51 protein-coding genes and 3 pseudogenes (1 of these 54 only partly in view) are annotated in these 56,943 nt (G+C 70.0%); 29 read left to right on the forward strand and 25 right to left on the reverse strand.

Annotated features, from left to right (window positions below):
* Positions 1-279: 279 nt before the first annotated feature.
* Positions 280-1,686 carry an erythromycin esterase family protein gene (locus CP973_RS21000; protein WP_208853268.1) on the forward strand — a complete coding sequence of 469 codons (1,407 nt, stop codon included), beginning with the start codon at positions 280-282 and terminating at the stop codon, positions 1,684-1,686.
* A 319-nt stretch (positions 1,687-2,005) separates the two neighbouring features.
* Here the strand turns inward: CP973_RS21000 and CP973_RS21005 are convergent, their stop codons facing one another.
* Positions 2,006-5,680: an nSTAND1 domain-containing NTPase gene (locus tag CP973_RS21005; protein WP_341874838.1), complete on the reverse strand. Its 3,675-nt coding sequence runs from the start codon at positions 5,678-5,680 to the stop codon at positions 2,006-2,008.
* Between the two features lie 264 nt (positions 5,681-5,944).
* Between CP973_RS21005 and CP973_RS21010 the strand changes: the two genes are divergently transcribed.
* The 4 genes from CP973_RS21010 to CP973_RS21030 all read left to right on the forward strand — a co-directional run bounded on the left by CP973_RS21010 (position 5,945) and on the right by CP973_RS21030 (position 9,764).
* Entirely contained in the window at positions 5,945-6,355 is a 411-nt protein-coding gene (locus CP973_RS21010; protein ID WP_150243861.1) for a peptidase inhibitor family I36 protein, read from the forward strand.
* A gap of 84 nt (positions 6,356-6,439) precedes the next feature.
* Positions 6,440-7,315: a hypothetical protein gene (locus CP973_RS21015; protein ID WP_150243863.1), complete on the forward strand. Its 876-nt coding sequence runs from the start codon at positions 6,440-6,442 to the stop codon at positions 7,313-7,315.
* A 945-nt stretch (positions 7,316-8,260) separates the two neighbouring features.
* Complete coding sequence (locus CP973_RS21025; RefSeq protein WP_150243867.1) at positions 8,261-8,791, forward strand: VOC family protein; 531 nt, start codon at positions 8,261-8,263, stop codon at positions 8,789-8,791.
* 40 nt (positions 8,792-8,831) lie between these two features.
* Positions 8,832-9,764, forward strand: coding sequence for an NmrA/HSCARG family protein (locus CP973_RS21030; protein WP_150243869.1), 933 nt, complete (start codon positions 8,832-8,834; stop codon positions 9,762-9,764).
* 677 nt (positions 9,765-10,441) lie between these two features.
* Here CP973_RS21030 and CP973_RS41805 read toward each other — a convergent pair.
* From CP973_RS41805 to CP973_RS21060, 6 genes and pseudogenes are all read right to left on the reverse strand, one after another.
* Positions 10,442-10,894, reverse strand: coding sequence for a helix-turn-helix domain-containing protein (locus CP973_RS41805; protein ID WP_425282067.1), 453 nt, complete (start codon positions 10,892-10,894; stop codon positions 10,442-10,444).
* On the reverse strand, positions 10,891-12,516 hold the full coding sequence (locus CP973_RS21040) for a GMC family oxidoreductase (RefSeq protein ID WP_208853269.1): 1,626 nt from the start codon (positions 12,514-12,516) through the stop codon (positions 10,891-10,893). The genes CP973_RS41805 and CP973_RS21040 overlap by 4 nt, the downstream gene beginning before the upstream one ends.
* 73 nt (positions 12,517-12,589) lie before the next feature.
* Positions 12,590-13,042, reverse strand: a pseudogene (locus tag CP973_RS40975) (TetR/AcrR family transcriptional regulator); the annotation flags it as partial.
* Between the two features lie 101 nt (positions 13,043-13,143).
* Entirely contained in the window at positions 13,144-14,010 is an 867-nt protein-coding gene (locus CP973_RS21050; RefSeq protein WP_150243871.1) for a proline iminopeptidase-family hydrolase, read from the reverse strand.
* Entirely contained in the window at positions 14,007-14,369 is a 363-nt protein-coding gene (locus CP973_RS40445) for a nuclear transport factor 2 family protein (protein WP_150243873.1), read from the reverse strand. The genes CP973_RS21050 and CP973_RS40445 overlap by 4 nt, the downstream gene beginning before the upstream one ends.
* Positions 14,370-14,833: 464 nt before the next feature.
* Entirely contained in the window at positions 14,834-15,781 is a 948-nt protein-coding gene (locus CP973_RS21060; protein WP_150243875.1) for an alpha/beta hydrolase, read from the reverse strand.
* Positions 15,782-15,911: 130 nt separating this feature from the next.
* On the opposite strand from CP973_RS21060, the gene CP973_RS21065 reads away from it, so the two are divergent.
* On the forward strand, positions 15,912-16,901 hold the full coding sequence (locus CP973_RS21065) for a GlxA family transcriptional regulator (RefSeq protein WP_150243877.1): 990 nt from the start codon (positions 15,912-15,914) through the stop codon (positions 16,899-16,901).
* Positions 16,902-17,428: 527 nt separating this feature from the next.
* Here CP973_RS21065 and CP973_RS41430 read toward each other — a convergent pair.
* Positions 17,429-17,560, reverse strand: a complete 132-nt coding sequence (locus CP973_RS41430) for a hypothetical protein (RefSeq protein ID WP_280119020.1) — start codon at positions 17,558-17,560, stop codon at positions 17,429-17,431.
* Positions 17,561-17,636: 76 nt separating this feature from the next.
* Positions 17,637-18,362, reverse strand: coding sequence for a LysR substrate-binding domain-containing protein (locus CP973_RS21070; protein WP_150243879.1), 726 nt, complete (start codon positions 18,360-18,362; stop codon positions 17,637-17,639).
* Between CP973_RS21070 and CP973_RS21075 the strand changes: the two genes are divergently transcribed.
* The 3 genes from CP973_RS21075 to CP973_RS40085 all read left to right on the forward strand — a co-directional run bounded on the left by CP973_RS21075 (position 18,323) and on the right by CP973_RS40085 (position 19,967).
* Positions 18,323-18,856: a MaoC family dehydratase gene (locus CP973_RS21075; RefSeq protein ID WP_150243881.1), complete on the forward strand. Its 534-nt coding sequence runs from the start codon at positions 18,323-18,325 to the stop codon at positions 18,854-18,856. The two genes, CP973_RS21070 and CP973_RS21075, sit on opposite strands and share 40 nt — an antisense overlap.
* A gap of 581 nt (positions 18,857-19,437) precedes the next feature.
* Positions 19,438-19,719, forward strand: coding sequence for a hypothetical protein (locus CP973_RS21080; protein WP_150243883.1), 282 nt, complete (start codon positions 19,438-19,440; stop codon positions 19,717-19,719).
* 95 nt (positions 19,720-19,814) lie between these two features.
* A complete protein-coding gene (locus CP973_RS40085; protein WP_167538469.1) occupies positions 19,815-19,967 on the forward strand; it encodes a hypothetical protein in 153 nt (50 codons plus the stop codon).
* Positions 19,968-19,988: 21 nt separating this feature from the next.
* Here the strand turns inward: CP973_RS40085 and CP973_RS21085 are convergent, their stop codons facing one another.
* Complete coding sequence (locus CP973_RS21085; protein WP_150243885.1) at positions 19,989-20,477, reverse strand: DUF3995 domain-containing protein; 489 nt, start codon at positions 20,475-20,477, stop codon at positions 19,989-19,991.
* Positions 20,474-20,830 carry a DUF6191 domain-containing protein gene (locus CP973_RS21090; RefSeq protein WP_150243887.1) on the reverse strand — a complete coding sequence of 119 codons (357 nt, stop codon included), beginning with the start codon at positions 20,828-20,830 and terminating at the stop codon, positions 20,474-20,476. Before CP973_RS21090 ends, CP973_RS21085 begins: the two co-directional genes overlap by 4 nt.
* A gap of 163 nt (positions 20,831-20,993) precedes the next feature.
* Between CP973_RS21090 and CP973_RS21095 the strand changes: the two genes are divergently transcribed.
* Together CP973_RS21095 and CP973_RS21100 are read left to right on the forward strand one after the other, a co-directional pair.
* On the forward strand, positions 20,994-21,308 hold the full coding sequence (locus CP973_RS21095) for a hypothetical protein (RefSeq protein WP_150243889.1): 315 nt from the start codon (positions 20,994-20,996) through the stop codon (positions 21,306-21,308).
* Between the two features lie 353 nt (positions 21,309-21,661).
* Positions 21,662-22,402, forward strand: a complete 741-nt coding sequence (locus tag CP973_RS21100; RefSeq protein ID WP_150243891.1) for a VOC family protein — start codon at positions 21,662-21,664, stop codon at positions 22,400-22,402.
* A 219-nt stretch (positions 22,403-22,621) separates the two neighbouring features.
* Here the strand turns inward: CP973_RS21100 and CP973_RS21105 are convergent.
* Positions 22,622-22,801, reverse strand: a pseudogene (locus tag CP973_RS21105) (transposase); the annotation flags it as partial.
* Positions 22,802-23,687: 886 nt separating this feature from the next.
* On the opposite strand from CP973_RS21105, the gene CP973_RS21110 reads away from it, so the two are divergent.
* Both CP973_RS21110 and CP973_RS21115 read left to right on the forward strand, forming a co-directional pair.
* On the forward strand, positions 23,688-24,269 hold the full coding sequence (locus tag CP973_RS21110) for a carbonic anhydrase (RefSeq protein ID WP_150249991.1): 582 nt from the start codon (positions 23,688-23,690) through the stop codon (positions 24,267-24,269).
* 14 nt (positions 24,270-24,283) lie between these two features.
* Positions 24,284-25,780, forward strand: a complete 1,497-nt coding sequence (locus CP973_RS21115; RefSeq protein ID WP_425282006.1) for a SulP family inorganic anion transporter — start codon at positions 24,284-24,286, stop codon at positions 25,778-25,780.
* A 1,202-nt stretch (positions 25,781-26,982) separates the two neighbouring features.
* Here the strand turns inward: CP973_RS21115 and CP973_RS21120 are convergent.
* Entirely contained in the window at positions 26,983-27,909 is a 927-nt protein-coding gene (locus tag CP973_RS21120; RefSeq protein WP_150243897.1) for a LysR family transcriptional regulator, read from the reverse strand.
* Positions 27,910-27,979: 70 nt separating this feature from the next.
* Here CP973_RS21120 and CP973_RS21125 point away from each other — a divergent pair, with 70 nt between their 5' ends.
* Both CP973_RS21125 and CP973_RS40450 read left to right on the forward strand, forming a co-directional pair.
* Positions 27,980-28,711 carry an SDR family oxidoreductase gene (locus CP973_RS21125; protein ID WP_208853270.1) on the forward strand — a complete coding sequence of 244 codons (732 nt, stop codon included), beginning with the start codon at positions 27,980-27,982 and terminating at the stop codon, positions 28,709-28,711.
* 353 nt (positions 28,712-29,064) lie between these two features.
* The gene (locus tag CP973_RS40450) at positions 29,065-29,205 is read left to right on the forward strand and encodes a hypothetical protein (protein WP_208853271.1); all 141 of its coding nucleotides are present in this window, start codon (positions 29,065-29,067) and stop codon (positions 29,203-29,205) included.
* A gap of 315 nt (positions 29,206-29,520) precedes the next feature.
* Here the strand turns inward: CP973_RS40450 and CP973_RS21135 are convergent, their stop codons facing one another.
* A complete protein-coding gene (locus CP973_RS21135; protein ID WP_150243899.1) occupies positions 29,521-30,150 on the reverse strand; it encodes a TetR/AcrR family transcriptional regulator in 630 nt (209 codons plus the stop codon).
* Positions 30,151-30,424: 274 nt separating this feature from the next.
* Between CP973_RS21135 and CP973_RS21140 the strand changes: the two genes are divergently transcribed.
* The 5 genes from CP973_RS21140 (at position 30,425) to CP973_RS21150 (ending at position 34,684) form a co-directional block, all read left to right on the forward strand.
* Positions 30,425-31,276 carry an epoxide hydrolase family protein gene (locus CP973_RS21140; RefSeq protein WP_341874840.1) on the forward strand — a complete coding sequence of 284 codons (852 nt, stop codon included), beginning with the start codon at positions 30,425-30,427 and terminating at the stop codon, positions 31,274-31,276.
* Positions 31,277-31,378: 102 nt separating this feature from the next.
* Entirely contained in the window at positions 31,379-31,657 is a 279-nt protein-coding gene (locus tag CP973_RS41625; RefSeq protein WP_341874841.1) for a hypothetical protein, read from the forward strand.
* Between the two features lie 80 nt (positions 31,658-31,737).
* The gene (locus tag CP973_RS41435) at positions 31,738-31,860 is read left to right on the forward strand and encodes a hypothetical protein (protein ID WP_280119021.1); all 123 of its coding nucleotides are present in this window, start codon (positions 31,738-31,740) and stop codon (positions 31,858-31,860) included.
* Between the two features lie 851 nt (positions 31,861-32,711).
* A complete protein-coding gene (locus tag CP973_RS21145) occupies positions 32,712-33,452 on the forward strand; it encodes a tRNA-dependent cyclodipeptide synthase (protein WP_150243901.1) in 741 nt (246 codons plus the stop codon).
* A gap of 11 nt (positions 33,453-33,463) precedes the next feature.
* Positions 33,464-34,684: a cytochrome P450 gene (locus tag CP973_RS21150; protein WP_150243903.1), complete on the forward strand. Its 1,221-nt coding sequence runs from the start codon at positions 33,464-33,466 to the stop codon at positions 34,682-34,684.
* A 33-nt stretch (positions 34,685-34,717) separates the two neighbouring features.
* Here CP973_RS21150 and CP973_RS21155 read toward each other — a convergent pair whose 3' ends face one another.
* The 5 genes from CP973_RS21155 to CP973_RS40980 form a co-directional block, all read right to left on the reverse strand.
* Complete coding sequence (locus CP973_RS21155) at positions 34,718-36,070, reverse strand: cytochrome P450 (RefSeq protein ID WP_150243905.1); 1,353 nt, start codon at positions 36,068-36,070, stop codon at positions 34,718-34,720.
* Positions 36,071-36,722: 652 nt separating this feature from the next.
* Positions 36,723-37,646 carry an endo-beta-N-acetylglucosaminidase H gene (locus CP973_RS21160; RefSeq protein ID WP_150243907.1) on the reverse strand — a complete coding sequence of 308 codons (924 nt, stop codon included), beginning with the start codon at positions 37,644-37,646 and terminating at the stop codon, positions 36,723-36,725.
* Positions 37,647-38,950: 1,304 nt separating this feature from the next.
* The gene (locus CP973_RS21165) at positions 38,951-39,493 is read right to left on the reverse strand and encodes a hypothetical protein (RefSeq protein ID WP_150243910.1); all 543 of its coding nucleotides are present in this window, start codon (positions 39,491-39,493) and stop codon (positions 38,951-38,953) included.
* A 280-nt stretch (positions 39,494-39,773) separates the two neighbouring features.
* The gene (locus CP973_RS21170; RefSeq protein WP_150241238.1) at positions 39,774-40,547 is read right to left on the reverse strand and encodes a transposase; all 774 of its coding nucleotides are present in this window, start codon (positions 40,545-40,547) and stop codon (positions 39,774-39,776) included.
* Positions 40,548-40,576: 29 nt separating this feature from the next.
* Complete coding sequence (locus CP973_RS40980) at positions 40,577-41,632, reverse strand: HdeD family acid-resistance protein (protein ID WP_244409919.1); 1,056 nt, start codon at positions 41,630-41,632, stop codon at positions 40,577-40,579.
* Between the two features lie 335 nt (positions 41,633-41,967).
* Between CP973_RS40980 and CP973_RS21180 the strand changes: the two genes are divergently transcribed.
* From CP973_RS21180 to CP973_RS21205, 6 genes and pseudogenes are all read left to right on the forward strand, one after another.
* Positions 41,968-42,351, forward strand: coding sequence for an Hsp20/alpha crystallin family protein (locus tag CP973_RS21180; RefSeq protein ID WP_150243912.1), 384 nt, complete (start codon positions 41,968-41,970; stop codon positions 42,349-42,351).
* A gap of 38 nt (positions 42,352-42,389) precedes the next feature.
* Entirely contained in the window at positions 42,390-42,551 is a 162-nt protein-coding gene (locus CP973_RS40095) for a hypothetical protein (protein WP_167538470.1), read from the forward strand.
* 350 nt (positions 42,552-42,901) lie between these two features.
* Positions 42,902-43,264 (forward strand): J domain-containing protein, encoded by a 363-nt coding sequence (locus CP973_RS21185; RefSeq protein WP_150243914.1) that lies wholly within the window; start codon positions 42,902-42,904, stop codon positions 43,262-43,264.
* A 62-nt stretch (positions 43,265-43,326) separates the two neighbouring features.
* Positions 43,327-45,213, forward strand: a complete 1,887-nt coding sequence (dnaK, locus tag CP973_RS21190) for a molecular chaperone DnaK (RefSeq protein ID WP_150243916.1) — start codon at positions 43,327-43,329, stop codon at positions 45,211-45,213.
* A 2-nt stretch (positions 45,214-45,215) separates the two neighbouring features.
* Complete coding sequence (gene grpE / locus CP973_RS21195; protein ID WP_150243918.1) at positions 45,216-45,761, forward strand: nucleotide exchange factor GrpE; 546 nt, start codon at positions 45,216-45,218, stop codon at positions 45,759-45,761.
* A gap of 284 nt (positions 45,762-46,045) precedes the next feature.
* A pseudogene (locus tag CP973_RS21205) lies at positions 46,046-46,765 on the forward strand (transposase); the annotation flags it as partial.
* A 272-nt stretch (positions 46,766-47,037) separates the two neighbouring features.
* On the opposite strand, the gene CP973_RS21210 reads toward CP973_RS21205, so the two are convergent.
* The 3 genes from CP973_RS21210 to tap all read right to left on the reverse strand — a co-directional run bounded on the left by CP973_RS21210 (position 47,038) and on the right by tap (position 50,645).
* Positions 47,038-47,688 carry a hypothetical protein gene (locus CP973_RS21210; RefSeq protein WP_150243920.1) on the reverse strand — a complete coding sequence of 217 codons (651 nt, stop codon included), beginning with the start codon at positions 47,686-47,688 and terminating at the stop codon, positions 47,038-47,040.
* A gap of 148 nt (positions 47,689-47,836) precedes the next feature.
* Positions 47,837-48,394: a telomere-protecting terminal protein Tpg gene (gene tpg / locus CP973_RS21215; protein WP_150243922.1), complete on the reverse strand. Its 558-nt coding sequence runs from the start codon at positions 48,392-48,394 to the stop codon at positions 47,837-47,839.
* Positions 48,395-48,401: 7 nt separating this feature from the next.
* Positions 48,402-50,645, reverse strand: a complete 2,244-nt coding sequence (gene tap / locus CP973_RS21220) for a telomere-associated protein Tap (protein ID WP_150243924.1) — start codon at positions 50,643-50,645, stop codon at positions 48,402-48,404.
* A gap of 418 nt (positions 50,646-51,063) precedes the next feature.
* Here tap and CP973_RS40985 point away from each other — a divergent pair, with 418 nt between their 5' ends.
* Complete coding sequence (locus CP973_RS40985) at positions 51,064-51,606, forward strand: Ku family protein (RefSeq protein ID WP_244409920.1); 543 nt, start codon at positions 51,064-51,066, stop codon at positions 51,604-51,606.
* Between the two features lie 160 nt (positions 51,607-51,766).
* On the forward strand, positions 51,767-52,021 hold the full coding sequence (locus CP973_RS21230) for a transposase (protein WP_425282007.1): 255 nt from the start codon (positions 51,767-51,769) through the stop codon (positions 52,019-52,021).
* 237 nt (positions 52,022-52,258) lie between these two features.
* On the opposite strand, the gene CP973_RS21235 is transcribed toward CP973_RS21230, so the two are convergent.
* The 3 genes from CP973_RS21235 to CP973_RS21245 form a co-directional block, all read right to left on the reverse strand.
* Positions 52,259-53,845: an MFS transporter gene (locus CP973_RS21235; protein WP_150243926.1), complete on the reverse strand. Its 1,587-nt coding sequence runs from the start codon at positions 53,843-53,845 to the stop codon at positions 52,259-52,261.
* Positions 53,846-53,966: 121 nt separating this feature from the next.
* Complete coding sequence (locus CP973_RS21240; RefSeq protein ID WP_150243928.1) at positions 53,967-54,437, reverse strand: MarR family winged helix-turn-helix transcriptional regulator; 471 nt, start codon at positions 54,435-54,437, stop codon at positions 53,967-53,969.
* Positions 54,438-54,732: 295 nt separating this feature from the next.
* Complete coding sequence (locus tag CP973_RS21245) at positions 54,733-55,773, reverse strand: LuxR C-terminal-related transcriptional regulator (protein ID WP_167538471.1); 1,041 nt, start codon at positions 55,771-55,773, stop codon at positions 54,733-54,735.
* Between the two features lie 745 nt (positions 55,774-56,518).
* On the opposite strand from CP973_RS21245, the gene CP973_RS40100 reads away from it, so the two are divergent.
* Positions 56,519-56,943, forward strand: the 5' portion of a protein-coding gene (locus CP973_RS40100; protein WP_167538472.1) for an ArsR/SmtB family transcription factor. 61 nt of this gene lie beyond the right edge of the window; 425 of the gene's 486 nt are visible here — the first part of the coding sequence; the start codon lies at positions 56,519-56,521; its stop codon lies beyond the right edge, outside the window.

Raw genomic sequence — 56,943 nt, forward strand, 5'->3', positions numbered from 1 at the left:
CCGGCCCAAGACGACCGCCGGGTACCAGAAACCGCCACGCCGCCCCCACTACGACGTCGGCAAGATCCTCAAACGCCCCGCGACTATCACCGAACGTGACGGAACAGGTTAAGGAACAAGCTCACCTGTTCGCCCTGCTTTCGCATTCGGTCGGCGACGGATAGCGCCTCTTGATCGTCTCCAGCCCTTCGCCCACCATCGACGGTGTACCTAACCCCCCGGCCGATCGGGGGGCGCAGCGGATGGTCCGGGGCGCCCCCGTGCGGCGAGAGTTGCGCCATGAACACGCACAAGGCCCTGCTCGCCGTCCTGCTCGTCCCGCTCGGTGCCACCCTGGCCGTCGCCCCGGCCGCCTCCGCAGCCACCCCGCCCGCCCCGCCCGCCGCATCGACCGCCGCCCACGCGCCCGCCGGCCCGGAGGAGGCCGCGGCCGCCGCGTTCGGCTCTCCCGAGGCGGCCCTGGGCCGGGTGGCCCACCCGCTGCGCACCACCGAGCCCCGCGGCGGCCTGGCCGATCTGCGCCCGTTCGGCCGGATGGTCGGCGACGCCCGGGTGGTGGGCCTGGGGGAGGCCACCCACAGCTCGCACGAATTCTTCACCGTCAAGCACCGGATCCTGCGGTATCTGGTCGAGGAGAAGGGCTTTCGGGCCTTCGCCCTCGAAGCCCCGTGGAGCACCGGACTGCGGCTCGACGCCTACCTCACGCACGGCAAGGGCAACTTGAAGCAGATCATGGACGAGGAGTTCCAGGGCGACTACCGGTGGTGGAACAACGCCGAGTACCGGGATCTATTCCGGTGGATGCGCGCGTACAACGTCAAGCACCCGAAGGACCCGGTCCGCTTCGTCGGCGACGACGGCGGGTTCGCCGGTGCCGAGCTGTACGACAAGGTGAACGCCTACGCGGCCAAGGCCCGCCCCGAACTCGCCCCGCGCCTCGCCGAGCTGTACCGGGGCCTGCGGCCCGCCACCGATGCCGAGACGTACGTCAACGACTACCTGGCGAAGCCGCTGGCCGAACGCAAGAAGCTCGCCGAGCGGACCGGCCGGGCGGTGGACCTGCTCAAGCAGCGGCCCGGCACGGGCGCCGACGCCGACGCGCACGCCTGGGCCCTCCAGCACGCCACCGCGATCCACCAGATGACCACGCTGTATGCCTTCGACCTGGACGACCCGCAGGGCGCCACCGGCGCCATGCGCTACCGCGACCGGATCATGGCGGAGAACGTCGCCTGGTGGCAGCAGCAAACCGGCGACAAGATCCTGCTCGCCGCCCACAACGGCCACATCGCCCTCAAGACCTACGTCCCCCGCACCCATCCGAAGGCCCAGGGCGCATTCCTCCGCGAGAAGTTGGGCGGCGGCTACCTCAGTGTCGGCCTCACCTTCGACCACGGCTCGTTCAACGCCTCCGGCCAGGACGGCGGCGTCCACCGCTTCACCGTCGGCCCGGCCGCGCCCGGCACCACCGAGCACACCCTCGACCGGGTGCGGTACCGCGACTTCGTGGTGGACCTGCGCAACACCCCAGCGGCGGCCCGCACCTGGCTCACCGCGCCGCACACCGTCAAGAACATCGGCGCCACCTACCCCTGGAGCGGGAACGCCCCGCAGATCCGGCTCGCGGAGACGCACGACGTCGTCATCCACCTCCACCAGGTGCAGGCCGCCCGCCTGCTCAAGTAGCAACGGGCCCACGCGGCGCGGTGGCGGCGCGGCAGTCAGCCGGCCCGACGTCCCGCTCTCCTCGCACACCTGCCGACAGGCCGCCTACCGAGCACGAGACTCGGGAGATCGGCGGCAGCACCTGACCAGCACTCACTCAATGTTTCGTGTCAAAGGCGAGCTGATTGCCGGGAGCGCGCGCCCTGCTGGTCGAGGAGCACTGCGGCTGCCGGTTGCGGCGAAAGGGGAGGCGGCGGAACGGGTACGGGGAGGAATGCGGGAAGGTCGGTGGCAAGAAGAAGGGGGGGGCCGTTCGCGGGCGTCGCCGACAGGGGCGGGTTCACGGAGCGCACGCCGTGTGGCGCGGTGGGTCCGGCAGGTAGGTGGAACGTTCCTGCTCGGTGAGGTCCCGGCCGACGGTGCGGCAGATTCTGCTGATGGCCTCGTCGGGTGCCGGCAGGTCCAGGTGCCACAGATGCGCCTTGTTGTCGCCCTGGCCGATGGCGAGCGTATGGCCGTCGGGACTGACTGCCATCGAGGTGACCGGCCAGCCGCGGCCGGACAGGGTCATGCGGGGCCGGGCCGAGGCGATGTCCCACAGCCGGACGACGCGGTCGTCGCCGCCCGTTGCGAGGGTGCGGCCGTCGGGCGTGAAGACGACGGCCCGCACGGTGCCGGTGTGGCCGGTGAGGACGGTGCGGGCCGTGCCGGTCGCGGTGTCCCACAGCCGTACCGTGCCGTCGACACCGCCGGAGGCCACGGTACGGCCGTCCGGGCTGAAGGCCACCGACCACACCGTGTCCCGGTGCCCGGTCAGGGTCGTGCGCAGCCGTCCGGTGACGGTGTCCCACAGCCGTACCGTCTTGTCGAAGCCGCTGGAGGCCACCGTGCGGCCGTCCGGGCTGAAGGCCACCGACACCACGCTTTCGGCGGACCTGCCGAGGATTGCCCGTGGCTTACCACGGGCTGTGTCCCACAGTTGGGCCCTGCCGCTCCCGTCGCCCGTGGCCAGCGTACGGCCGTCCGGACCGAACGCCACGGCGAACACCTCGCTCCCGGCGTCGAAGGCCGTACGCCTGCGGCCGGTGGCGGTGTCCCACAGCCGGATCGTCCCATCCTCACTGCCGGTGGCCAGCGTACGGCCGTCCGGACTGAACGCCACGGTCAGCACCGCGCCGCTGTGGCCGCCCAGGACGGCCCGCGGCCTGCCCGTGCGCGTGTCCCACAGCCGCGCCGTGCCCTCGTCGCTGCCGGTGGCGAGGGTGCGTCCGGTACGGCTGAAGGCCACCGAGGTCACATCACCGGTGTGCCCGGTGAGCGTCGTGGCGGCCGGGTGCCGGCGGACGTCCCACAGCCACAGCGCACCGTCGGCATCGCCGGTGGCCAGAGTGCGTCCGCCGGGGCCGAAGGCGATCGCCGCCGTCCCGCCGGTCTGGCCGATCGGGGTCGCACCGGACTTGCCGGTCCGGGTTTCCCACAGCCGTACGGTGCCGTCGTCGCTGCTGGAGGCGAGAGCGCGGCTGTCGGGGCTGAAGGCCACCGAGGTCACGGCGTCGGTGTGGCCGCTGAGTACTGCGCGGGTCGTCCCGTCGGCCGGGGAGCGCAGCCGTACGGTGCCGTCGTCGCTGCCGGTGGCGAGGGTGCGGCCGTCGGGGCTGAACGCCAGCGTCGCCACCACGTCCGTGCGGTCGGTGAGCGTGGTGCGGGGGCGGCCGGTGTCCGCGTCGCGCAGTTTCACCGCGCCGTCGTCGCCGGCCGTGGCCAGGGTCCGCCCGTCCGGACTGAACGCCACCGCCTTCATGCGGTCGCTGTGATCGGTCAGCACAGTGCGCGTGGTGTGTCGCCGCATGTCCCACAACCGCACCGTGGTGTCCCAGCTGCCGGTGGCCAGGGTGCGCCCGTCGGGGCTGAAGGCCATCGACGTGGCGGCGGCGGCATGGCCGGAAAGAGTGGCCTGGACCGTGCCGGTGGCTGTGTCCCGAAGCTGCACCGTACCGTCGCTGACTCCGGCAGCCAGGGTCCGCCCGTCAGGGCTGAAAGCCACCGTCTGGACGCCGATCCTGGCGCCGCCGAACGTGGTGGCGAAGACGGTGGTGCGGGGCCGGCCGGTGTCCGCGTCCCACAGCCGTACGGTGCCGTCGTCGCTGCCGGAGGCCAGGGTCCGCCCGTCCGGACTGAACGCCACCGCCCGCACATCCTGGGTATGGCCCCTGAGACGGCGTTTCAGGGGCAGGGCGGCAGCGGCAAAGACGCTGGTGGTGGCCTCGGCGGTGGGACGGATGCGGTAGGCGTGGGCTGCCAGGAGGGACGCCAGGTCCGGGTGGCCGCCGAGCAGCGTGGAGGACTGGGCCGCCAGTTGCCGTGACAGCGCCGTGCGCCGCTGGTCCTCGCTGCTGCGATACTGGACGAAGGCGGCCGCTCCCGCGACCAGAGCGAGTACCAGAAGGACGGCCAGCGAGGCCGCCGCCCCGCGCAGACGGCGGGTGGTACGGGCCGCCGCGCGCCGCTCCTGTTCGTGTGCGGTGGTGCTGGCGGTGAGGAAGTCCCTTTCCAGCGGGGTGAGTTCGTCGTGGGCGGCGGCAGCGGCGAAGGCTTCGCGGGCGGTGGCCAGACGGGTGCCGCGGTACAGCGCCCCCGGATCGCGGTCGAGCGCCGCCCACGCGGCGGCGGCTTCGGTCAGGCGGCGGTGCGCGAGCAGCCGTTCCCGGTCCTCGTCGACCCACTTCCGCAGCCGGGGCCACGAGGTGATCAGCGCCTCGTGCGCCAGGTGGACGGCCTCCTCCTCCGTGGTCACCAGGCGGGCGCCGGCCAGCCGTTCCAGTACCGGGGCGGTGGTGGCGTCGCCGGCGTCCAGCTCGTCGTGCGGCGTGGGGCGGCGGGTGTCCGGGTGCCCCTCCCCCGGGGCGATCAGGCGCAGCAGGATACGGCGGGCCGTCCGGGCCTGGGCCGGCGTGAGGCGGGTGTAGAAGTGTTCCGCGGTCTGGGCGACGGCGCCGTGGATACCGCCGGCGGCTTCGTAGGCGTCGAGGGTGAGGGTACGGCCGCGGCGGCGGCGCCAGGTCTCCAGCAGGACGTGCGACAGCAGCGGCAAACCGCCCGGCTCCTGGCCGGCCTCCTCGATGAGGCGGGCGGTCAGCGCACGCTCCACGATCAGCCCCTCCGCGGCTGCGGGTCTGACGATCACCGCACGCAACTCGTCCGGCGTCATCGGGCCGACCGGAAGACTCGCCTCCTTGAGGACCGCCGCCAGTCCCTCGTACTCAAGACAGCGGGCATAGAAGTCCGCCCGTACCGCCACGCATATCCGCAGCCGGCTGCCGGGATCGCGGGCCGACGACAGCAGGCGGACGAACTCCGCTCGTTCCGCCGCATCCCGGCAGAGCGTGAAGGTCTCCTCGAACTGGTCCACCACCAGCCAGGTGTCTCCCGGCCCGTCGGCCGGGGTGAACAATCCGCGGTGGTCGTGCACCGGCCGGGGGCCGGGCGTGAGGATACGGATCGCCGCCGGGCGCAGCGCCGTGTCCGCGGTGGTCTGCAACCGCGGGATGAGGCCGGCGCGCAAGAGGGAGGACTTACCGCTGCCCGACGGGCCGAGCACCATGACGCACCGGTGGGTTTCGGCCAGGACGGTGAGGTCGTCCGTCAGGCGGGCGCGGCCGAAGAACCGGGCATGGTCGCCGGGTTCGAACCGGGCCAAACCACGGTAGGGCGGATCCGCTGCCTCCTCGTCCGGGTCACGGGGCCGGTTGGCCGCTTCATCGCGTACCTCCTGCCACCGCTGCTCCCATTCTTGCGGGTTTCCGCCGCAAGCCCGCACATAGGCCAGCGTCAGCGGCAGCGACGGCAGTGTCTCGCCCGCCGCCGCGCGGGACAGCGCAGCGGTCGAATATCCCGCCTTTCGGGCCATCGCCCGGTAGGTCGGGCTGCCGGCCTCTGCCCGTAGCTTGCGCAAGGCGAAGGCGAACCGCTGCACCGGCCCCGCACCCGGATCGATCGGCTTTTCACGTCGCCCCACCGCAGTCTGGCCTCCCCGTTCCTGTGGGACCGTCCACCTCAACACGGCCGCCACAACGCCACAAGGCCCCCACGAGCCAACCCCGGTCCCCCGAGCGGTCCGCCGTTGCGTTTTCTACCAGCACGAACAGGGGCTGCGAGACAACCAGCCGGCCGCTGGGATCACTAGGGCACGGCCTGGACCGGCACTGCCCACGAGAGCGGTCCGGGTCCGCGCAGAAGTGCCGAACACACCGCAACCACACCATGAACGAAGGGAATCATCATGCGTATGGGCCGTATAGCCGCGCTGGGCATCGGTATCGTCACGCTCACAGCCGGGGCGGTCGTTCCCGCGGTCGCCGACAGTTCCGAGGGCGCCGCGCAGACCCGCCAGGCGCCGTCCGCCTCCGGTGATCTGGCCAGGGGGGCTCTGTGGCTGTACCAGGACAGCCACTACAAGGGCGGCAAGAAGAAGATCACGCACAAGGACGCGAACTTCAAGAACAACTACTTCGGCAACGGCAAGAGCCTCAACGACCGTGTCAGCTCGGTGAAGAACCGCTCCTCCAAGGCGTGGAGGCTGTACAAGGACGCCGGGTACCACGGGCCGAGCACGAAGATCCTCCCGAACCACCAGCTCTTCACCCTGCGGGGGACCAATGTGGGCAACGACGCCGCGAGCAGCGTGAAGTAGGCGAGTAGGCAAGGAAGGGGTACGGGTGGTGCCGGCAGAGCCGTCGGCACCCCCCGTGCCGGTTTCCCACGGAAAGAGGCCGCCGTGACCGTCTCCGTCCACCCGAGGGCCGTCGCCCTGCTGCTCCTTCTCGCGGCCACCGGCTGCGCGGGAACACAGCCGCAGCCCTCCGCTCCCCGAACGGCGGCGGGCCCCGCCGCCAGCGCGGAAGCCAGGAAGCTGATCCTGCCCTTCGACTCCTACGCCCAGTCCGACGCCGACCTGCTCACCATCTCCTCCGCCGAGGATGTGCTCATGGGCCCCTGTATGCGCGCCCAGGGGCTGGCCTGGAAGACACTGCCCCGCACCTCCGGCGAGGACGCGGACCCGCCGAACCGCCGCCGCTACGGGGTCATCGAACCCGAGGTCGCCCGCCGCTACGGATACCACCCGCCGCCCGACCCTCCCGCGGTGGCGCGGCACAAGGCCGACGAGAAGAAGCGAGACGCGGCGCTCGGCCCCCGCGAACGGCGAGCCGCATACGGCACCGACGGGGTGGGCGGGTGCTGGAAGAAGGCGCACGCCCGCCTGGAACAGCGCATACCGGAATCCGCCGAATCCCTGTTCAACGACCTCAACCTGCGCCTGTTCGACAGATCACAGCGCGACGCCGGCGTCGTCCGGGCCGTGCGGGCGTGGAGCGCCTGCATGAGGCGCGCGGGATGGCACTACGCCACCCCCGCGCAAGCCTCCGACGCCCCCGGGTGGAACGACTCCCCACGTGTCACCGCCCGCGAGACCAAGGTGGCCGAGGCCGATGTGCGCTGCAAACAGCAGACCCACCTCGTCTCCACCTGGGCCGCTGCGGAAACCCGCATGCAACGCGCCGCACTCGTTCGGCACGCCGAAGCTCTGGAGGCGTTGGAGACGGGGTTCACACGCTGGCTGGTGAACGCCCGCGCGGTCCTCAGCACCACGTAGGAGGCGGTGGCCCGGCCGCCGGTACATGTACTGGCGGCCGGGCTGCTCAGCGCCCTAGCGCGTCGGACAGAGCCGCGCCGCAGCCGCTGCCCTCCTCCCGGCGGCAACCCGGTTTTCAGGAATGTCACCGACCCAGTCCCACCGGCCCGCATCTCCCGGCCCGGGCCCGTACAGCACCCGGCCGCCGGCGCCGAACCGCCCGACCTCCGTCATCAGTGGTGGACCAGCCCGTCTCCAGGCCCAGGGCCGGCACGGGCCGACGCTGATCGTGCTGGCACGCGGCACTGCGGCCGTGACCGCGGCCGCGGGACCGTGCCACCGCCGAAGTCCTCCGCGCCCGGCCGGCCCCGGCAGCAGGGCTGTGAGCTGATCACCCCACACCGACAAGACCTGCGCCGCGCCTCGGGCGTCACGCACGCCACGGCCCGGTATGTGCCCGTGCCAACATCGGTCCCCGGCAGCACGAAGCGACTCGGCGAGCTGCGGACGAGGCCCTCCAGCCCGAAGCCCCGCCCTGCCCTGCCCCGCCCGCCCCGCCCGCCCCGCCCCGCCCGCCCCGCCCCAAGTAGATTACCGTTCAACCTTTTCTCGCTACTGGACGCACACCGGGCCAGTATCCGCCATCGCGGCGGCGGACCTACGTGAACGGGACGGGCGAGTGCGACGTCGGACCAGGTCGCAGCCCTCACGCCCGCCAGGCCCAGCCCACACCGAGCGGCGGGCCCGTCCAGGCACGGATGCAGCACCACGCACCACCCGGCGCAAGCCAACCACCCGATGCCAACCCCCGCCGGCCGGCCGACGGGCCACCCGCTCCCCGGCGCACACACAACGGCTCGAATTGATTTAGCGTTCAACATAATTGAGCGGCATGCTGACCACTAGGCCGACCACCACCCAGGCCACCAGCCCAACACCCCAACCCATCAAGAGAGATGACTTGACATGAGCGAGACCCTGCCGCTCCGCCTCCACCACCACGCCTGGATCACTGACGACCAGGAAGCCAACCGGCGCTTCTACGAGGATGTGATCGGCCTGCCCCTGGTCGCCACGTGGACCGAGCGCGAGGTGCTGTTCGGGGCCGAGCGCGTCTACAGTCACACCCTCTACGGCCTGGCCGACGGCAGTGCGCTCGCCTTCTTCCAGTTCGCGAACCCCAAGGACCAGGAGAAGTTCAAGACTGACATCAATTCCACCCCCGTGCGCCACATTGCCTTCAAGGTCGAGGCGGAGGCCCAGGAAGCCATACGTGAGCGCATCACCGCGGCCGGCCATGCTGAGACGAACGCCCACGTGATCGACCACGGGTACTGCGTCTCGCTGTACATCACGGATCCCAACGGGCTGATACTGGAGTTTGCCGTCGACCACCCCGACGCGGAAAAGATCGACGCCGAGCGGCGAGCCACAGCACACGACGACCTCTCCCGCTGGCTCGCCGGCGACCACACCAGCAACAACCGCTGGCGCTGACCACTCGTCCTTGTTCTCCGGCCCGTGAGGAGCAGCGGCCATGCCCGTCGACAGCGATACCGTCCTGGTCACCGGAGCCACCGGCCGGCAAGGCGGGGCCACAGCTCGCGCACTCCTGGCCGCCGGGATACCCGTACGCGCACTCGTACGCGATCCGTGGTCGAAGCCCGCGCGGGCGATCGAGGCGCTGGGCGCCGAGCTGGTGCGAGCGGACCTTTGCGACCGGGCCACCCTCGGCCCGGCGGTCGAGGGGGTCCGCGCCGTGTTCTCCGTACAGATGCCGCCGATGACCGAGACCAGTGTGGACTTCGCGGGCGAGCTCACCCAGGCCACCAACCTGGTGGATGCGGCGAAGGCCGAGGGAGTGCGGCAGTTCGTGCAGTCCTCGACCAGTGGAGTCGGCGAGCACACCCAGGCCCCCGGCTGGGCCGAAGGCCGCTGGGCGGCGATGGCCGGTTACTTCCACACCAAGCAGGCGATCATGGAGGCGGTACGCGATGCGGGCTTTGCCCGCTGGACGGTGATCAAGCCCGCCTTCTTCATGGAGAACCTGCCCCTGCTGGCGCCCAGGGGGCCCCGCGGCGGCCTGCTGACGGTACTGAAACCGGATACCGAACTGGCCCTGGTGGCCGTGCGGGACATCGGCACGGCCGCGGCGCACGCCCTCCGGGATCCCGACCGGTTCCACCAGGTGGAACTGGAACTGGCCGGTGACCTGCGCACGATGGAACAGATCGCACAGACCTTGTCCGCCGTCTGGGGCGTGCCGGTGACCGCGCCTTCCATGAGCCTGGAAGAGGCCCTCGACGCGGGCATGCCGAAGTGGGGAGCCGGACACGAGTGGAACAACGTGGTCCTCCAGCCCGCCCGGCCCGAATTCGCCCAGGAGCTGGGCATCCCGCTCACCACCTTCGCCGAGTGGGCGGATGAGCAGCTGACCCCCGTGTCCGGCCATGGGTATCCGGCGCTGTGACCTTCGTCCACGCCCGCCGGGGCGCACGGGAATGAGAAGTGGATTGCCTGACCCGGCATTCCCACCGTGGTGAATCCCGGATTCGCCGGGCACCCATTGGCCGGCCTGCCCTTCTTCAACACACAGACGGTGACGACCGACGGCGGAGACGGGGCAGGCCGGCTCGGCGACGAGCATCGGCAGCCGGTGCCCGTCGGCCGGGGCGGGCACGGCCCCTGATGACACGGGGCAGGAGATCGGCGGAGAGCCGGGCAGCCCGCCGACGGTACCCGGCAGCTCGCTACGGGCCCCGCCGCGCAGCGGGCGCAGCAGACCGGCGAGCTGGTGGCGCAGCGCGGCCGGCGGCGGCAGGCTCAGCCCGACAACTCACAGGGCACCGCGGGTGCGGGGCAGACCAAGGACGAGGGCCCGGGCGGCCGGGCTGGTGTTGGTGACGTCGGCGAAAATGGCTTCGGTCGTCTCGTACACACACCTCCCACCAGCTGCCCGCCGACCCGGACGGTACTTTCCGAGTCTGCCTTCACGGCTGCGGCCGCCTGGGGCATTGGTGGCGTCCACGGACGACCGGGCGGTGGCCGGGGAATGGCTCGTCCCGGAACCCGGAATGGGGCCGCCGGGCCCGCTGCTGAAGCGCCGCGAAGTCCAGGCGGCCTCCGTGGAAGACGACGAGCTCGCCATCAAGGACCAGGCCCTCTTCCACGCCTGCGGCGGCCTCGGCGAATTCCGGGAACGCCGGCAGCACAAGCGCGCCCCGCCTGGACTGGAGCTGTACCATCCCGCGCGGACGAACGCGATGCACCGGTATCCGTCGTTCTCCAGACTGCGGCTTGGCTCATGGGACACGAGGACCCGGCACCGGATGCGAATGATCGCCCGTGCAAGGGTGGAGGTTGGCTGTCCATGCGGTGGGGGGCGAGGCCGGTCTGCCGTCGGAAGAAGGTGGTGAAATTACCGGTGTCACGAAATCCGAGGCGGTGCGCGCAACTGCCGACCGGCAGGTCGGTGTGGGCAAGCAGGCGTTTCGCTTCGAGCAGGATGCGCTGGTCGAGGAAGGACTTGGCGCCGGTCCCGGTGACGGCGCGGGTGGCGCGGGTGAGCGTGCGCGTGTCGGGCTCCGCGTCCGTGGTCAGCCCTGGTCGGCTGTGATCATTTCTGCGGCCCGTTCGCCGACCACCATGGAGGGGGCCATCGTGTTGGCGACCGTCACATGGGGCAGCACCGAGGCGTCGGCGACACGGAGGCCGTCGATGCCGTGCACCTGGAGCCGGGCATTCACGACGGCGTCCGCGTCCCGGCCCATCCGGGCCGTGCCGCTCTGGTGCCAGTACGTCTCGACGGCGTTGCGCAGGAACAGGTCGAGGGTGTCCGCATCGCAGGACGCAGGGGAGACCTCCCGTTTGGCGAACGGGCGGAGCGCGGCGGAGTTGCCGACCTCGCGGGCCATGGCGACCGCGGACAGGGCCGAGCGGACGTCGTCGGGGTCGGCGAAGAAGTTCGTCTCGATGTGCGGCTTGGCCAGCGGGTCCGGGCTCACCAGGCGGACCCGGCCGCGGCTGCCGTGGCGCAGGCGCATGGCGGGCATCAGGGTGAAACACCGTTCTGGCGGCGGGTACTGGGCGGCGCTCTCGGCGGAGACGGACGGGGCGGGCGAGAGGTACATGACGAATTCCGGTGCGCCCGGCCGTGTGTCGTCGCCCCAGAAGCAGACGGCCTGGCTGCGTGTGGGCACCGGCATCGGTACGTCGGCGGCCTCCCACATGCAGGGCAGGCGTATGTGGTCGTCGAGGTTGCGGCCGACGCCGGGCAGGTGCTGGGCCACCGGGACGCCGGCGGAACGCAGTTCGGCCTCGTCCCCGATCCCGGAGCGCATCAGGACGGCCGGGGTGCCGATCGCGCCCAGCGACAGCACCACCTCCTGCGACGCGTGAGCGTGCACCGGCTTGCCGTCGTGGACGATCTCGACGCCGGTGGCCCGGCCCCCGGAGAGCAGGACACGGGAGACCGTCGCGTGTGGCAGGACCGTGAGGTTGGGCTGCTCCAAGCGGGGGGCGACGTAGCGGCTGAAGGGGGTCTGCCGTACTCCCGCGTGGTAGTTCTCCTCCCGTACGGCGCAGCCCGCCCCCTTCTCCATCAGGGCGCCGTTGGAGCTGTCGAAGCGGGGGACGCCGGTGGCTTCGGCGCCGTCGAGGAAGGCGGTGAACAGCGGGTGTACGTCCTGTGCCGGCTGGATCCGCATCGGCCCACCACTGCCCCGGCGTTCAGGGTCGGGCGCGCCCTGCCAGTCCTCGATCTTCCGGTAGAGCTCCAGTGCGTGCGCGTAGCCCCACGCGGGCTCGCCCGTCAGCTCGGCGTAGGAATCCCAGTCGCTTCGGTGCCCGCGCGCCCATACGCCGGCGTTGATGGAGCCGCCCCCGCCCAGACCGCGGCCCGTCGCGTAGGCGAGCCGGCGCCCGTTCAGGTGCGGGTTCGCCTGCGTGACGTGGTCCCAGGTCCGCTCGGTGCCGAGGTTGGCGGGCCACAGGTCGGGGTTGCGTACGCGCTCGTCATCGTCGTCGCCGCCGCTCTCGACGAGCAGCACCGTGACCGCCGGGTCGGCCGCGAGCCGGCCGGCCAGGACGGAACCGGCCGAACCGGCGCCGCACACGATGTAGTCGAAGGCGGCGCCGTCGTCGATCCGGTCGGCAAGTCCGGTCCGGTGCGGCAGTGTGGCAGCCGTGGCGTCGCCCTGTCCGGGCGCACTGCTCATGCTCATGCTCGTCATCTCCTTGAAGGCGGGTACTGATTGATTGAATGAATGACGGGTCTCCGCTGTGGCCGTTTTGCGGCTGATGTGGTGAAGGGGGCGGGGCCAGCCGGTGGTTACCTGGGACGGGCCGAGGGGAGCCTGGTGCTGGCTGTTCGATGTCTTGCCGGGCAGGACGGGGAACGGTCGGGCAGCTCGGCGATGGCGTTGATGCACGGGCAGCCCCGGTGCGAGAGCGCCGGCAGCCCCTCGGCGTTGAAGCGGGGCGGGGCAAGGATCTGGCCCCTGGGCCGGGCCGGGGTGTTCGGCCTTAGCCCTGCCGAAGGCCGCCTGGTAGTCCGCGGCGTCGAGCCGCAGCCACTCCGCGACCAGCGCGTCCTTGGTCCGAAGTGCCGGTAGATGACCATGGGGGTCCCGGCCGGCCCGGCGACCGTCTGACGCCCGCCCGCCGGATCCCCTCGCTCGGGAAGAACTCTTGCGCGGCGTCGAGGATGCGCTCGCAAGGTGGCAGTTCGGTGCGGTGCGCCGGCCCCACCGGCCATGCCCAGGAGGGTCGGCCGTAGTCAGGAAGGGGCAGGGTGCTGTACGCCGCGTCCGGCCCCTGGGGTGTTCCGCCCGCTCGGCGGTTTCGTTCGGTTACGCGCGTGCTTCGACGCGTGCCAGGTAGTCCCGAACGAGGCCTACGTACGCCTCGCGGAGCGGCCCCTGCTCCAGAAACCCCATATGGGCTGCGCCGGGCTGTGTTACATGCTCGGAATCCGGAATTCTTGCGGCGATGTCGGCGAGATGGGCGGGTACGCATTCATCGAATTCGCCACCGAGAACGAGTGTAGGGACCTGAATCCGTTCCAGTGTGCCGAAGATGTCCCAGTTCTTGAGAATGCCGGTCACGTGGTAGTCCGCGTGGCCGATCATGGTCCGGAACGTCGTCCAGCTCATGAGTTCCGGGTCCAGGCTCATAGCAGAGGTGCGCAGCACGCACGCGCGCAAGTACTCCCCTTGGGCCTTCCGGTAATCAGGGTCGTCTGTTTCGCCTCTCAGCTCCCGGCCGTAGGTGCGGTCAAGTACGTTGCCCGGCAGTTTCGCCATCAGGTCCCGGACTTCCCGCTCGAACCGGGGCACGCTCGCCAGGCCATTGGCGCAGACCAGGCTGGTCCATTCCGGCGCCCGCTCCGCGGCGTACTGCAGGCCGAGCATCGCTCCCCAGGAGTGGCCGTAGATGTGGGGGCGTTCCAGACCGAGCCCCTCGCAGACCGCGCCCAGTTCGTCGAGAAAGCGGTCCACCGTCAGCAGCGAGATGTCGTCGATGGGATCCGAACGCCCCACGCCGAGCTGGTCGTACCAGATGACCTCGCGTTCCTGGGCGAGTGGGGTGAAGGCGTCGGACAGCGGGTCACTCGGGTAACCCGGCCCGCCGTGGACGAGCAGCAACGGCACACCACCGCTGCCCGTTCTGCGGTACCACACCTTGCCCCCCGGCACCGAGATCCTGCCTTCCGTCATACCGGGCCCACCCCACAGGAATACTCCTCCATCCGGTCGATGAGGTATCCACCGAACCGGAAGTGCTTAGCGGCGCGGACCTCACTGCGCGCCCCATCGGGCCTGCCCGGACGGAGAACGTTTCGCTGAAGCACCTCGTGCGCGCTGCGGAATTGGCGTGCTCCATCGAACCGCAGCGAGGCGGCCGTGCCGGCAAGAGGCCTGAGCCGTTCCAGCTTTTCGCCGACCGCCTGGCCACCCTTCCCGTCGTTGTGCCATACGGTGGCCGTTTCCGGGCACATGGCCCGCACTTCACCGAAGTCATACGCTTCCAGGTGCCGCAGACACCGGGTCGCCATCTCGCCGACGTTTTTCCTCATGCCACATTCCTCCAAGGTGCTGGCGTGATGGCCCCGAATATAGGAGGGAACGCCTGCGAGAATAAGTCTTGACTTGGTTGTACGCTTCAGGCAGTCGGCCATTGAGCGCGAAAAACCCGCAGGTCAGAGGGGTGACGGCACGTCCGAGAGGACCTTTCTCAGGGAAAATCGGTGGTTCGCCGGCGGTGCAGCGGGACTTCTTTCCTGCGGGCCCCGCCAAGGCAAGGACCAGGGGCTGCAGTTCATGCGGTCATAGGGCTTCGCCCTCCCGCTGCACCGGGTACGAGGGATCGAGGCCATGGCGACGGGCGAAGGCCGGCCACCGCAGGCCGCCGCGCCGCACCCGGTCTCCGGCCGTCCGCACCCGGTCTCCGGACGTCCGCACGCGCGCACCGGCCTCCCGCTCTTCCCAGTGCTGCGCCGCGACCAGGTATCCATGGGCATGCCTCGCGGGTCCGGGCCGGTCACGCGTGCAGGGCTTCGCGCAAGGCGCGTACCTGGTCGGCGAGGTTGCGTTCGCTGATGCGGGCCCGGGGGAAGAGGAGGTCGAAGCCGTGGACGGCGCCGGGCACCTGCACAAGTTCGGTGGTGACGCCGGCGGCGGACAGGCGGGCGGCGTAGGCGCGGCCCTCATCGCGCAGCGGGTCGACCTCCGCCACGGCGATGTAGGCGGGCGGCAGCCCGCCAAGATCAGCGGCGCGCAGCGGAGAGGCGTACGGATCAGCGTGGCTGTCTTTCGCGTAGTACTGCCAGGCCCATTCCATCGCGCCGCGGTTGAGGACCGGGGTGTCGGTGAACTCCCGCACCGAGGCGCTCGTCAGGCTGCCGTCCACGCCCGGGTAGGTCAGCGACTGGAAGAGTACGTGCGGGCCTGCCTGGTCGCGGGCGCGCAGCACGGTGGCGGCGGCGATGTTCCCGCCGGCGCTGCCGCCGGCCACCGCGATGCGTGCGCGGTCGCCGCCGAGTTCGGCCGGGTGAGCGGCGATCCAGGCCAGAGCGGCGTAGGCGTCGTCGGCCGCGGCCGGATAGGGGTGTTCGGGGGCGAGACGGTAGTCGACGGAGACGACGACGGCCCGGGCATCGCGGGCATAGCGCAGGGCACGCCCCTCCTCGGCCTCGGGGGATCCGTAGGTGAAGGCGCCGCCGTGCACGTAGAGGATCATCGGCAGGGCGTCGGGGGTGCCGGGGGTGCCGGGCCGGTAGACGCGCAGCCGCAGCTGCCCTGCGGGGCCGGGGATGTACAGGTCGCGCACCTTGACCCGGTCGTCGACGGGGGTGTCGGGACGGGCGCGCAGCAGGGCGTAGCGCTGGGGGTCGGCGAGGACCTCGTCCAGGCCGTAGACGGGGAAGACGCCGGTGTCGGCGGTGTCGAGCAGGGTCTGGATCTCTGGGTCGACGGCGGGGACGGTCATGGCTGGCGGCCACCTTCCTGGTGTGGTCCGGGTGTTGCCCGGTGCCGGTGTTTCGCGACTGACCTCAGTCTCTGCCGAGCGTGAGCAGCACAGAAGTGGCCCGGGGGCCACCATCTGCAACTATCGGGCCATGACAGTTGCGACTCCTCACCAGGTGGCCGTTCTCGCTCTCGCACCGGTGGTGGCCTTCGACCTCAGCATCCCAGCCCAGATGCTGGCCGGGGTCGAAACCCGCGCCGGGACCGCGGCCTACGAGGTGCGCACCCTCACCCCCGACGGCTTGCCGGTGCCGACGGTGAACGGGTACAGCGTCCTGCCCCAGGGCGACCTGTCCCTGCTGGAGCACGCCGACACCGTGATCATCGCGGGAACCCGCTGCCCGCAGGTGGTCGAGGACGGCGCGGTGGACCCCTGCGTCGCCAAGGCCTTGCGCGCGGCCCGGGAGCGCGCCCGCCTGGTGTCCTTGTGCACCGGCTCGTTCGTCCTCGCGGCCGCCGGCCTGCTGCAGGGACACCGGGCCGCGACCCACTGGCGCTACGCGCAGCAGTTCCGGCGGCTCTTCCCCACGGTCGACCTCGACACCCACCCGCTCTACGTCGCCGACCGCGGGATCCTGACCTCGGCCGGCGGCGCGGCGGCCATCGACCTGTGCCTGCACCTGGTCAGAGAGGACCACGGCAGCTCCGTGGCGAACCGGGTGGCCCGCTACAACGTGGTCGCGCCCCTGCGGGACGGCGGGCAGGCGCAGTACGTCGAGCACCCGGTCCGGGAGGACGCAGGAACCTCGACGGCCGGGGCACGGACGCTGATGACAGAACACCTGGACCGGCGGCTGTCCCTCAAGGACCTCGCGGCGCACTGCCACATGAGCGTACGGACGTTCACCCGGCGGTTCCGGCAGGAGACCGGACTCTCCCCCGCCGCATGGCTCACCTCAGCGCGTCTGCAGCACGCACGCCACCTGCTGGAATCGACGGAACTGCCCGTGGACGACATCGCGGCCAGGACCGGCCTGGGCAGCGGGACGAACCTGCGCCAGCACATGCGGGACACCCTGGACACCACCCCCTCCGCCTACCGCAGGGCATTCCGCTCCTCCCCCGCCGCGCACGCGCCGTAGACCCAAGCCTCGACGGCCGGAGGCCCACCACCGCGTACGGCGCGGGTCGGCGCGCGGGTCGGCAAGAGACGGCAGAGGTGGCTGACGGCAGAGGTGGCTGACGGCAGAGGTGGCTGACGGCAGAGGTAGCTGACGGCAGAGGTGGCTCACCGCAGAGGTAGCGGGGCTGTGCGAGCCGGGTTGCGTACCAGGTGGAGTGCGGGGTGCGGGGCCGTCCCTGGGAGTTCGGGCGGCGGCCCCTCACCGTTCGTGCAGCAGCCGCTGACGGCCCCGGCCGCCGGTGGCCCGTGCCCGTCGACGACCGCTCAAAAGCGCCGGAGATGCACCATCCAAGGCAGCAACCACCGAACCAGCCCGAAGTCCGCACCCGCGACCGCCCGCAGAGCGTTTGCAGCGTCAGCTTCTCCGACTCGACCAGCTCACGGAAGAGGGCATGGCGGAGACGGCGGCCTGGCCGTGTGCTGAGAACCAACTCACCGTTCGATTCTTGTTGCACTGGCCGTACTTCATGCGCCTACGGGAGTTGGTCAAGCGGTGAAGGCGGCGAGGAGCTTGCCGGTGAGGCGGTCGAGGTAGTTGGCGCCGGTCCGGGTGCGGATCGCCATGAGGCGCCAGTAGAGCGGGCCGACGAGAAGATCAAGGGCGAGTTCGCAGTCCATGCCCGGGGGTCGCGGTCCACGTCCGGGGGGGAGTTCCCCACGCTCGATCGGCCCTCCAACGGGGACGCCGACGGGATCACCTCTCGCCGAGGACCGCGCGGCCGGACTGGGTGAGGAACTCGGTGAACCGGCGTGCAGGGGGCGGGAGCCGCCGTGTGGCGGGCCAGACCACGCCCAGCAGGCGGTGTGCTGGGGGGTGCCCGATGGGCAGGTAGGTGACGCCTTCGTCAGGTGCCGGGCTGCCCGGGAGTACGGCGACTCCGAGACCGGTGCTGACGAGGCCGCGGAGGGTGGCCACGTCCTCACCCTCGAAGGCGAGATCCGCCTCGAATCCCGCAGCCGCGCACATCTCGTCGAACACCTGCCGCAGCCCGTGTCCCAGGGTCAGGGCGATGAACCGCTCGCCCGCGGCCTGGCGGAGTTCGGCCGTCTCCTGCTGAGCCAGCCTGTGCCAGGCGGGGACCGCGAGAAACAGTTGCTCATCGCGCAGGACGACCGAGTGCAGGGTCTTGTCCTCGGGGACGGGCGCGGTGATGACGACGTCGATCTCGCCGGCGCGCATCCGGTCGAGAAGGGCCAGCGCCGGGCCTTGGGCAAGAGCGAAGCGCACGTCCGGGTGGGCGGCGAGGAAGGCGTCGAGCAGCCGGGGGACGTCGCGCACACCGAGGGTGTGGAGAAAGCCGAGGCAGACCTGCCCCCGCTCCGGGTCGATGACATCTGCCAGTTCCTGGCGCGCCGCGCGCAGTGTGGCGAGCGCCTCCCGTGCGGCCGGCAGGAAGGCCCGCCCGGCCGCGGTCGGCACGACCCCGCGGCCGACCCGATGACTTCACCGTCGGCGACGTCTACCGCCACCCGCTGGGCCGGACCATCACCCAGACCGACAACTGCTGGCTGACGCTGCTCACACAGAACACCGCGCCTTTGCACTTCGACGCGCACTACGCGGCGCAGACGGCCTGGCAACGGCCGCTGGTCGACTCGACGTTCACCCTCGCGCTCGTCACCGGGCAGTCGGTGGCGGACGTGAGCCGGCACGTGTTCGCGAATCTCGGGTGGGACGAGGTGCGGCTGCCCGCCCCCGTCTTCGAGGGCGACACGATCTACTCGCAGTCCACGGTGGTCATGGCACGGGAGAGCAAGTCCCGTCCCGAAGCCGGCATCGTCCGGGTGAAGACCGTGGGTTACAACCAGGACGGCACCGTCGTCATCAGCTTCCTGCGCACGCTGATGGTCTTCCGGCGCGGACACGGTCCCGTCGGCGTACCTGCGCCGAAGGAAGCCGGGGCGGACGCATGAACGTGGATGCCCGCGACCGGCTGTTCACATCCGGCGACCGGCCGGAGTGGTTTTCCCAGGCCCTCGCCTCCAGGGCTGAACGCGGTGATCCTCGATTACGAGGACGCGGTCGCGCCTGACGCCAACCCCGGGCGTGCAAGAGTGTGCCGGCGTGGCTGACGTACAGCCACCAGACGTGGATCCGGATCGACGGCCGTCGATCCGGGTACCGGGCGGACGACGTCGCCACCTGGCGGGCAGCCACGGCCTGCTCGGTGTGGTCCTGCCCGAAAGACCGGGACAGCCCCCCGCGCTCACCGGCGTTCTCGGCGACGAAAACCGAGAGCCGGTGACCGAAAAGGGATGCCTGCCAGCTGCCAGGGCCGTACGGCCTCGCCCCTGAGGAAGCAGCCAAGTCCTCGGCCTCTTCCAGTTCGTTGAGCAGACGTGAACAACGAGAAGACAGAGCCATCGGCGCCCTCGGTGCTGGCGCCGGCCGACGAAGTACTCCTGGAGGAGATCCAATGACAGGTGGTGATGGCAGATCCGCAGTCGGCGCCGGAGACGGTGGATCGACGCGTGACGGGCATGCACTCCGCATCGTGCGGGGCTACCGGCACGGCGCGGAAGGCCGGCGCGTCAGCCGGCACAAGATCGGACGCGCACACGCCGCGCTGGAAGGCGCGGGCATCCTCCTGCGGCAGGCGGCAGCGCTGTTCCTGGACCTGCCCGCCGCCGACCGTGCCGCTGAACGCGAGAGGCTCGCTCAAGCCCCCGGCGAGCCTACGCACGGAGAAGGTGAGGCCGCTCGCGGCTGCGAAGACGCGTCCAGGTCGATGGTGCCGAAGGCTGCGCGGGACCGGCTGTACGTGCCCACTCCCTGAAGCCGCCGACGCAGCAGAGGAGTCCGGCACCGCGCTTGCCGACCGAGCCGGGGAAGGCCGGACCATGGGCGCGGACGTGACGCAGGGCGGCGAAAGTGACGTCCGCCAGGTGGTGGCTGTGGGCCTCGCGCAGCCCCACCGGCGTCTGGTCGTCACCGGCTGCGCTGCGGCTGCGGCTGCGGCTGCGGCTGCGGCTGCGGCCACTGAGCATCTGCTCAGGCGTTTCGGCGCGGGCCGCCCGTCATTGAGTGCGCTCGTGATCAATACACCTAGAGCACCGATGCTCGGCTGCGGAATCGGAGGGCGGCAAGGCCGAAGGCCATGCCTCCGGCGATGAACCAGGGGTTCCACAGGGCCAGCGTCCAGGCCCGCTGCTCCTCGCTCACCGAAGTGTCCAGGAGCGCCGTACCGGTCAGCAGCAGTACCTCGACACCGATGCCCCGGACCAGCAGGAGGGCACTGACGCTCCACCCCAGCCACCTGACCTGCAGAGCGGAAACGCCACGGAATCCGGGGTGGGCGAGCAGCCATCCCAGCAAGGCACCGAGTAGACAGAGCGCCCCCACGCCCCACAACCCGGCCACCACGAACCACAGCGGACGCTCGGCGGCCAACGGACCGGCGGAGATGCTCAGCCCCACCTCACCACCGAAGGCCCAGTAGAAGTGCAGACCGGCGAACGCGGCCGCCCACGAGCACGCGATATGCCCCCACCACGGGGACCATCGCCCGCCTGTGCCCTCCGGTCCGCGGCTCACCGTCGACCCCCGCGGACATCGTCCCGCTCAGCGCACGGGCCGCCCGCCTCCTCCGGCACCACGATGAACGCCGTGCCGCCGGTCAGGTCAACACGGGAACAGGGCGGCGCGCCGTCGCTTTCGTCGTCCCGCCGCAGCAGTTCCACCTGTCGCTGCTTCAGTTCCGCCGCCTTGTTCCCGTTGACCACGGCCGTGAATTCGTCGAAGGCGATGCTCGACAGCGAAGGCCCGGAGCGTCTGCGCAGCCAGGGAATCAGGCCCAGGCCCGTCAACCACCGCCATACGCTCTCCACCAGGGCGAACAGGGCCAGCGCACACGCGAAGGCCGGAAACGACATGAGCCAGACCGTCACGGACGGCCCCCCGCCGCCCACACCCCAGCCGCACACGTCCCGTTGATCACCATGAGGACCACTGTTGCGGGTCCACGGCGCGCAGGGATCAGACCCGAGGACGAGCCGCCTCCCCATCCGGCGGAGGCGCCACGGGCCAGATCAGCGAAGTACGCTCCAGCCCATGAGTGCGTTCTTAGCGTTGTTGGTCCTGCTCGCGGTCCCCGCGGTGTTCCTGGCCGACCGTGTGCTGTTGGCGATGGAGGCCCGGGGCTGGATCTACTGGCGCAAGACCAAGCGTCTGTCGTCCATCGGCGCCGACCTGGTCCAGGAGGGCTCCCCCGGCGCCCAGGCCGTCAAGCGCGCCATGGAACAAGAACGCGTGCGCAAAAACGTCAGGCCGGCGCAGGACCCGCCCGTGCGGGTGGACCTGGACACCGGCACCGTGCACATCCGCCGCACCGGTCACAACGGACAGGAACAGGCGCCCCCGCGCTGACCGCCTGCTGGCCGACGGGCACGGTCCTGCCGGGAGATGGCTCGGTAGCAGCGGCATCGTCACCGGTCTCACCGGTCTCACCGGGCAACCCACCCTGCCCGTACTACGCCCGCGTGACGCCCGTACTACGCCGCCGGCCGCAGCGCCTCCAACTCCTCGCTCAGCCAGCCGAAGGCCGCCGGGTGACCTTCGAGGTCCGGACTCCCCTGATCCGCGTTCTCCGAGTTCCATGCTCGCCTCGTCACGTAGTGCACCGAAGAGAGTTCCGCGCATCGGTGTTGGACAGGTCGCGCCTCCCTCAACGGCTCGTTACTCTGCGGCTAGTCAACTTCGATTAGCAGAGGAGCCTTCGCATGGCCAACGAGGTGGCCATCCCCCAACTGCCCTGCCGCTCGATCGACGAGGTCACAGAGTTTTACGAGGCGCTGGGGTTTTGTGTGACGTACCGGCAGGTCCGTCCGAACCCCTATGTCGCCTTCCGCCGCGAAGACCTTGAGATGCACTTCTTCGCCATCGAGGGCTTCGATGTCACCGACTCCTACGGCGCGTGCGCGCTCTACGTTCCCGACACCGGCGCCCTGTACCGCGCCTTCGCGGACGGCCTGCGCGCGGCGTACGGCAAAGTGCCCGTATCCGGGATACCGAGGATCACCGCGCCCCGCAGGCGCAAGAACGACGGCCGCCGGACGGGGTTCACCATGGTCGATCCGGGCGGCAACTGGATCCGGGTCTTCAACCACCCGGAGAAACCCGAACCGGTCCCAGCGCCGCCGCCGACGGCGAACAGGCTGGCCACAACGCTGGAGAACGCTGTCGTGCTCGGCGACTCCAAGGGTGATACCGCCCAGGCCGTCAAGATCCTGGACGCGACCCTGGCCCGGGAAGGGGAACGGGCGCACCCCGTGGACCTCGTCGAGGCCCTCGTGTACCGCGCCGAGCTCGCCCTGCGCCAGGAGGACGCCGAACGAGCCCGGACGCTGCTCGCCCGCGTACGCGCGACGCCCCTTGAGGACAGCGAGCGCGAACGTCTCGCCGACTGCCTCGGCCTGGCGGAGCAGATGCTGAGGGACCTTGCGGCGGACGCGCAGAACTGACACTGTGCCCTGCCGCCGACAGGGTTCTCCTGAACGGTTGCCGGACCGGCACCGCGCCATCTTGGCCATCGTCCCTACGTCACCGTGTTGCCGTCTGCCGCTCGATAGCTGAACAGCGTGCCCCGGCGTGTGTACGTGCGAGGAGGGAGCCCGCTCCTTCGAGCCGAGCGCCGGTGCTCAGGCTGCGGGGCCGTCACCCCTAGGTTCTGTCGTCAAATGTCACGCCCACATCAGCAGGGCTGCGAGGGTGACGGGCGCTGGGTAGGACTTGGCGGTCTTCTCGTACCGGATGGCGATACCGCGCCACTGCTTCAGCCGGCTGAAGCACCGTTCCACCACATTGCGCCGCTTGTGGATATCGCGGTCGAAGGCCGGGGGCCGTCCGACACGGCTGCCGCGGTTCACCGATCAGACCGCCACGGGCCGGAAGGCGCCCGCCCTAATTGATGGCGTTGAGGTCGCGTCCAGGGAAACGTGCCAAGGCCGTTGCGCGGGCCGCGACGTGTAGTTTGGGCGAGCCGGGCCCGGCCCGTCCCGGATGTGCGGCCGACGTGGCGGTCCGTGGCGGCAGGGCCTGCCGCTCGTGTCGCCTTCTGCAAAGCCGTTGGGCCCTGCTGAGTGTGGCCCGCTCGCGTACTCGGCCGACGGGCACAACACGGTCGGCCGGGCACGCCGACAGGCGGCAGCCTCATGCCCGGCGACTGCGGACCCGACCGATCAGGGCATGTTCACGCCACCTCCACGTAGCTTCGCGAGTTCTCCTTCGACCGGAAACACGGTGGCAACCCCGCAAGCGGCTTTGCCAGACTAAAATCTTTCTTTGCCGGGAATTGACCACCTGTTGGCGCGCGCAATAGGTGGTGTGCTTCCTGGAGGGGCGCATGTTGCGAGACGGGAGGACTCGGGCCGGTCTGAACTCCTCGGCGCCGTCCTGCTCGTCCTCCCGATCGCCAAGCCCTCGATGCTCTTCGTATCCGCACACACCCTGCCATGTCGAGACCAAGCTCTGTCGGGGCAGCCCGGCTCCCCGCGGCCTTGCGCGACGGGGCCGCCGCCTGGCGGGACTTCAGCGTCCGAAAATCCCGACGGCCCCTCACGAGCTTTGCGTTGCGCCCGAATCCAGTCGGCCGCACCCGACCGCACCCAGGCCGCAGGCCGAGCGCGGCACCAGCCCGTTCACCGACCGCACCACCAGCGTTTTGCTGCGCGGCAGCAGAGCAACCCCCCACCTCTGTGTCCTGTCAGCCCGACGCGCCCCACAGCGGCGCCAGGAGGAGTGACCACCGTGCAATCCCTCATCGACAACGCCCGCACATTCGGACAGCGTCCTGAGGCGTTCGCCAAGCTGGCCGAAGGCCAGTCGCCCGAGGTGCTGTTCATCACCTGCTCCGACTCCCGGGTCGTTCCCGCCCTGATCACGGGCGCGACACCGGGCCAGCTCTTCGAGCTGCGCACCGCGGGCAACATCGTCCCTCCCTACGCCGCGGCCGCCCCCACCGGTGAGGCGGCGACGATCGAGTACGCCGTGCAGGTGCTCGGCGTCCAGCACATCGTGGTGTGCGGCCACTCCCACTGCGGCGCGGTCGGCGCGGTGGTCCGCCACGACGACCTATCCGCCGCACCCGCCGTACGCGACTGGCTCGCGCACGCCGCGGACGAGCCCGCGTGCTCCGACACGGCCGACCCGACGGTCGCCGAGGCCGTGCAGCACCACGTGCTGAAGCAGCTGGTGCGGCTGCGTTCCTACCCGTGCATCCGACAGCGCCTCCAGGCCGGGCACCTCCAGCTGCACGGCTGGTACTACGAGGTGCACACCGGCACGGTGCTGGCACACCGCACGGACTCCGACACGTTCGAGACGCTCTGAGGAGACGGGAGGTCATGATGCCGAAGTACCCTTACGCCTGGCAGGACTTCACCGCGTCCATCGTCGTCTTCCTGGTCGCCGTGCCGCTGTGCGTCGGTGTGGCGGTCGCCTCCGGCGTACCGGCGGAGCTCGGGCTCGTCACCGGCATCGTGGGTGGCCTGGTCACCGGATGCATGCCCGGCAGCAGCCTGCAGGTGTCCGGGCCCGCCGCGGGCATGACCGTGCTGGTCTTCGAGGCCGTCAGCGAGTTCGGGGTGTCCACGCTCGGCGTGATCGTGCTGGCCGCCGGGCTGCTCCAGCTCGCCATGGGCATCTTCAAGGTGGGCCGCTGGTTCAGGGCCATCTCCGTCTCCGTCGTCGAGGGCATGCTCTGCGGCATCGGCCTGGTGATCATCGCCGGGCAGATCTACGCGGCGGCGGGCCTGAAGGCCCCGGGCTCGGGGATCGGCAAACTCGCGGGACTCCCGAAGGCGCTGGTCGACGCCCTGTCCAGCAGCCAGTCCTTGGCCTCGCTCGCGATCGGCGCGGGCACCATCGCCGTGATCGTGCTGTGGAAGCAGATGCCGCGCAAGGCGCGGGCGGTGCCCGGCGCCCTCGCGGCGGTACTGCTCGCCACCACCGCCACCCTCGCCTTCGGCCTGCCGGTCGCCACGGTCCAGGTGGAAGGACTGCTCGGCGTCATCCAGCCGCCGGGCCCGGAAGCCTTCGGCGAGCTGGCCGGCCCCGCCATCTGGGGCACCGTCCTCGCGTTCGCGCTGATCGCTTCCGCGGAGAGCCTGTTCAGCGCGGCGGCCGTGGACCGGCTGCACAACGGCCCGCGCACCCGCTACGACCAGGAGATGATCGCCCAGGGCACCGGCAACACCGTGTGCGGCCTGCTCGGCGCCCTGCCGCTGACCGCGGTGATCGTACGCAGCTCCGCCAACGTCAACGCGGGCGCGAAGACCAAGGCATCGCGGGTGCTGCACGGTGTGTGGCTGCTGCTGTTCGCCGCCGCCCTGCCGTCCGCCCTGGCCCTGATCCCGATCCCCGCCCTGGCCGGCATCCTCGTGCACGCGGGCTGGAAACTGATCCCGTTCCGCCAGGTCGCGGCACTGTGGCGAGGCCACCGCAGCGAAGCGCTGATCCTCGTGGTCACCGCCGTGGCAATCGTCGCGGTGAACATGTTCGAGGGCGTGCTCATCGGCCTCGGCCTGTCGGTGGTCAAGAGCGCCTGGGAGGCTTCGCACACCAGGCTGGAGATCGTCGACAAGGGCGCCGGCCCGGTCCAGGTCCATCTGTCGGGGTACGCCACCTTCCTGCGGCTGCCGAAAATCCTCGACAGCCTGGAGGCACTGCCCCGCCGGCGGCCGGTCGAACTGGACCTGAGCGGACTGCACCACCTGGACCACGCCTGCCGCACCGCCCTGGAAAGCTGGGCCGAAGGACACAGCACGATCGGTACGCAACCGGTGAAGATCACCGCACCGGTGACGGCCGCCGCAGGCGCGAAAGCCCCGACGGCCCAGTGACCCCGTCAGCTGCACGACGTTGCGGTGGCCGACGGGAAACGCGCACGGCCACCGCATGCACACCAGAGCTCCAAGGTCCCGGAGAACGCACAGGTTTCACAGGCCCGCTGGCGTTCCTCCCACGCACCGCGTGGACCGGCCCGGCACGGGCCCCCGGGAGGATCGGCCGGAGGGTGGCCGAGGCGGTGCCTTGAGGCTGCGCGGAGGGCCCTTTCATGGTGGCAGTGCGCGGTGGCGGAACCTGAAGGACGTCGGCCGGGGTGGCCGGTGTCGGGCAGGGGCCCGGTGAAGGTGTGATGGACGGGGCGGGGTCGACCGGGCTGGTGTTGGCGGCGGAACTCGCCCTGGCCGGCGTCGAGGTGGAGGTCGTGGGACGGTTGCGGACCGCTCGCCGTTCTGCCGCGGCTTCCCCCTGAGCGCCCGCAGCCTGGAGCGCTGGGCCGCCGTGGTCTGGCCGACCGCTTCCTGGCGGAGGGCCCCACGGTGGCCTACGGCATGTTCACCGGCCCGAGCCGTCCCCTGGGCCCGAGTTCGATGAACACCGACCACCCGTTCGTCCTCGGCATCGCACAGACCCGGGTCGGAGAACTCCTGGAGCAGTGGCTGGCCGAGCTTGGGGGACGGTGTCCTGGGGCACGAGGTGGTCGGCCTCGCCCAGGACGGTGACGGTGACGGGTGGAGGTGACCGTCCCGGCCTGCGGCGAACATGAGCGTCGGCGGGTCGGCTGCCTCGCCGGTCGGCACGGCTGCCGCAGCGCCGTACGCAAGCCCACCGGGAGCGGCTTTCCTGGCACCGTAGCCACCACCTTCAGCCTGCTCACGGAGTCGGCGAGATCGATGGCGGGGTGGCCGATGCCGGGCGGGCCGATGGCGGGATGGCCGATGCCGGGCGGGCCGATCCACCGGTTGTACCGCAGGCAGACGTGAACGTGGTGGGGCAGGCGCCGGAGCACCCGGCCGCCGGGACGGCGGGTGTCGCAGGGATGGCGGCCGGCCCGCGACTGGTGACGGAACACCACCCATTCCTGCGGCCGCTCCCCCAGCTCCAACGTGGCACGTGCCCGGCCAGGGCATGGACGCGGCGGCCGGTCAGCGCGGCGAGCCGTTCGGGACGACGACGCGGCGGCCGACGCCGGGACGCTCCGGCACGGCGGCCTCGGTCCAGTGGCCTCGGTCCAGAGGCAGTCGGCGCCCGGCCCTGGTCACCGGCACTCGGCGCAGACCCGGGCCGGGCCGTTGTCGCGTCGTACGACCTCCGCGGCGGCCTCGCCGAAGGCGCGGATGCGGCTGGTCTCGGTTGCCGTGCGCCAGGTCAGGCCGTATTCCAGTGGTGGCGCGTCGGTGATCGGTACGTAGGTGACGTTGGGGCGGGCGTAGTAGCGGACCTCGTGGGCGGCCGTCGGGTGGACGCCCTGGCCCGCGCCGACGAGGGCGAGGAGTTCCTGGCGGGTCGCGGCCGCGGTGCCGCGTGCGACGGTCCGGCCGCCGGGGGTGGTGCGCGGCAGCAGGTGGTCGAGCCAGTAGTCGGGGACGGGGCCGGAGAGGCTGAGCAGCTTTTCCGTGGCGAGGTCGTCGAGGGTCACGCAGGCGCGGCGCGCGAAGCGGTGCCGGCCGGCCACGGCGAGGACTCGCGTGTCGGAGATCAGCACGGGTCCGGTCCGCAGGTCCGCCTCCGCTACGGGGTACTGGGCGAGCAGCAGGTCCAGTGCGCCCGAGCGCAGGAGCCCGTACGGGTCGTTCAGCGGCGTCTCATGGAGGAGGACTTCGCCGGCTCCCGGGTTCCGCTCCCCGTACACGGAGGCGGCGGCCAGCACCAGTTCGCCCGCGAGCGGGCTGCTGAAGCCGACGCGCAAGGGCTCGGCCAGGCCGCGGCCGGCGGCGACGGCGCGCTCAAGGCCCGCCTTGATGAGGTCGTAACCGGGCCGTACGTCCTCCAGGAACTGCCGTCCGACCGGGGTCAGTTCCACCCGGCGGCTGGTCCGCGCGAAGAGCGCGGTGCCGATCCGCCGCTCCAGTTGCTTGATGCTCTGGCTGACCCGGGCCTGGGAGACGTGCAGCCGTTCCGCGGTACGACCGAAGTGCAGCTCGTGCGCGAGGGTCAGGAAGATCTCAAGATCGCGGCGTTCCATAAGCCGCAGCTTATCGATCGTTTCGCGGTTCGCCGTTGTTCCGGCTCCGGGGGCCGCCGAAGCTGGAGCCATGAACACGGAGATCACCAAGCCCCTCGCCGTCATCACCGGAGCCAGTTCGGGCATCGGCGCGGCCACCGCGCGCGTCCTGTCCGGACAGGGCCACCCCCTGCTCCTCCTGGCCCGCCGGGTGGCCCGGCTGGACGCGCTCGGCCTTCCGCACACCCTCGCCCGGGCCGTCGACGTCACCGACGCCGACGCGGTGTCCGCCGCCGTGCAGGAAGCCGAGGCACAGTACGGACCGGCCGATCTGATCGTCAACAATGCCGGTGTGATGCTGCTCGGCGAGGTGGTCCAGCAGCCTGCCGAGGAGTGGCAGCGGATGCTCGACGTGAACGTACGGGGGCTGTTGAACGGCGTACGGGCCGTGCTGCCGGGCATGGCCCGACGAGGCCGCGGCACGATCGTCAACGTCAGCTCCGTCGCGGGCCGCAAGAGCTACCCCCACCACACCGTCTACAGCGGTACCAAGTTCGCGGTGCACGGCATGTCCGAGAGCCTGCGTGAGGAGGTGGCGCCGCACGGTGTGCGTGTCGTCACGATCGCGCCCGGCGCCGTGGAGACGGAGCTGCTCTCCCACACGACCGACGCGGCGGTCAAGGCCGACTACCAGGCATTCAAGGACTCGATCGACGTGCTCACCCCGGAGGACGTGGCCGCCGCGATCAGCTATGCCTACCAGCAGCCGCAGCGCATCACCCTGCGTGAGATCGTCCTGGCGGCCACGGCACAGGCTGCCTAGGCCGTGACGGGCACAGGCTCGCCGGGTTGGCTGTCATGGCGGGTTGGCTGTCATGGCGGTTCGGCGCGCGGTGAAGTCCGATACAACCAGAGGCAGCTCGTACCCGCAGCGTTGGTGGAACCGCAAGGCCAGCTCGTGTACGTCAGCTCGCCTGCCGGCATCCGGGCAACAAGGCCCGCGCGGCGGCTTCCCGTACGGGATATCCGTCTCCGCTCTGCACGAAATCGCTGCGCACGCCGGGCAAGGACTGCCGCGAAAGCGACCGGGATCAGACGGACGAAGCCGCCCCCGCCGGACTGTCCGGGCAGCTTCGCCTGTCCCCCGCAGCAGCCCACCGGCCGGCCCTCCGCGGCATGCCCGACGAGGACGTCGCCACACGCTTCGGCATCAGCATCGAGATCACACGACGGCGCATGAACAGCATCGGAGCACACATCACCAGCCAGCACGCCCGTACCTGCACCCGGACCCGCGCTCGCCGCAACGCCCACTGACAGCGTGCCTCACCACACCCCACGCAGCCCGACGGCAACCGGTCCGACACCACCGGCAACCGGCCCGACATTACCGGCGCCCGGTCCGGTCACCGGCATCTGGCGTTATGTGACCTGTACGGATGTCTCAGCCTCAGGATGTCCCGGGCGATACGTCTGCCGTAGGGAATACGCGTTCGCCGTCTTTGTACCCCGCGATCCGGGGCCGTCTTCCCCGCGCTCCGCCTCAGCCGGTAAGGCTGAAGCAGGCACGCCTGTCGCTGTCGGCCCGGTCCCGTGGAATACGGGGCATCTTGGCGCCCAGCGGTCCGTCCGTTACCGAGAGGAGGGCGTCGTCTCGGTCTGCGGCGCGGGGCCGGGGAGGGGCGGCGTGTCGGCCCGCATACCGTCGAAGACCAGGCGCAAGTAGCGTCGCCACAGATGCGGCTGGGACGCCAGCAGCGGCGATGCCGTCTGGTAGACGCCGCTCATGAGCAGCATGACATCCTGCCCGGTGATGTCCCGGCGGATGGCGCCGTGCCGCCGAGCGCGGTCGGTCAGTTCGGCGGTGATCCTCTCCAGCGCCGCGAGACCGTTGCGTACGTCCGGATGGTCGTGTGCTTCTCCGTGGGCGACCTGGCAGAAGGCGCGGTTGCTGATCTGCAGTTCGATGGCGGCGGTCATGAACTGCATCAGCGCGTCGGCCGGCTCCTCGGTCTCTGCCAGCCGCTCGCCGGTCGCCGCGAGAGAGAACTGGTTCTCGCTCACGATCGCCGCCAGCAGGTCGTCCTTGGTGGCGAAGTGCCGGAAGACGGTGCCTTTGCCGATGCCGGCGCGTTCTGCGATGTCGGAGACTGACGCCTCGACGCCTTGCTCGGCGAAAGCCTCGGTCGCCGCTTGCATCAGCTGACGCCTGCTCCGTACCGCGTCACTGCGCATGGGTTTGGTGCCGGTCGGCTTGGCCATGGCGTCCTCCCTTTTCACGAACCGACCCTAACGCCAAGCGGACCTATCGGTCACCTTCGCGCGCACTCCGGCGGCCTGCGACGACGCGCGGGTCGGCGCATTGGGTCCTGGGCCTCTCGACCCTACGGCCATCCTGACCGCACGGTCCGCTTAGTGATCCACCTAACATGACCACCCGGTCCGGATCGCGTACAGTCGAAGGTGACCGGGCGGTCCGCTTAGTGGCCGCCGGGGACAACCACCATTCACCACACCCACGAGGAAGCACCACGCCATGAGCAACGACAGCAGGCCCCACACCCTGGACCCGTTCACGATCGATGTCCCCCAGGACGTCCTGGACGACCTGAAAGCCCGGTTGAAGGCCACCCGGTTCGCCCCGGACCCCGACAACGAGGACGAGTACTACGGCCTGAGCACGGCCTACATCAAGCCGCTGGTCGAGTACTGGGCCGATCGTTTCGACTGGCGAGCGGCGGAGAAGCGGCTGAACTCCCACCCCCAGTACAAAATCGACATCGATGGCACGCCGGTCCACTTCCTCCACGTACGCGGAAAGGGCCCGGACCCGACGCCGCTGCTGGTCCTGCACGGATGGCCGTGGCCGGGAGAGTTCAACCACCCGGTCATCGGCCCGCTGACCGACCCCGCCGCCCACGGCGGCGACCCGGCCGACTCCTTCGACATCATCGTGCCGACCCTCCCCGGTTTCACCTGGTCCTCCCCGGTCAAGGGCGATCTGAACTACTGGAAGATCGCAGACATCCTGCACACCCTGATGACCGATGTCCTGGGCTACGGCAGGTACGGGTCGGTGGGCAGCGACTACGGCGCCCTGGTCAACAGCGCGCTGGGCCACAAGTACGCCGACAGCATCATCGGCCTGCACTATGGGCACGACCTGCCCCCGGGCATGTTCCAGCACGACCGCTACTGGGACCTCACCGGCGGAGCGCCGATCCCCGAGGACGCATCGCCGCAGGTGCGCGCCGAGATCATGAAGATGCACTCCACCTACGCCTCCCACGTCGCCGTCCACATGCTCGACGGGCAGACCCTGACCCACGGGCTGAACGACTCCCCGGTCGCCCTGCTCGCCTGGCTGGTGCAGCGGTGGAAGAAGTAGAGCGACAAGAACGGCGACTTCGAGGAAGCCTTCTCCCGCGACTTCATCCTCACCCAGGCGACCGCGTTCTGGGTCACCCAGACGATCGGGTCCTCCATCCGCATGTATCGCAACGCCGTTCGCTACCCCTGGACGCCGGTGCACGACCGGCAGCCGACGGTCGAGCCCCCGGCCGGCTTCACCTTCCTGCTCGGCGACGTCTACCCGCCCGGAGTCCACACCCCTGAAGAGCGCATCGCCGCCTTCGAAAACGGCCCCACCCGGGGCTTCTTCAACCCTGTGCACGTCAACGCGCACTACAAGGGCGGCCACTTCGTCCACTACGAGAACCCCGAAGCACTCGTCGGCGACGTCCGCGAAACCTTCCGCAAGCTTCGTTGAACGCACGCGCCGTTGCACGCAGGTTTGGTTGGGCGCACGTGCCGTTGAACGCAAGCTCCGATGAACGCAAGCTTCGTTGGGTGCCCGCGCCGGCGGGCGCCCGCGCCGAGGCCGGCTCACGGTGCCCGGCCAGCCAGAGCGCGATCGACGTGCACTCCGGGCGGGTCACGACGCACATCGTCACCCGCCCCGCCGAACCGTGAGCCGGGCCCAGTCCAGCCGGAACGGACACCGCCAAGAAGCCTCACGCAGTCAGAACACCCGCCGCCGGCCGCCGGTACACAGCCGCACATCGCCCAGCCGTGCGGCACCGGCTCCGAACCATCGCACGCGGACACCGCGAGCACGCCTTCTCCCGAACGCGGCGCGCCGTGACGCAGGACACCGTAACGCAGGACCCCCTGCCAGCTCCCTTGCCGGACCACCGCGCGACCGGATCACCCCGCCGGCCCGTTCGCGTTCGCGGTCTACCCCTTGCCGGATCCGCACGCCTCTCGCCGAAATCAGGGACGTCCCCGCCGCACCAGGCCGGCGCCCCGCCACGATGAGGCGCATCAGTCGTACGGCGCCCGGTCACGACCAGGGAAGTCAGGACCCCGATGGAGGTACGGACGGCGATGGCGGCGACGGCCAGGTTCATCTGCCCGGTGGGTGCCAGCCAGCCGAGTGCGGCCCGGCCGCGGCGGGCAACAGCCTGCTGACAACCTGCCAACCTGACGACCGCGCCGAGCAGCGCGACCGCAGCACCCGGGGCGCTGCCGCAACACTCGGGGCGCGGCCGCAGCGCCGCACTCCCTCGCGCCGCGACCGCCCTCGTCACCCATCCGGCCCAGTCGCGACGTATCGCACCACGAGCAGGACGGGTGCCGGGCGCGCGGTGCGGCCGAGGGCGTCCGGCGAACGAGCACCACCCCGGGGCACCGGTCGCTGCCGTGCGACCGCTGTCGTCGGCCCGCAGCATGGCCGTGCAGGGAACCGTCATTATCGCCTCGCGTCGGTCGGTGCGGTGAAAGCCGTGCGCTCACGCGGACGGCGGTGGTTCGGAGAGGCAGTCATGGGCAGGTTCGATTCCGCCGGCGTCGCCGAGATGTTTCGAGTGCGGCCGTTGACGGCGCGGAGCGAGGGCATATGGCAGGACGGTGACCACGCTCTGATCGGCGTGAGCACCGGCAACAGCTACTTTTCCACGCATCGCCTCGCGACTCTGCTCAGGTGGGCGCAGCACCAGTTCCGCAGGGTGGATGTCATCTGCGCGGACACCCAGATCGACACCATGTATAGGGCTTCCGGATATGAGCCGGCGGAAGCCGCCCGGCGGGCCAAGCGGAGGGTATCAGCCACCCGGCGTCGAATCCGGGGCGCGCTGCGCGCCTCGGCTGTCGTGGGCGGAAGAGTGCAGTCGCACTTGCTGTCCGATTTCCTCTCGGACGAAAGCTACATGCGCGTTCGCGAACAGGTGCGGGAAGCGCTGCGTACGGAGACACCGTTCACCCGTGCATGCGAGAAAATGGTGGACGGCTTTCTGGCCAACAATTCTGACACACCGGAATGCGGGGACACCGAACGAAGGGACGCCCAATGGCGTGCCGGGATGACCTACGTATCCAACGAAATGCCGTTCCTCATCGATACGCCGGGCATTCTGGGCGTGCCTTCCTCACTGTCCGTGTACCACCTGCTGCCGCCTGCGGTGGAGGAGCTGTACTGCGCTGCCGGCGTCCCGGCCCCGGCAACCCGCCAGGGTTTCGCCGTGGTCACCCCCCGCGTGCCTGATCCGAACGGACGGGAAAAATGAGTAGGGACCGTATGGATGACGTGGATGGTGACCGGGGGCCGGGCGGGACCGTGGACGTGGAGTGGCCCCTCTCGCGGCGCGGTGACGTGGTACCTCCGGAGTGCGCGTGGCTGCGCAACCACCGCCCGGTGGCCCGGATCCGTACTCTGACCGGTGATCCGGCCTGGCTGGTGTCGACGCATGCCCTGGTCTCCTACGTATTGAAGGAAGACGCCCTCTTCAGCATGGACCCCGTCGGTGCGCCGGACGCGCCCAGACTGTGCGCCGCCGCCTTCCCCGCCGGATTGCGCAACAGCATGACTCACTTCCACAGCGCAGGTCTGCGCGAAGCGGTGATGCACGCGCTGTCCCCCCCAGCGGTGGCCCGGGCCGCCGAGGTAATGCGCGAGCGGGCGCACCAGCTGATCGACGCGTTCCAGGCCGAAGGACCGCCGGTGGATCTCAAGCAGCACTTCACCGACCCCTACACCGTCACGACACTGTGCACGGTACTGGGGCTGCCCGACACCGACTGGCGTCGCATGCTCTCCTGCCTGGACATCACCATCATGACCGCATGCGCCCCGTTCGAGGGCGCCGCGCTCAACTGGGACAAGGGCGTGGCCCGGATGGCCGCCTACCTCCAGGATCCGCACGCCGCCCAGGCCCCCGGGCTGCTCGGCTTGCTGGCGAGGTTCCGCGAGCAAGCCGACCCCGTACCGGACGAGACGCTCGCGACGGCTCTGCACACCCTTTTCGAAGCCGGAGTGGCCAGCGCCAGCACCGCGCTGCTCAACACCGTCCTCCTGCTGCTGCTCCGCCCGGAGGAGGCACAGTGGCTGCGTGCCCATCCCGAGCACCTCGGGACCGCTGTCGACGAGCTGCTGCGCTACAACCTGTCCATCGGGGACGGCATGTCGCGCATCGCCACGCAGGACACCGAACTCGGTGGTGTGGCCATCCGGGCCGGTGAGCTGGTCGTGGTCCTGGTGGAAGGCGCCAACCATGATCCGCAGGCCTTCCCTTCCCCCGAGCGCCTGGATCTGACCCGCAGCCCCAACCCCCACATGGCCTTCGGCGCCGGCCGACACTACTGTCCGGCCACCCACCTGGCGCGCACCCACGCGGCCGTGGCGTTCGCAGCGCTGCTCGAACGCCTTCCCGACCTGCGTCTGGCTGTCCCCGCCGATCTGCTGAACTGGCGCTCTCGCTGGGTCAAACGCACCCCGGAACGGCTGCCCGTGCTGTGGTGACAGGGCCGTACACACGCCCGGTCGCCGCCACGGTCACGAGGCGGCCTGCCGTCCGGCGCTCGTCCGGGCCAGGGGCTTGAGGTACAGCCCGTTCGGATTGAGCACGCTGCTGGGCGCCGGACGTACGGTGCGGCCCGGCACCGCTTCCAGACGCCAGCGCGCCGTGATGGTCGCCAGCGCGAGGGTCGCCTCGGTCACCGCGAAGCCGTCCCCGATGCACTGGTGGGCACCGGCTCCGAACGGAAGCATGCCGGGCGCCCGCCGCCAGTCGAAGCCGTTCGCCCACCGTTCGGGCAGGAAGCGCTGTGGCTCGTCGTGCAGCTCCGGCAGCCGGTGCATGAGGTAGGGGCTGTAGGCCAACGTGATGCCCGCGGGTACGTGACAGCCCGCCAGGACGGTGTCTGCCATCGCGACGCGGGTGGTCAACCAGGCCGGAGGGTACAGCCGTAGCGTCTCCGCCAGAACCTGACCGGTGAACACCAGACGCGGCAGGTCCTCGAATGCGGCAGGCCGGCCCTCCAGCACCTCATCCACCTCCGCCTCCAACCGCCGCATCGCTGAAGGGTGCCGGGACACCAGGTACAGGGCCCACGCCAGCGCCGCCGCGGTGGTCTCCATGCCCGCGAAGAAGAACACCTTCAGCTCATCGGTGATCTCAAGGTCGGACAACCCTTCGCTGTCGGCATCGCCGGCGGCCAGCAATGCCGAGAGCAGGACCCCCCTGTCGTCGCCTCCCGTCCGGTAATCGCTGATCATCCGTGCCATCGCGACGGCGATCCGCTGCCGCGCCGCCCGGTAGCGCCGGTTTCCCGGCAGCGGCAGCCCGCCCAGTACCGGAGGCAGGAACAACCGCCGGAAGATCCCGCGCGAGACGACGTTGCAGTCCTCGATCAGCCCGAGAGCGGTGTCCTCCTCGCAGGCGGAGACCATCACCGCCACGACGGTCCGGGCGGCCACTTCCTGCGTCTGCGCCAGCACATCCAGCTCGCGCCCTTCCTGCCACGCCTGCGTGACCCGCGTGATCTGGTCCGTCATCACCCGTGCGTAGTCCGCCATCCGCCGGGCCCGGAAGGCCGGCTGCGCCAATCGCCTCCGGCGCCGGTGTGCCGCCCGGGGACACGTCCCCAGCCCCTCCCCCAGCACCACCCGTGCCCGGTCGAACAACAATCCGCCCCGATCGAAGGCACGATCGTCGAGCAGCATGTGCCGGACCTCCCCCGGCCCACAGACCACCAGCACGGCCGCCGTACCGACTCGGATCTCGACCAGCCGCCCCTGCGCGGGAAGCGAGGACACGAACGCCAGCGGCTGCCGGAGCAGTTGCCGCGCATGCCCCAGCACCGGAACCGCGCCCGGCGCCACAGGAGCCCTGCCGAGGCCTGTCACCCAGACTCCCTCGCAGTCGCAATCCCGCTCACGGCCACGTCCGCATCCACAACCGCAACCGCATCCGCCATCACGGCCGCATCCGCAACCGCATCCGCAACCACGACCGCTCTCACGGCCGCATCCACATCCACCACCGCTTCATCACGCAGCGCGGGCAGACGAATCACCCGGCACACCCGCCTCACTTCACACTCCCGGCCACGTCATGTGGCTACGTCATCTCTACATTCTCTCCGCGGGCCCGGAGCGCACGACGCAGCTCAGCGCTCCGGGATGTCCGCCGATCGGCGGGCCCGGCCGGCAGTCGGACCAGGATTTCTGTGATCGCTGTGATGGGAGCGGTACGGTGCCCGGTACGGTAACCGGTCCGCTCAACGACGCGGCCGACGGCGACGAGCCTGATGTCGGCGGATACCTCGCGGACTGCCGCAGCCGCGGTAGGTGCCCGGTCGGATGCGCCAGGAACGCGGGCGGTCCGCGAGCGCGGGCAACGTGACCTCACTCCCGCGGACCGCGGACCAGAACGGACAGCGCGCCGTGACCGCGCCTTGACATCGATGTCAGAGGCGCGGTCCGCGCGAGACGGATGTACTCCTACTGGATGCGGTGAACCCCGCGGGGCCACCGTACGCCGAGGCGCGTGGCCGCCTTACGGCGTGTATACGGCGTCACTGCCGTACAACTCCCTGGTGAACGCGGAGACGTCGGCGCTGCGGTCGGCGCCGTCGAGGTTGTACGTGAGATATACGCCGTACCCTTCACGGACGGTGCGGCGAGCGAGGCCGGCGGCCGTGCTCTGCGAGGTCCGTCCGATTTCGACGGCCGCCGGTGAGAGCTTCGATTTGGGCAGCGCGATGCGGGGAACCTGCCAGGTGCCGTAGTACGGGTTCCAGGCGTAGTCGAACTTGGAGGAGACGTCGACGCCGCCGTAGGAGAGGCGCGACGCGGACGGACCGATGTTGTAGAGGCTGATGATCTTGTCCGGTATGTTCGCCCGCAGCGCCGTCACCAAGTGCACGAACGAGCTGCTGTTGGGCTGGCCGGTGCCGTTGGCGCCGTACTTGGCGTACTCGTCGTCGAAGTCGATGCCGTCCAGGCCGTACTTGGCCACGGTGTCGGACAGCTGTTTCGCGAACGCCGAAGCCGCCTGCTGCGACGGGAAGTTGGCGAAGCCCGCGCCCTGGTGGTTGCCGAGCACCGAGAGGACGACCTTGATGCCCTTCCGCTGCAACGGCCGCACCTCGGTGGCAACGTTGTCAAGGACGCGCTGCACGTTCTCGTTCAGGTGCAGATACGCCGTCTTCGTGTCCGTGTTGTAGTTGATGTTCGCTGCGAAGATCACGGCGACGTCGAAAACGTTGCCGCCGCCGTTGGCGAGGGTGTACTTGCCTACGTGGAGCATGCTGTGGTCGTTCACCTCGACGTAGGCCACCGAGGTCGGCCCCTGCTTCTTCGGAGCGGGGGCAGGGGCTGCTGCCGCGCCGGTCGGGGCGGTCGCGCCGAGGGCGAGGGCCGCGATGGTCGAGAGCGCGAGCGCGGCCGTCCGCACTCTGCGCCGTACCAGGTTCAACATGGGTGATCGGTCTCCCGTCGTAGGGCCCGGCGCCCGACCTGTTCGATGTGCCGGGTGAGCCCTGCGAGTTTCACACTCCCCTCAGATGTTTCGGAAGGGGTCCGCAGCCACCAGCGAGCCGGCCGTGTGGCCGGCGGGGGTGGCCGACGCGGCACTACCGGTGGGCCGAACGCCGTGCCGCTCCAGCAGGGGGACGGCATCTGGCGCGACGGCAGCTGGTGCCAGCCACGGCTCGTACGCATACGCGGAGACCGGCCCGGGCCGACCCGCCGAGGGGCAGGACCGGCAAGAGGCGCCTACCGGGCAGCCTTACCTCGCCCGTCACCACCTGCACCAACGGCGTCGCCACGGTCACCGTGATGCGGCCGCCACCGACCGTACCGACCACACCAGCGGCCCGTCGGCCGACGCCGCCTGCCGCCTGCCGCCTGCCGCCTGCCGGGCCATGGTGCGGCTCACTGACAACTCCTGAGCGTCGTCGTGCGAAAGACAGAGGCCGCCGTCGTCGGCGGCATGCGCTTCCCGAGCGGCACGGTCTGCCGGGACATCTTGTACATCGACCCAGGCACCACCGTCACCGTCACGACCATCGACGCCAGCGGCATGCGTTACGGCGGCGCCGTCCGCGAAACGGCAAGCCACCGATCTCCGGTTGGCCCGAGCTCCCGGCGTCCCCGAAGGCGAACACCCGTGATGAGCCCCAACCTGGCGCGCGCACGACGTCATCTCGATGCCGCGCTGAGCGGCCTGGCCGTCATCTTCCGCGGGACGACGGCTCACCCGACGAGTACGACTGCGACTGCCACTGGGGCAGCACGCAAGATCTCGCGCAGTTCCAGGTGACGAACACGGAACCGGACTGGGTGATCCCGCCCCAGGCGGCATACGATCTGTGACGGAACCCGTTCATCCGTACGAGGCTGGGCCGATCGGCGACGTAGGTCGGCAATAGGCTGCTTCAGGGCACCGCACTGGGTAAGGGTGCTGCGCTCGGCATCGGCGAATCGCGCGTACGCTCACTTCGCGATAACCGCACAGCAAGCCCGATGCAAAGCTGAACGACGGCCGACCTTTTGCATAGGGGAATCGACGAAGCTGTCACCGGCCGACACGGATTCATACCACTGCGGGATTTGGACCGATATCACCATGGTCAGCTCAGCAGGTGGCCACTGACTAGCAAGCGCGCAGTGGCTTACCAGCGACATGCGAAGCTGAACATCTCAGTGGCGACCTCCCCGAATCTCACACCGCTCCGGTGCGGAGAGGCCTGCCGCACCAGGAGACCGCGGTGGTTTCGAAGCTCACCCCCGGCGGCCTGGCGTCGCGCTCGATGAGTCCGGCACCCGCGGCGCGCCAGTCGCGACCGCGTCTTGCTGTGCCCAGGTCGACCGGTACTTGACCATGGCGAGAATCATGGTCACAGTGAGAAGCAGGGCACCGCCGTCCGTCACCGCACTCGGGACAATGCCCCAGGGGCCGTACAGGTCCGTGGCGGCGTCCCACATCGAAGGCGGGATAACCCAGAAGCCGAGCCCTTGCGTGCAGTTCACGGCGAGCGCGAGCCACCACAGGGCACGCGACCGGCTGCGCAGGGCGAGGATTCCTGCCGCGTTGCCAAGAATGTAGAGACAACCGGCGATCCGGAGCCACAGGGTAAAGCCAGGAGCGGAGGCCGTTGGATCGGCGCTTCCGCCGGCCCGCATCATCATCTCCACCAGATCGTTGTTGATGATGACGAAGTTGTGCACAGCGGTGCCGATGGTGAACACCACCGAGCACACGCCCACGGTGATGTGCAGCTTCTTCGTGACAGGTGTGGCAATCAATTGCTTTCCGGTGCTCATGGCAGCCCCTCGGTGGGTCGACTTCTTGTCTCATCGCCCACGAAGACGCCTCCCGGCGCTGGTTACCTGCTGGCTGGCGCCACCTGGAAGCAGATGTCACCGGGCTCTGTCACGCGACTGCATGGCGCGCCACCCCCACCACGCAATTCGCACAAAGCCCCCTTCCGGGAAGTGAGCTACGTCTTCCCAGCCCACCGGTTCTCCGAAGCGCCGGTGCCCCCTGCTAGAGGCTGTCCCGTAAATCACCAGGGACGTGCAGGTTGAGCTGCTCGTTTGCTTGTCATCCGGTGAGGGTCAGGTTGTGCAGGCGGGCGATGCCGAGCATGGCGTGGTGGGCGCCGTGGCCTCTGAGGCGGCAGTCGCGCAGGATCTTCCAGCTCTTCATGTGAGCGAAGGCGTGCTCGACGCGGGCACGGACCTTGCGGTGGGAGGCGTTGTGCTCTTCCTTCCAGGCGGGCAGTTCTTCGTCCTTGCGCCGGCGGTAGTGCGGGATGGTCAAGCCGGTACCGCGGTAGCCGCCGTCTGCGATCACCATGGGGGTGGTGCCGACGGCAGCCTTCGCGCCGGAGTCCTCCCAGGCCCGGCAGTCGTTGCGGTTGCCGGGCAGCGGCTTGCCGACGGCGACGACCAGGCAGGAGTCGGCGTCGATGACGACCTGATGGTTAGTGGAGTAACGGTAGTTCTTGCTGGAGGCGGCCACGGCCCGGTCGCGGGTGGGGACCAGCGTGCCGTCCACGATGAGCACGGTGTTCTTGCGGAACCGCCGCCGGGGTTGGAGGGCGAGAGCCGGTCCGAGGTGGCCGACGATCCGGTCGGCCGCGGACTTGGAGATGCCGAAGAGCGGGGCGAGTTGGCGCAGGGTGAGGTTGGTGCGCCAGTACGCGGCCACCAGCAGCACCCGGTCCTCAAGCGGCAACGACCACGGCCGGCCCTTGCGGACCGGATCGGCGCCCTCGCGCCGCAACGCGGTGATCAGCTTGTTGAACTGCCGTGGGCTCAGCCCGGTGAACGGACCTATCCACGAGGGATCCGACGCCTTGATCACACCAGCCACGGCAAGATCGTCTCACCTCTGACCGGCAGTTACGGGACAGCCTCTAGGCAGTAAGCACGGATACAGCGGCCGTGTTCACCCACCTCAGCGGCGTCCTCGTGCCGCTCTGGCGGCCTGTCGCAGCCAGGCCGCATCGCCTTCGGGGTCCGGTGTCGAAATCGCGAGGCGGGCGTAGGGGGCGTCGGGGCCGAAGGCCGATGCCACGAGCACCGGCCCTTACGTACGCAGGGCGACGAAGTCCCGGCCGTGGGCGTCTCCAGCTCGCCCACACACCAGCGTCCCGGGCGGAAGCGGTAACCACGCCCGGGGCGCGGGCGCACCGCCCACCACCAGTGCGGCTCCACGCAGATCTCGCCCATCGAAGCCAGCGGCAGGCCCACGGTGGCGCGCCGCGCCGCGAGCGCCCACCGCCAGGGCAAGCGCACCGCCAGGGCAAGCGCACCACCAGATCGCCGTCCTTGACGTACAGCCGTGTCACGATGCTCACCCGCCTTCCGGACTTTCCCTCGGCGCACCGCAGTCGGCGGCCCGCGGTGCGCCGTGACGAGACGTACGAAGGGCCGACTCGTCAGTGGGCCACGCGGGCCCGGAGGCGGGCCGCCTCCACGACCGGTGTGCACGCGGTGCTCACGCCAGGTCGAAACCAGCCACACACCGCCCGCGACCAGCGCGCACGCCCCCAGAACCAGGGAGATGGCCACCGCGCCGACGTCCGGGCGCAGCCACAGCAGTACACCCGCCGCCACCGACACCACGGCGGAGACGAGCCACAGCCACACGTGCCGCAGCCCCTGCCGCATCCGGAGGGCGGCCCACAGTTCCAGACAGCCCGTGACTACGGCCCAGGCACCCGCCATGACCACCAGAACCAATGCCGTCAGGCCCGGCCACAGGGCAGTCACCATCGCGACCACCACGCTCAGCGCACTGGCTGCCGCGCAAGCCAGGGCGGACCAGCGCTTACCGCGATTCCGCCAGGCCGCCCCCAGGGGTATCGCCCCGCCCACCAGTGCGTACGCGCCGAACGCCAAGGCCAGGGCCAGCACCGTCAGCTGCGGCCAGAGCAGTGCCAGCACACCGAACATGACCGCGGCGGCACCGCGGGCCCCAGCAGCCAGACAGTCTTCGTTCCTTCCGCCACCAGCAGCCTCCCTTCTCGCTCCCTGCGTCGGCACCCCCGAACCCTCCTCTGGGAAGGCACGCGCACCCCTCCTCGGAGAGGCACGGCCATCGACGCGACCGAGCGTTCACTGACCGTAATAAAAATTCGTTGTCAAGGCAGGGAGTTATATGGGTAAGTGGCTGGGACGAGCAGCCCAGTCGGCAAGCTCCGCCACCTGCGACGGCTGTGGCATCTGAAGCGAAAGGGGAAAGGGAAACTCTTGCGCGCAACGGCGCTCTGGACGGTCTCGACCGGCTGGTGCACCAGCTCGCACACACCGCCGCGACCTCGGCGGGCGCCGTCATCCCGGCGGATGCCTGGCGCGACGACGACGCGCTCTACGTACAGTTCGACCTGCCGGGCATGGACCGCTCCAGCATCGAACTGACCACGGAGCAGAATGTACTGACCCTCCGTGCGCAACGCCCCTCGCCGGTCCCGGCCGACGCCCGGGCCGTGCTCACCGAACGCCCCACCGGACCGTTCTCCCGGCGCCTGTCCCTGCCCGACGCCCTGGACACCGCAGCCGCCGAAGCGGCCTACGACAACGGCGTGCTCACCTTGCGCATCCCGCTGGCCGCGCACGCCAAACCCCGCAAGATCACCGTCTCCGGCGGTACACCCAAGCAGCTCACGGCCTGAGAAGCCGCCCATCCCGCCCCACCGAAGGAGGTTGAACCGTGAGCGCCCTGCTGTGGCTGCTCATCCCGCTGACCACCGGCATCGCCGCCAGCACCTGGGCCTGGAACGCCGGACGCCACCACCCCGGCCCGCCCGACCGCGACATCTTCGAAGACCTCGACCACCACCAGCGGCTGCGGACCGCCCTCGGCAACCACTGACCACCACCGCCGCCGCCATCGTCCCTGCCCGGCCGTGTCACCAGGACGACGAACAGGGGCCTGGCCTCGATGGGGGCTCGCCCACAACGCAACCCGGTCTGGCGACGGTGCCGCGCATCTGCCGGGCGAGCCGGTCGAAGCCCTGGAAGAGTTCCGTACGAAGGAGGACCGTCGTCGCACGCCTTTGCCTGGTCACTTCCGTCCGTCCGGGCCTGGGAGCCCGGAGCGCCTTGTCTTTGCGTCTGCCCGCAAAGACGCTGCCTTGACAATGCCCCGCTCAAGTTTTATCTCTATCGGTAGGCAAGTCTGTCCGAACTCGCAGCTCGCGGCTGGTGGGGAGGCGACTTGAAGTGCGGGATCGGCACCGGACGACGAATCTGACGGACCTGTACGCGGTCCTGGGAGTGCACCCCTCGGTTACGGCCGAGATGATCACCTCCGCTTTCCGCGCCCGCGTGCGGGAACTGCGTCCCGACACGCGCGTCGACACCGACACGGCGGAGCGGTACGGCCGGCTGCGCGCCGCGTACGACACCCTCCGCGACCCCGGGCTGCGCGCCGCCTACGACCGCGAGCACACCGTGCCCGCCCCCACCCCGGCCCCGACCCCGGCCCCTCCGGTGCATCGGGTCGTGGCAGTCCGGGTGGACGGTGGTGTGCCGCCCGAGCCGCCGCTGCGAGTGGGACCGGTCCGGTGGGAGCGGAGAGCCTGAAGCGGACGTCGTCCGGATCCGCGAGCCCGGCAGTTTCCGGCAACCGTGAGGAGGAGAACAAGATGGCGCGCTCGGTCGGCATCGATCTCGGCACCACCAACTCGGTCGTCTCGGTCCTCGAAGGCGGCGAGCCCACCGTGATCACCAACACGGAGGGGGCCCGGACGACACCCTCGGTCGTGGCCTTCGCCAAGAGCGGTGACGTGCTGGTGGGCGAGGTCGCGAAACGGCAGGCCGTCACGAACGTCGAGCGCACCGCGCGCTCCGTGAAGCGGCACATGGGGGACCACGGCTGGCGGTTCCCGGACAGCGGGGACATCGACGGCCGGCGGTACACCGCGCAGGAGCTTTCCGCGCGCGTCTTGCAGAAGCTGAAGCGGGATGCGGAGGCGTACCTGGGCGAGGACGTCACCGACGCCGTCATCACCGTCCCCGCCTACTTCGACGACACCCAGCGGCAGGCCACCAAGGAGGCCGGTGAGATCGCCGGCCTGAACGTCCTGCGGATCATCAACGAGCCGACGGCGGCGGCGCTGGCGTACGGGCTGGACAAGGAGAGCGATCAGACGGTACTGGTCTTCGACCTCGGCGGCGGCACCTTCGACGTCTCGCTCCTCGAAATGGGCGAGGGCGTCATCGAGGTGAAGGCCACCAACGGTGACACCCGCCTGGGCGGCGACGACTGGGACCAGCGGATCGTCGACCATCTCGTCAAGCAGTTCAAGAACGGGTACGGCGTCGACCTGTCCAAGGACAAGATGGCCGTGCAACGGCTGCGCGAGGCCGCGGAGAAGGCGAAGATCGAGCTGTCCTCGTCCACCGAGACGACGATCAACCTGCCCTACATCACCGCGTCCGCCGAGGGCCCGCTGCACCTGGACGAGAAGCTCACCCGCGCGCAGTTCCAGCAGCTGACGGCCGATCTGCTGGAACGCTGCAAGGGGCCGTTCCACAACGCGGTCAAGGACGCGGGGATCAAGGTGTCCGACATCAACCACGTGATCCTGGTGGGCGGTTCGACGCGGATGCCGGCTGTCACGGACCTGGTGAAGGAACTCACGGGCAAGGACCCGCACAAGGGCGTCAACCCGGACGAGGTCGTGGCCGTCGGCGCGTCGCTGCAGGCCGGTGTCCTCAAGGGCGAGGTCAAGGACGTCCTGCTGCTCGACGTCACCCCGCTGTCCCTCGGCATCGAGACCAAGGGCGGCATCATGACCAAGCTCATCGAGCGGAACACGACGATCCCGACCAAGCGCTCGGAGACCTTCACCACCGCCGAGGACAACCAGCCCTCCGTGGCCGTGCAGGTCTACCAGGGCGAACGGGAGATCGCCGCCTACAACAAGAAGCTCGGCATGTTCGAGCTGACCGGCATCGCCCCCGCTCCGCGCGGCGTGCCGCAGATCGAGGTCACCTTCGACATCGACGCGAACGGCATCATGCACGTCTCGGCGAAGGACCTCGGCACCGGCAGGGAGCAGAAGATGACCGTCACCGGCGGCTCGGCGCTGCCCAAGGACGACATCGACCGCATGGTCCGGGAGGCGGAGCAGCACGCCGAGGAGGACCGCAGGCGGCGCGAGGCGGCCGAGACCCGTAACCAGGCCGAGCAGCTCGTCTACCAGACCGAGAAGCTCATCGCGGACAACACCGACAAGATACCCGCGGACGCGAGGAGCGAGACCGAGACGGCGCTCGCCACCTTGAAGGAGCGGATGAAGGACGAGAAGGCGGACACGGCGTCGGTCCGGCAGGCCATGGACCGCGCCGCACAGGCGGCCCAGAAGATCGGCACGGCGCTGTACGAGCGGTCGCGCGCCGAGACCGCGGGCGCCTCCGGGGCGCCCGGCGGCTCCGACGCTTCCGGCGGCTCCGGAGGGCCCGGCGGATCCGACACCGAGGTGGTGGACGCCGAAATCGTCGACGACGACCGGCCGGAAGCGAGGTAGTCATGGGAAACGGCCGACCGCGCACGGAGAACACCGAGTTGCAGCGCCTGCTGGAGGAGCGCACGGCGGATCTCCAGCGGGTGAAGGCCGAGTACGACAACTACCGCAAGCGGGTGCGGCGGGACCGGCTGGCCGTACGCGAGGCCGCCGTGGCCAATGTGCTGACCGCCTTGTTGCCGGTACTGGACGCCGTGGACCGCGCGTGCGAGCACGAGCCCATGACGCCGGGCCTCAAGGACATCACCGGCACCCTGGAGACCCGGCTCGCGACGCTCGGAATGCAGGAAGTCGGCAAGGAGGGAGAAAGGTTCGACCCCACCCGCCACGAAGCCGTGACCCACCACCTCGACACCACTGCAAGGCACCTGACCTGCACGAAGGTGCTGCGCCCCGGCTACCGGCTCGGTGACCGTCTGCTGCGTCCGGCGTACGTGGAGGTCACCGGGCCGCCTCCGGCCGACGGGCAGCCGGGCAGTCGGGCCCGGAACGAACCACGGGTGGCCGGCAGTCAGGTTGAGGGACGGAACGTTCCCGCCCTTCACCGCTGACCGCCGGGTTGGTCAGTGACGCTGCTTGCCGGGTCTGTGGTGATCGGCGACGACGGACGGGCACATCGGATATGAGTCCGGGTTGGAGTTGGAGTGGAGTTGGAGCGGGACAGGGTGATGCTGCCGCACTTCGATCCGGCGGTGGTGGGGGTCTCCTCGAAGCCCTTCTGGTTGTTCTGGCCGACGGCGAGCGGCCAACCGGTCTCGCACGCGCCGGACTACCTCGTCCGCCGTGGGGACGGGGCGGCCGTGGGGACGGGGCGGCCGTGGTCGTCGACCGCCGTCCGGCCGTGCTGATCGGCTTCGGCCACGGCATGGTCGGCGGACCGCTCGCCGACCTGTCCCCCGCCCCGGCCGTCATCCGCCGCCGCGGCCGGGCTCGGCTGACGGCCTGGCTGGCCAACCGCAGCGTGCGCGGCGCCGACACCGTCGCCGCCACCGCGCTGGAGGCCGCCCAGGCGCAGCAGACCGCCCTTCCTGGCAAAGGCATCGCCGGGCAGCTCGTGGCCGAACTGACGGGGCAGGTCCTGGCGCCCGACGACCGCCTCAAGCACATCGACCGGCAGATAAACGACACGTTCCGTACCCACCCCCAAGCCGAGATCATCGATTCTCTGCCCGGCATGGGCCCGATCCTCGGAGCCGAGTTCGTCGTCACAGGTGACATGACCGCCTACACCGACGCCGACCACCTCGCCTCCGCTGCCGTCCTCGTGCCCGTGCCACGTGGCTCCGGCCGCCGGGCCGGCAACCCACACCGCCCCAAGCGCTACAGCCGACGCCTGCGCCGCGTGTTCTACGTGTCCGCGCAGACGAGCATCATCCGCGAAGGGTCCAACGGCGACTTCTACCTCAAGAAGCGCAGCGAGGGCTGCAAACACGTCCAGGCCCAATTGGCGCGATAGTTCATCGCCCTGGCCCGCCGACGCGCCAGCGTCCTGTGGGAACTGCTGCGCGACAACCCGCTCTTCACCCCCGAGCTGCCGGTCGCGCAGACGGCTTAACTTCATCAGGGAGACTCCGTGCGGTGTGAACGCTGGTTCCCACTGACGACCTCGCTGTCAGCTCCCTACTCAGCGATCATTCGCAATTCCTAATCGGCAGCCGAGTCGTCGCAGGCGCCGAGCGGCCGATCAGTCAAAGCCACCAGCGGCAGAGCGTTTCCAGCCACACCCGGCACCCCGGGCGGGTCAACCATACGAAGGGCTCACCCCGTCCCGCAGAACAACGTGGGAGCGCTGCGGTTGGCGAGTTGAGCGCGCGCGGGATTGGGCGGTTACGCTCTCGGAGCTCCGGCATACAGAGCGGCCAGCAGTGGTATCAGTCCTCTCACTCCCCGGTCATGCTCGGCCCTAAGGACTGCCCCGAACTGCGAGTAGCTGGTGACTGCCCACTTCTCGTTGTGCAGCCCACCCGGGAAGAGCTGCTCCATGGGCTTTCCGTAGCCGTCGAGAACGACGAATGCCACTGGGAGACTCGGGTCAGTCTCATGCATCCATCGAGGCCAGTAATCACTGGTCGCGGCTTCGTAGACCTGGTCGGTCTGCCAACGAGCGTTGGGATTCTTCTTGTACCCCGGGGCGTGAGAAGGGGAGGTGAAACGCTTGTGCTCGACCACTACCAGTCCACGAAAATCTTGCTGCTGGGCTTCGACCACGAGATCGACCCCGCTGGACGGACAGTAGGCCGACAGTGGCAGGACAACGTCAACTCGTGACGATGGGTTGAGGCTGACGAACAGAGCGCGGCATACGGACGGGGCGGAGTCCGGATCCAACAGGCCGGCCAGGATGAGTCCAGTGAAGGAATCCTCCGTCAGGGCGTGCGGCTGCTCGTTGATCTTGTTATCGCGCAGCCATGCCCGATGGGCCGCGTGGTCGTCGATCAGCTTCTGCTTCTGGTCCGCCGTGGGTGCTGGGAAGGCCATCTGCCTGATGTTGCCAGTGCTTCGTTGGTACAGAAAGGGCTTCCCCACCTCACAGGGTCTGGCGGCACACCCGCCAGAACAACTGCTCACTCGTCAACCGAAACACTCAGGCACACCAGGCCCGCCCACTGTTCGGGGGGGGCGGCTTCTACAGCTCGAAGTCCAGATGGATCACGTCGTTGATCTGCACCTCCTGCAGGGAGCCGGCGCGGCGGCCGCCGTCTTGGAAGTAGACCTCCTTGAGGGCTTCGGCGGTCAGCTCGCGCAGCCGGTCGTCGCCGGCGCCCTGCTGCTGGGCGTCGAAGAGGCGGGCAGCGTGCTGGGGCGGCAGGGCGACGGTCAGGTGCCGGATGCGGTCCTGGTCCGTCGTCCCGATCGGGGCGGTGTAGCCCAGGCGGGCGTGGACGTCGATGACGATGCCGTCGGTCGTCGCCGCCTTCTGCCGGGCCTTGGCCCGGATCTGCGGCTGCCACCGCTTTTTGACCTCGCGCTCCAGACGGGCGGCCAGGTCCGCTCGCGGCTTTTTGATCTGGTCCTTCACGTACCGCTCGACGGTGCGCTGGGAGATCCGCAGCAGTTGGGCGACCGCCTTGGTGCCCTTGAGCTGCTTGACCAGGTACCGCATCTGCGCGCCTGCGCTCTTGGGCGCCGGACGGGTGAACGCCTTCTGCACCGCGGCGTCCAGGCCGTCCCCGAACCTGCTCATCGTCTGCCTACTCCCCGTTGTCGATACTGGTGACGGTGCCGTCCTTGATGTACCGGGCGAGGTTGAGCGCCGGGGCGTCGAACTGCTCCCGTACGCCCTCGCCCCACAGGACGCTCTGCGTGCCCTCGTGCTTGACCAGGCCCGGGTTCACGCCGAGCTTGAAGCCGCCCGGCAGCGGCTTGCCGTCCCGGTAGGGCAGGAAGTCCAGCGGGCTGTCGCCGTCGACCGCGTAGACGACGCAGTCGGACAGGATCGCGACCGGGTACTGCCCGGTGAATGCCGCGTGCTTGACGATCTTGCGGTGGAAGTTGATGCGGGTGCGGGAGATGACCGCCGCGCGGATGTCGGGCCGCCAGGTCGGCCGGGCCAGGGCCCGCCACGGCTCACCCGGCTTCCAGCCCTCGCCGCGGGGGCGCTCGCGCAGCTTGCCGAGGCCGCCCTTGACCGTCGCCTTGATCGCCGAGACGACGATCGCCAGCTGCGGGTCTCGGCTGCGGTAGCCGTCCATCGCCGCCAGGAAGCCGGCCGGCGACAGGTCCGCATCCACGCCGAGGTCGGCCATGGTCGCGAGGTAGGCGTCGCGCAGCCGGGTGTACCAGGCGTCCAGGTAGCGGCCGTTCTCGTACCGTACGTATGCCTCGACCGGTGCGACGTCGTAGCCGAGTTCCACCGCGTAGGCGACGGTCGGTGTCGCGTACCAGGCCGGACCCTCGGGGCGCTCGCCCGTCGGCGTGAACGGGCTGGGCAGCAGATCCGCGTCCAGCTGCGCCCACCGGTCCTTGGCGACCTTCACCCGGGACAGGTCGACGTGCGAGAGGTCGACCAGCCAGCTGCCGGGCAGCTTCGCATCGAAGACCGGGTTCTTGACGTGGGTGGGCGCGCCGAGACCGACGATCAGGCCGTTGGCGCCGGCGGCGAAGGCCATGTTGACATCCAGGCCCACGAGGTTGCGGCGCAGGCATTCGGCGTCGGTCATCGGCCGCGCCCAGTCGTAGGCCTCCTCGAACAGCTTCTCCGCCGGGCCGCGCACGTGGAAGCGGGGCAGGTCCGCCAGGAGCGGGTGCCCGTCGGGTGCCTCGCACGGTGCGCAGTCGACCGGGTCCTTGCCCAGCGAGCCGGGATTGTGCTCGGAGTGCCGCTTGCCGTCGGCGTCCGGCTCGGAGGCCCGGGTCGGCGGGTGCAGCGCGGTCATCAGTTCCAGGCCGGTCACGGCCGTCGATCCGCGCGGCGTCATCACCCTTGAGGCGTACACGCCCAGGAGCCGGGCGAGTTCGGCCGGTGCCAGCTGTCCGGCAGTGCCCCAGTGGCGGGTGTCCAGCGCATTCCACGACGGGATGCACAGCTGTACGCAGGCCCGCTCCGAGCCCTGCGCGGGGCGGTAGATCCGCGCCCACGGCCCGAACCCGCGCTTCGTCAGCTGCCACTGCGCGCGGGTCAGCTGCTTGACGACCTTGTGGCCCTCCTGGATGCGCCCGGCGACCCGCTCTTGCTCCGTGAGGTTGGCCGGAAGGCCGTAGCGCTCCAGCGCGGCCTCGGTGAGCACGAGCAGCGGGTCGGCGTCCTTGCCGGGACCGGAGAGCTTCGCCTGACCGAGCTTGGCCTCCGTCAGCGTCCAGTCCACCAGGGACGGCAGGGACTTGGCGGGCACGTCCAGGACCAGGCCGCCGGTGCAGTACGCGAGCACCTTCCCGTCCTCGACGTCGACGACGGCCAGCGGCCCGTTCTCGAACCGCGGGTCGGTGCCGCCCGCCGGGATACCAGCCGGGGTTCCGGCCGGGGCCGCCTTCCGCGCGCCCGGACGGCGCGACGTCGACGCCGGCCTGGTGGTGCGCGCCGGACGCGCCGCGGCCGCCGGAGCGGAGGCGGCGGGAGCAGGGGCCTGGGTGTTCTCGTGATCAGTCACGGCCGCAGCCTCGGGCGCCGGGGCTGCGGGCAGAGTCCCGGTTTCCGCCGGGTCGGATGCGCCGGTGAGCGTGGCGGACACCGGGGCGGACCGCTCCTGCGGTGCGGGGTAGAGCTCCGCGAGCTGCTTGAGCAGCCGCGCGTACGCCTCGCGTTCCGGGCCGCGCGGCTCGGTCGGCTTCTTCGCCGACTCCCAGGCGGACACCGTGGCCCGGCGCACCTTCAACGCGCCGGCCACATCATCCAGCGTCAGGCCGTGCGCCTGGCGCAGCCGCTTGCGTTCCTCCGCCGACGGCAGCGGAGAGCGAGACGCGACCAGCGCGTCGACCGCATCAAACAACTCGGACATGGAACACCTCCCGGTCCATACGCTATCCCATAAACCGCACGGAGAGCGTTCTTTCACCGTACGATTCACGTACGACGCGCGTACGGGGCTTCTTTTACAGGTCAGTGGTGAGCGGAGCCGTGAACTGGTTCAAGTGCCCCTGCGTCAGGCCCGTTTTACGCCGAAAAGCCCATGAAAGGGCAGGACGGATGCCGCACTCGCTACGGCAGGGAGCCCTGAGCTTCAGGCCGGTCACCGTGCCGATCCCCCTGCACGCCGCCACCGGCAGCGGACCGTCCGTGTCCTTCGTGCGCGTGCACAAGGCCGACGGCGGGCGTGTACGTAACCAGCCCGTGTGCTCCCTGGAGGACCACGGCTCGGTCGCCATCGGCAAGATCGCCCAGCGCAGAGCAAAGAGACCCTCGCGCTGGTACGGCCGATGGGCGACATGCTCGTGCTGCACTCGCTGCGCTGGCCCCACCAGATCCGCACCTCCACCGGCGTGGTCCCCGACCGGCCGGCCGACATCAGCGAAGATGAACTCGCCGCGGCCGAAGAGCTAGGTGAAATCCTCTCCCGCTCCGACGTCTACCGCGCCGTCGTGAAGCCCCGCTACCGCACCCTGGAGCATCTGCGCCAGATCCCCGCCGACGAGGTCCTCGCCCGCCACGAACCCGAAGCGGCCCTGAAGATCCTGCTGGACCACTGCGGGCGCAGCACCGAGCGCTGGGAGGCACTCGCCGCCGCCATGACCTTCGGCTATGACGAAGAGGAGATCACCTTCGGTCAGCTCCTCGACTCCCTGCCCCGCGCCCCCAGAGGCGCAGACATCCTGACCGGACGTCCCGCAGACCGGTGCGTGCGTGGTGCCTCCGCGCGCGCAGACCGCAATGCAGGAGCTGCGGCTGGCGCGCACTGGACCGCCCTGTGGAGAGGGCGCAATCCGGGCTCGATGTGCAGCGTTGGCGCTGATGCGCGGTGAGCAATGGGAGGCTCCGCCGCGATCGAGCCGCGCGACGAGCGAAGCCACCATCGTCTTTCGGCCCCGGACTGGCTAACCGCCGATCCTCGCCCCGCCTTCGGCGACGATCAGCCTGGTCACGGCTGGTCGGTGGCAGGACGGCGACCGGCACATCCTGGTCGTGACGGACACGGGCTACGGCGTGATGCGCCTGGCCTGGGTACTGCGCGACCTACCCGTCGAAGTGGTCGGGCGCCTTCGTTCCGATCGTGTCCTGCGGCTGCCGACGCCGCCGCGTGCCTACGACCCTAAGGGCGGTCGGCCACCCAAGCACGGAGCGAAGTTCCGCCTGGCGGAAGCCGGAGAAATGGCCGGAGCCGGCAGCAGTGACGAGCAGGCGGCAGGTGCCCGGAGCGAGGCTGGTGAGGATGGATGACGGCCTCAAGGTCAGGCGGCCCAGGGGACAGACCGCCTGGCGGCCCACTCCAGGGACGTACATAGGCGTGGCGGGAGCGGGACAGCAACGATGGTGATCGGGGGCTGCCGCCTCCCACGGCACGGGGAGCGCGGAGCGTCGCAGTCGAGGCGCGGCGGCCGGAGCCACCCGGCCATGGCGCGGTGCCGACCGCGGTGCAGAGGCCGCGGTCGGCACCGGCCTTCGGGTTCGGACCGCTCAGTGCGGGACCTTCGTGGGCGAGCGCTTCACGCCCGCGAAGGCCAGGACGGCGCCGAGGACGCACAACACGCCGGCGACCAGGACCGCGCAGTGCACTCCGTTCATGAACGCCTGATGGCTTCCCTCGGTGATTGCCTGCTTGAGCTGTGCCGGCGCCGGGGTGGGGACAGGCGCGACTCCCATCGCCACCGTGTCCTTCGCCTCCAGCAGCCCGGCCGCCGCCGGGGCGGGGACGCCTGCCGAGGCGAGTTCGCCGGTGAGGGTGGCGTCGACCCGGCCGGCGATGAGGGAGACGAGGACGGAGGTGCCGAGGGCGCCTCCGACCTGCAGTGCCGTTGCCTGAAGGCCACCGGCCACACCCGCGTCCTTCACCGGGGCGTTGCCGACGATGGCGTCGGAGGACGAGGCCATCACTATGCCGACGCCGAGGCCGAGGGCGATGAAGGGAGGCCACATGAGGACGTAGGCGCTGTGCGCGTCCCAGCTGAGCAGGGTGAAGCACGCGACGGCCTGCAACGCCATGCCCAGGGGCATGGTGAGGCGGGGGCCGAACCTCTCCGTGAGGGCCGCTCCCAGCGGCGAGGCGACCACCGAGGCCAGACTGAGAGGAAGGCTGCGGACACCCGCCTCGACAGGGGTGAACCCGCGGACGTTCTGCAGGTAGATCATGACGAAGAAGATCACGCCGAGCAGGACGAAGAAGTTCAGGGCGGTGATGACGGTGCCGATGGTCAGTGCGGGGTTGCGGAACAGACGCATGGGCAGCAGGGGCGAGGCGACACGGGTCTGCCACCACCCGAAGAGCACGAGGAGCAGGGCGCCGAGGGCGATGGCACCGAGTGTGCCGCCGGAGGCCCAGCCCCAGGTCTCCCCCTTGACCACGCCGAAGACGAGGGCGAGAAGCCCCAGGGCCAGCAGGGCGACTCCGAGGATGTCGAACTTCTCCTGCGCGGCGTGTTCGTTCCTGCTCTGCGGGAGGACGGCCGCGCTGAAGGCGAGGGCGGCGACCCCGATGGGGGCATTGACGTAGAAGACCGATTCCCAGCTGACATGCTGGACGAGGAAGCCGCCGACGATGGGGCCGAGGGCGGTGGAAACCGAGGAGACCATGGCCCAGATGCCGACCGCCATGCCGAACTTCCACGGGGGGAAGACGGCACGTAGCAGGCCGAGGGTGTTCGGCATCAGCAGGGCGCCGAAGAAGCCCTGGAGGGCGCGGAAGGCGATGACGCCTTCGATGGATCCGGCCAGGCCGATGGCGACGGAGGCGAGGGTGAAGCCCGCCACCCCTATGAGGTAGAAGGTGCGGCGGCCGAAGCGGTCGCCGAGCTTGCCGCCGAGAATGAGGGCCGCGGCAAGGGCGAGCAAGTAGGAGTTGGTGACCCACTGCAGGTCGGAGGTGGAAGCGCCGAGGTCGCGCCCGATCTCGGGGTTGGCGATCGATACGACGGAACCGTCGAGTCCGACCATGAAGAGACCGAAGGCTACCGCGATCAGCGTCAGCCAGGGGTTGGACCGCCGGCCGGCTCTCGTGCCGGCCGGCGCGGGGCGGGAGGATTCTGCCAGGGTGCTGGCGGAGGACATGGCTGTTCTCTGTCTTTCATTGACGCTGTGCCGGCCCGGTGCGGCGATCTGGGCGCACGACCGGCCGGCGGCAGGAAGGGACAGCCCGCACCGCGGCGTCGGGCAGTTCCCGAAGCCGTGATCAGCGGGCGGAGTGAAGGCGCTCGTTGAGCGTCCGGAGGGCCCCCAGAGCGGAGCCGAGAGCGTCCAGCTCGCCGTCGGTCATCGCCCGCAGGACCTGCCGGACGTTGTCCCCCATGAGCTGCTTGACCTCACCGAGTCGATGCCGGGCGGTCGAGGTGAGATGCAGATGGGCGATCCGCTTGTCGGCACCGTCCTGCCGGCGTTCCAACAGGCCCTGCTCGGTGAGCTGGGTGACCAGGGCACTGACGTTGTTGGGCTTCATCAACACCGCATCGGCGGCGGCACGCACGGTGGTGCCGTCGTTGGCCTCGACGTGCCGCAACAGGATGAGTTGGGCTTCGGAGGGCTTGGGGTGCGGGTAATCCCGGTCGACGTGCCGTTCGAGCGCCCTGGCCAGCTCAGGCAGGCATGCCGCAAGGCCGGTGGCGATGCGGTCGACGTCCTGACCGGATGGGCTGAGCTGGGGCACCCCGGCATTTAACTATGAGCACATACCTATGTCAAAGGATGGGGCTACGGAGGGGCCGGCCGTCCGAGGCGTCAGTCAGCAGCTCCTCGACCGGCCGCTTCCCGGCGGGCGCCGGGTGTGGCCCTCCGGCGAGGCACGGCTCTGGACCGCCGGGGTGTCGGGCCGTGGGCCACAATTGGGACACTGCGAACGGGGCCTCACCGCTCGGCACCGAGCAACAGTGCTGCCATGCAGGTTTTCAGGCCGCCTACGGCGGCCCCCGGCAGCTCGTTCCCGTACGCCCTTGCCTGCCCGTTCAATCCTTCAGGAGGCCACGCTCACCGACGAGGTAACCCGCGTGCATGCGGGTCTTCGCACCCAGCCGCCGCATGATGACTTCTATGTGGCGTTGGCAGGAGCGCAGGGACATGTTCAGTCGGCGCGCAATCACTCGATCCTCGACACCTTGCACCATGAGACGCAAGATGGTGCGCTTGGTGCTTTCGGAAATCTCGTCGACCACCTGGCGCTCGCAGGAGGTACTGAACGTGACGCCCCGGGTCCACGCCCGCTCGAATGCGGCGACCGCGAAGGCGATCACGGTGGAGTCCCGCACCAACACGATTCCACCTGAACGAGTGTGATCAGGGAAAACCGCCACCTGCCCGTCAAAAACGGTCAGCGGCATGAAGCTGTCGCTCCGAGTGCGGTACGACGTATTGCACCGCGTCTGGGCCTGCATGCGCTCGGTCAGGTCCCGCCGGAAGCGCGCCGTGTGCGGGAACAGGATGCGGACCTCGACATCCGCACCGAGTATGGACTTGCCGCCTGAATGAAAATACGGCATGGCCGCGAGAGCGGCGGCCGCATCCGGCTCGGAGAGCAGGATCTCCGAGCGGCAAGAGGCAGCCAACTGCAAGGTCAGATCGGCGGCTTGGGAAGACGAGGTGACGACCTCCACGGACGCGGGTCCCGCATGGCGTGCCACTCCTTCCTGGTAGACATTGGTGAGCTCGTACAGCACCGCGCGCATGCGGTCGACCTCATGTTGCCGGTGTTCGATATCGCGCTGCAGGGGCGCAATGAGCTCGACTCGCGCCGTCTCAGGCGACACCGCGAAGTATTTCGAAGGCAACGTCGGGTCGACACGGACCAGATGCATCCGAAGCAACCTGCCGATCGACGCCTCGATCTCCTGCTGCTGCCGCCCGGTCCCTGAGGCGATTTCCTTGACGGAGCAATGCGCGACCCCGGCAATCCAGCTGTATATCTCGCGGTCCTCACTTCGCAGAAACCCCGTCTCGGTCTCCGTGGACCGCGACCTGAGTGACCCCTCATCGCGTGTGACGCGCGACACATTAGGCACGGTGGAATCCCTCGTCCTGCCGCCGGGCGGAAGTACGACCCCCTGGCTGGCGTTCTCTTGCTGGGCCGGAAGCCTAACCTATCCGTGTCACCGGAACCGGCATACGCGGCGCGGTCGGCATCTACGCCTTCTCGTGGTCGCAGGTATTCGGCAGCCGCCCTTCTGCCCGCGCGGATTACCGCCACATGAGATGACGTCAAGGCGCATGGTCCGTTCGCCTCCGGCAGACACGCAAAACTTCACGCCACGAAACGGAAATGTCAAACTCGTGCAACACATAACTCTTTGTGTCGACGACTTGGCGCGTACCAGAATCATCGGCCCACTCAGCCGGCACGTCGAGGCGATTTTCGCAGTGGATGCCCTGCGCAACACGCAGAGCGACTTCCTGCAAGCCTGGCGCCGTAGAGTGATCGCGACGATAGCGCATCCCGGCAAGGAGCTGGATGGAGCCCGGCAGCTGACGAGGGTCAGCGGCGGCTCCCGGGAGGTTCTGTCCGCCTGGTCGGGCATCGTAAAGGCGCCGGGTACGACCCACTCCAGCACCCCGGGAGTACAGAGAGCACATTTAGCAGCTGCCGTCGAAGAGATGTGCCGAGTGGCCGTGCGACCGCACTGGAGACGCGTTCACGCTCACCTCGCCTCGGCCCGGGACTTCCGCCGGGACACCATGTGCCGTGACGGAATCGAGGCTCTCCTGAACAGCCTGGGCCCGGGAATACGCTGGAAGGCGCCCGTGCTGGAAATCAACTCCGCAGGCATGGCACCTGTCGTGCCGAACGGGCGCGGCCTGCTGCTGTCCCCTTCGCTCTTCCTCCAGGGGGACGCCGCGGTGCTTCCGTCGCTCCCGGGCGAGGCGGGGAGCAGTCCGGTCCTGATTTTCCCTGACCGCCCAGGTGGAGATCACTGCTCACTCCTGGACGAGGAACCGCCGTCCACGCCTGCCGCAAGCCGCCTGCCGCAAGAGAGCCTGGCTGCCCTGCTGGGCAGGACCCGGGCAGCCATCCTCCAGGCATTGCGTGACGGCTGCGGCAACGGCGAACTCGCCGAGAAACTGGGGATCACCCCGGGTGCGGTGAGCCAGCACACCAGCACACTGCGGAACGCCGGGCTGGTCTCGACCCGCCGCAGCGGCGGTCGGGTCGTGCACACCGTCACCAC

This window comes from Streptomyces albofaciens JCM 4342, assembly GCF_008634025.1.
Taxonomy (GTDB): domain Bacteria; phylum Actinomycetota; class Actinomycetes; order Streptomycetales; family Streptomycetaceae; genus Streptomyces; species Streptomyces albofaciens.

What these genes read in the sequence shown, in the direction of transcription:
- CP973_RS40980 (WP_244409919.1), bottom strand. Translation starts at nt 41,632, where the DNA reads ATGTTCGGTGTGCTGGCACTGCTCTGGCCGCAGCTGACGGTGCTGGCC.
- CP973_RS21100 (WP_150243891.1), top strand. Translation starts at nt 21,662, where the DNA reads ATGGCCAACGAGGTGGCCATCCCCCAACTGCCCTGCCGCTCGATCGAC.
- CP973_RS21030 (WP_150243869.1), top strand. Translation starts at nt 8,832, where the DNA reads ATGCCCGTCGACAGCGATACCGTCCTGGTCACCGGAGCCACCGGCCGG.
- CP973_RS41430 (WP_280119020.1), bottom strand. Translation starts at nt 17,560, where the DNA reads ATGGACTGCGAACTCGCCCTTGATCTTCTCGTCGGCCCGCTCTACTGG.
- CP973_RS21095 (WP_150243889.1), top strand. Translation starts at nt 20,994, where the DNA reads ATGAGTGCGTTCTTAGCGTTGTTGGTCCTGCTCGCGGTCCCCGCGGTG.
- CP973_RS40985 (WP_244409920.1), top strand. Translation starts at nt 51,064, where the DNA reads ATGGGCGACATGCTCGTGCTGCACTCGCTGCGCTGGCCCCACCAGATC.
- CP973_RS40450 (WP_208853271.1), top strand. Translation starts at nt 29,065, where the DNA reads ATGCCCGACGAGGACGTCGCCACACGCTTCGGCATCAGCATCGAGATC.
- CP973_RS21115 (WP_425282006.1), top strand. Translation starts at nt 24,284, where the DNA reads ATGATGCCGAAGTACCCTTACGCCTGGCAGGACTTCACCGCGTCCATC.
- CP973_RS21145 (WP_150243901.1), top strand. Translation starts at nt 32,712, where the DNA reads ATGGGCAGGTTCGATTCCGCCGGCGTCGCCGAGATGTTTCGAGTGCGG.
- CP973_RS21125 (WP_208853270.1), top strand. Translation starts at nt 27,980, where the DNA reads ATGAACACGGAGATCACCAAGCCCCTCGCCGTCATCACCGGAGCCAGT.
- CP973_RS40445 (WP_150243873.1), bottom strand. Translation starts at nt 14,369, where the DNA reads ATGAGGAAAAACGTCGGCGAGATGGCGACCCGGTGTCTGCGGCACCTG.
- dnaK (WP_150243916.1), top strand. Translation starts at nt 43,327, where the DNA reads ATGGCGCGCTCGGTCGGCATCGATCTCGGCACCACCAACTCGGTCGTC.
- CP973_RS21160 (WP_150243907.1), bottom strand. Translation starts at nt 37,646, where the DNA reads ATGTTGAACCTGGTACGGCGCAGAGTGCGGACGGCCGCGCTCGCGCTC.
- CP973_RS41625 (WP_341874841.1), top strand. Translation starts at nt 31,379, where the DNA reads ATGTATCGCAACGCCGTTCGCTACCCCTGGACGCCGGTGCACGACCGG.
- CP973_RS21235 (WP_150243926.1), bottom strand. Translation starts at nt 53,845, where the DNA reads ATGTCCTCCGCCAGCACCCTGGCAGAATCCTCCCGCCCCGCGCCGGCC.
- CP973_RS21165 (WP_150243910.1), bottom strand. Translation starts at nt 39,493, where the DNA reads ATGAGCACCGGAAAGCAATTGATTGCCACACCTGTCACGAAGAAGCTG.
- CP973_RS21010 (WP_150243861.1), top strand. Translation starts at nt 5,945, where the DNA reads ATGCGTATGGGCCGTATAGCCGCGCTGGGCATCGGTATCGTCACGCTC.
- CP973_RS21120 (WP_150243897.1), bottom strand. Translation starts at nt 27,909, where the DNA reads ATGGAACGCCGCGATCTTGAGATCTTCCTGACCCTCGCGCACGAGCTG.
- tpg (WP_150243922.1), bottom strand. Translation starts at nt 48,394, where the DNA reads ATGAGCAGGTTCGGGGACGGCCTGGACGCCGCGGTGCAGAAGGCGTTC.
- CP973_RS21040 (WP_208853269.1), bottom strand. Translation starts at nt 12,516, where the DNA reads ATGAGCATGAGCAGTGCGCCCGGACAGGGCGACGCCACGGCTGCCACA.
- CP973_RS21140 (WP_341874840.1), top strand. Translation starts at nt 30,425, where the DNA reads ATGAGCAACGACAGCAGGCCCCACACCCTGGACCCGTTCACGATCGAT.
- CP973_RS21060 (WP_150243875.1), bottom strand. Translation starts at nt 15,781, where the DNA reads ATGACCGTCCCCGCCGTCGACCCAGAGATCCAGACCCTGCTCGACACC.
- CP973_RS21210 (WP_150243920.1), bottom strand. Translation starts at nt 47,688, where the DNA reads ATGGCCTTCCCAGCACCCACGGCGGACCAGAAGCAGAAGCTGATCGAC.
- CP973_RS21150 (WP_150243903.1), top strand. Translation starts at nt 33,464, where the DNA reads ATGGATGACGTGGATGGTGACCGGGGGCCGGGCGGGACCGTGGACGTG.
- CP973_RS21065 (WP_150243877.1), top strand. Translation starts at nt 15,912, where the DNA reads ATGACAGTTGCGACTCCTCACCAGGTGGCCGTTCTCGCTCTCGCACCG.
- tap (WP_150243924.1), bottom strand. Translation starts at nt 50,645, where the DNA reads ATGTCCGAGTTGTTTGATGCGGTCGACGCGCTGGTCGCGTCTCGCTCT.
- CP973_RS21025 (WP_150243867.1), top strand. Translation starts at nt 8,261, where the DNA reads ATGAGCGAGACCCTGCCGCTCCGCCTCCACCACCACGCCTGGATCACT.
- CP973_RS21000 (WP_208853268.1), top strand. Translation starts at nt 280, where the DNA reads ATGAACACGCACAAGGCCCTGCTCGCCGTCCTGCTCGTCCCGCTCGGT.
- CP973_RS21050 (WP_150243871.1), bottom strand. Translation starts at nt 14,010, where the DNA reads ATGACGGAAGGCAGGATCTCGGTGCCGGGGGGCAAGGTGTGGTACCGC.
- CP973_RS21135 (WP_150243899.1), bottom strand. Translation starts at nt 30,150, where the DNA reads ATGGCCAAGCCGACCGGCACCAAACCCATGCGCAGTGACGCGGTACGG.
- grpE (WP_150243918.1), top strand. Translation starts at nt 45,216, where the DNA reads ATGGGAAACGGCCGACCGCGCACGGAGAACACCGAGTTGCAGCGCCTG.